Annotated in this window: 40 protein-coding genes, 1 tRNA gene and 3 pseudogenes; 3 read left to right on the top strand and 41 right to left on the bottom strand. The window is 39.1% G+C overall.

The genetic code is table 11. The features are described 5' to 3' along the window. Positions 1-575 precede the first annotated feature (575 nt). The 9 genes from LI074_RS12745 to LI074_RS12705 form a co-directional block, all read right to left on the bottom strand. Positions 576-800: an acyl carrier protein gene (locus tag LI074_RS12745; RefSeq protein WP_173698384.1), complete on the bottom strand. Its 225-nt coding sequence runs from the start codon at positions 798-800 to the stop codon at positions 576-578. 67 nt (positions 801-867) lie between these two features. Next, positions 868-2,067, bottom strand: a complete 1,200-nt coding sequence (locus LI074_RS12740; protein WP_055200539.1) for a diaminopimelate decarboxylase family protein — start codon at positions 2,065-2,067, stop codon at positions 868-870. After that, positions 2,064-3,584 (bottom strand): amino acid adenylation domain-containing protein, encoded by a 1,521-nt coding sequence (locus LI074_RS12735; RefSeq protein WP_055200541.1) that lies wholly within the window; start codon positions 3,582-3,584, stop codon positions 2,064-2,066. The genes LI074_RS12740 and LI074_RS12735 overlap by 4 nt, the downstream gene beginning before the upstream one ends. Before the next feature lie 72 nt (positions 3,585-3,656). Beyond that, the gene (locus LI074_RS12730) at positions 3,657-4,637 is read right to left on the bottom strand and encodes a hypothetical protein (RefSeq protein ID WP_118593555.1); all 981 of its coding nucleotides are present in this window, start codon (positions 4,635-4,637) and stop codon (positions 3,657-3,659) included. Next, positions 4,624-6,135, bottom strand: a complete 1,512-nt coding sequence (locus LI074_RS12725; protein ID WP_020993151.1) for an MBOAT family O-acyltransferase — start codon at positions 6,133-6,135, stop codon at positions 4,624-4,626. Before LI074_RS12725 ends, LI074_RS12730 begins: the two co-directional genes overlap by 14 nt. A 140-nt stretch (positions 6,136-6,275) precedes the next feature. Next, the gene (locus LI074_RS12720; protein WP_055054268.1) at positions 6,276-7,223 is read right to left on the bottom strand and encodes a hypothetical protein; all 948 of its coding nucleotides are present in this window, start codon (positions 7,221-7,223) and stop codon (positions 6,276-6,278) included. 116 nt (positions 7,224-7,339) lie between these two features. Beyond that, the gene (locus tag LI074_RS12715; RefSeq protein WP_161234108.1) at positions 7,340-8,128 is read right to left on the bottom strand and encodes a transglutaminase domain-containing protein; all 789 of its coding nucleotides are present in this window, start codon (positions 8,126-8,128) and stop codon (positions 7,340-7,342) included. A gap of 97 nt (positions 8,129-8,225) precedes the next feature. Next, positions 8,226-8,894, bottom strand: coding sequence for a hypothetical protein (locus LI074_RS12710; RefSeq protein ID WP_055054258.1), 669 nt, complete (start codon positions 8,892-8,894; stop codon positions 8,226-8,228). A gap of 17 nt (positions 8,895-8,911) precedes the next feature. Further along, a complete protein-coding gene (locus LI074_RS12705) occupies positions 8,912-9,898 on the bottom strand; it encodes a hypothetical protein (RefSeq protein WP_243148472.1) in 987 nt (328 codons plus the stop codon). Positions 9,899-10,151: 253 nt separating this feature from the next. On the opposite strand from LI074_RS12705, the pseudogene LI074_RS17970 reads away from it, so the two are divergent. Beyond that, positions 10,152-10,271: pseudogene (locus LI074_RS17970) on the top strand (SAM-dependent methyltransferase); the annotation flags it as partial. A 63-nt stretch (positions 10,272-10,334) separates the two neighbouring features. On the opposite strand, the gene LI074_RS12695 reads toward LI074_RS17970, so the two are convergent. From LI074_RS12695 to LI074_RS12540, 31 genes and pseudogenes are all read right to left on the bottom strand, one after another. Next, positions 10,335-10,988: an HAD family hydrolase gene (locus LI074_RS12695; protein WP_227296163.1), complete on the bottom strand. Its 654-nt coding sequence runs from the start codon at positions 10,986-10,988 to the stop codon at positions 10,335-10,337. Next, positions 10,988-11,338: an Hpt domain-containing protein gene (locus tag LI074_RS12690; protein WP_055060706.1), complete on the bottom strand. Its 351-nt coding sequence runs from the start codon at positions 11,336-11,338 to the stop codon at positions 10,988-10,990. Before LI074_RS12690 ends, LI074_RS12695 begins: the two co-directional genes overlap by 1 nt. Positions 11,339-11,696: 358 nt before the next feature. Then, positions 11,697-13,205, bottom strand: a complete 1,509-nt coding sequence (locus LI074_RS12685; protein ID WP_243868837.1) for a S1C family serine protease — start codon at positions 13,203-13,205, stop codon at positions 11,697-11,699. A 188-nt stretch (positions 13,206-13,393) separates the two neighbouring features. Then, a complete protein-coding gene (locus tag LI074_RS12680) occupies positions 13,394-15,883 on the bottom strand; it encodes a DUF5722 domain-containing protein (RefSeq protein WP_173698304.1) in 2,490 nt (829 codons plus the stop codon). A 273-nt stretch (positions 15,884-16,156) separates the two neighbouring features. After that, the gene (gene lepB, locus LI074_RS12675) at positions 16,157-16,726 is read right to left on the bottom strand and encodes a signal peptidase I (protein ID WP_008708256.1); all 570 of its coding nucleotides are present in this window, start codon (positions 16,724-16,726) and stop codon (positions 16,157-16,159) included. A gap of 708 nt (positions 16,727-17,434) precedes the next feature. Further along, positions 17,435-18,994, bottom strand: a complete 1,560-nt coding sequence (locus LI074_RS12670; RefSeq protein WP_082809100.1) for an aminotransferase class I/II-fold pyridoxal phosphate-dependent enzyme — start codon at positions 18,992-18,994, stop codon at positions 17,435-17,437. 800 nt (positions 18,995-19,794) lie between these two features. Beyond that, complete coding sequence (locus tag LI074_RS12660; RefSeq protein WP_055054264.1) at positions 19,795-21,042, bottom strand: 3-isopropylmalate dehydratase large subunit; 1,248 nt, start codon at positions 21,040-21,042, stop codon at positions 19,795-19,797. Positions 21,043-21,060: 18 nt separating this feature from the next. Beyond that, the gene (locus tag LI074_RS12655; RefSeq protein ID WP_022380260.1) at positions 21,061-21,552 is read right to left on the bottom strand and encodes a LeuD/DmdB family oxidoreductase small subunit; all 492 of its coding nucleotides are present in this window, start codon (positions 21,550-21,552) and stop codon (positions 21,061-21,063) included. 245 nt (positions 21,553-21,797) lie between these two features. After that, positions 21,798-23,048, bottom strand: a complete 1,251-nt coding sequence (locus tag LI074_RS12650) for a 3-isopropylmalate dehydratase large subunit (RefSeq protein WP_008708262.1) — start codon at positions 23,046-23,048, stop codon at positions 21,798-21,800. Position 23,049: 1 nt separating this feature from the next. Further along, entirely contained in the window at positions 23,050-23,532 is a 483-nt protein-coding gene (locus LI074_RS12645) for a LeuD/DmdB family oxidoreductase small subunit (RefSeq protein ID WP_008708263.1), read from the bottom strand. A gap of 159 nt (positions 23,533-23,691) precedes the next feature. Beyond that, positions 23,692-24,882, bottom strand: a complete 1,191-nt coding sequence (locus LI074_RS12640) for a phosphopentomutase (protein ID WP_008708264.1) — start codon at positions 24,880-24,882, stop codon at positions 23,692-23,694. A 121-nt stretch (positions 24,883-25,003) separates the two neighbouring features. After that, positions 25,004-25,447 (bottom strand): cytidine deaminase, encoded by a 444-nt coding sequence (gene cdd, locus LI074_RS12635; protein WP_128868203.1) that lies wholly within the window; start codon positions 25,445-25,447, stop codon positions 25,004-25,006. A gap of 18 nt (positions 25,448-25,465) precedes the next feature. Continuing rightward, the gene (gene udp, locus LI074_RS12630; RefSeq protein WP_128868202.1) at positions 25,466-26,251 is read right to left on the bottom strand and encodes a uridine phosphorylase; all 786 of its coding nucleotides are present in this window, start codon (positions 26,249-26,251) and stop codon (positions 25,466-25,468) included. Positions 26,252-26,769: 518 nt separating this feature from the next. Continuing rightward, positions 26,770-27,066: a hypothetical protein gene (locus LI074_RS12625; RefSeq protein ID WP_173698305.1), complete on the bottom strand. Its 297-nt coding sequence runs from the start codon at positions 27,064-27,066 to the stop codon at positions 26,770-26,772. 214 nt (positions 27,067-27,280) lie between these two features. After that, positions 27,281-28,594: an IS200/IS605 family accessory protein TnpB-related protein gene (locus LI074_RS12620; RefSeq protein WP_173698306.1), complete on the bottom strand. Its 1,314-nt coding sequence runs from the start codon at positions 28,592-28,594 to the stop codon at positions 27,281-27,283. 317 nt (positions 28,595-28,911) lie between these two features. Further along, entirely contained in the window at positions 28,912-29,973 is a 1,062-nt protein-coding gene (locus LI074_RS12615; RefSeq protein ID WP_161233809.1) for a Fic family protein, read from the bottom strand. A 111-nt stretch (positions 29,974-30,084) separates the two neighbouring features. Further along, positions 30,085-30,306: a hypothetical protein gene (locus LI074_RS12610; RefSeq protein WP_173698303.1), complete on the bottom strand. Its 222-nt coding sequence runs from the start codon at positions 30,304-30,306 to the stop codon at positions 30,085-30,087. Beyond that, positions 30,303-30,893 carry a helix-turn-helix domain-containing protein gene (locus LI074_RS12605; protein ID WP_243152707.1) on the bottom strand — a complete coding sequence of 197 codons (591 nt, stop codon included), beginning with the start codon at positions 30,891-30,893 and terminating at the stop codon, positions 30,303-30,305. Before LI074_RS12605 ends, LI074_RS12610 begins: the two co-directional genes overlap by 4 nt. Positions 30,894-31,267: 374 nt before the next feature. Next, positions 31,268-31,477 carry a DUF6219 family protein gene (locus tag LI074_RS12600; protein WP_008392833.1) on the bottom strand — a complete coding sequence of 70 codons (210 nt, stop codon included), beginning with the start codon at positions 31,475-31,477 and terminating at the stop codon, positions 31,268-31,270. A gap of 227 nt (positions 31,478-31,704) precedes the next feature. Then, entirely contained in the window at positions 31,705-32,709 is a 1,005-nt protein-coding gene (locus LI074_RS12595; RefSeq protein ID WP_128868238.1) for a GGDEF domain-containing protein, read from the bottom strand. Positions 32,710-32,962: 253 nt separating this feature from the next. After that, a pseudogene (locus LI074_RS18205) lies at positions 32,963-33,112 on the bottom strand (DUF6783 domain-containing protein); the annotation flags it as partial. A gap of 238 nt (positions 33,113-33,350) precedes the next feature. After that, entirely contained in the window at positions 33,351-33,647 is a 297-nt protein-coding gene (locus LI074_RS12585) for a hypothetical protein (protein ID WP_128868187.1), read from the bottom strand. A 9-nt stretch (positions 33,648-33,656) separates the two neighbouring features. Continuing rightward, a pseudogene (locus tag LI074_RS17955) lies at positions 33,657-33,809 on the bottom strand (DUF6017 domain-containing protein); the annotation flags it as partial. A gap of 518 nt (positions 33,810-34,327) precedes the next feature. Next, a tRNA-Arg gene (locus tag LI074_RS12575) sits at positions 34,328-34,401 on the bottom strand. A gap of 352 nt (positions 34,402-34,753) precedes the next feature. After that, on the bottom strand, positions 34,754-36,031 hold the full coding sequence (locus LI074_RS12570) for an anti-sigma factor C-terminal domain-containing protein (protein ID WP_055058231.1): 1,278 nt from the start codon (positions 36,029-36,031) through the stop codon (positions 34,754-34,756). Next, positions 36,028-36,537: an RNA polymerase sigma factor gene (locus tag LI074_RS12565; RefSeq protein ID WP_070100002.1), complete on the bottom strand. Its 510-nt coding sequence runs from the start codon at positions 36,535-36,537 to the stop codon at positions 36,028-36,030. Before LI074_RS12565 ends, LI074_RS12570 begins: the two co-directional genes overlap by 4 nt. A gap of 529 nt (positions 36,538-37,066) precedes the next feature. After that, positions 37,067-37,942, bottom strand: coding sequence for a DUF3881 family protein (locus LI074_RS12560; RefSeq protein WP_173698307.1), 876 nt, complete (start codon positions 37,940-37,942; stop codon positions 37,067-37,069). Positions 37,943-37,974: 32 nt separating this feature from the next. Then, on the bottom strand, positions 37,975-39,267 hold the full coding sequence (gene serS / locus LI074_RS12555) for a serine--tRNA ligase (protein ID WP_118331685.1): 1,293 nt from the start codon (positions 39,265-39,267) through the stop codon (positions 37,975-37,977). 192 nt (positions 39,268-39,459) lie between these two features. After that, positions 39,460-39,978: a DUF4446 family protein gene (locus LI074_RS12550; protein ID WP_020993348.1), complete on the bottom strand. Its 519-nt coding sequence runs from the start codon at positions 39,976-39,978 to the stop codon at positions 39,460-39,462. Positions 39,979-39,991: 13 nt separating this feature from the next. After that, entirely contained in the window at positions 39,992-40,966 is a 975-nt protein-coding gene (locus LI074_RS12545) for a ParB/RepB/Spo0J family partition protein (RefSeq protein WP_025578450.1), read from the bottom strand. Next, positions 40,966-41,733, bottom strand: coding sequence for a ParA family protein (locus LI074_RS12540; RefSeq protein ID WP_008708026.1), 768 nt, complete (start codon positions 41,731-41,733; stop codon positions 40,966-40,968). The genes LI074_RS12545 and LI074_RS12540 overlap by 1 nt, the downstream gene beginning before the upstream one ends. A gap of 633 nt (positions 41,734-42,366) precedes the next feature. Here LI074_RS12540 and LI074_RS12535 point away from each other — a divergent pair. Then, complete coding sequence (locus LI074_RS12535) at positions 42,367-43,320, top strand: alpha/beta fold hydrolase (protein WP_008708024.1); 954 nt, start codon at positions 42,367-42,369, stop codon at positions 43,318-43,320. Positions 43,321-43,386: 66 nt separating this feature from the next. Here the strand turns inward: LI074_RS12535 and LI074_RS17950 are convergent, their stop codons facing one another. After that, positions 43,387-43,491, bottom strand: a complete 105-nt coding sequence (locus tag LI074_RS17950; protein WP_306441496.1) for a DUF6783 domain-containing protein — start codon at positions 43,489-43,491, stop codon at positions 43,387-43,389. On the opposite strand from LI074_RS17950, the gene LI074_RS17945 reads away from it, so the two are divergent. Continuing rightward, on the top strand, positions 43,465-43,551 hold an 87-nt coding region (locus LI074_RS17945; protein ID WP_320443422.1), incomplete at its 3' end, for a DUF6783 domain-containing protein. The genes LI074_RS17950 and LI074_RS17945 overlap by 27 nt on opposite strands.

Here is a 43,551-nt window from a genome sequence, read left to right as displayed (position 1 = left end):
AGAATTTTCGAGAATCGTATGTGTTTCACTGTTTAGTTATCAAGGTTGTCTGTCTTGCGACAGCTTGTTTACTTTATCACATCTCTTTTTCTTTGTCAAGAACTTTTTTCAAAGTTTTTCGAACTCTTCCGGATTTCGGAACTGTTCTTCTGATCTGTGATTGTCGGCTCTGTTCAAGCGACTTGATTACTTTAACATATTTATTTTAAGTTGTCAAGCACTTTTTTAATTTCTTTTTTTCTTTCAGAAATCACTTTAAATTGTCTCTTTTTAAGGAACAATTATTTCCGACAGCTCAACTAATATAACACTGAAAGCAGTCCCTGTCAACAGTTAATTTCATAATTTGACAAACTTTTTTATTTCCACCTTAGAGCATGTTTCAAACACACTCTACGATCCACCCAGTCCACATCAGACATTCATCCCATCTGACACCTGGATTCCATCCCTCAGCGCCATGTACAGGAATTGTTAATACACTGACAACCATCGCTATGCCTAATAATATTTCTGATCTCTCAACTGAAAAGCAGACAACTGGATTATAATTCCAATTGTCTGCTTTGTATAAATCAATCTTTCAGTTTGCACACCATATTCCACAGTGCTTTTGCAGAGTTAAAATTCTCCGGAATAATATCTGCCGGTGTAATAGTAATGTCATAAGTATCTTGCAATTCACTCACAATAGACAGGATTGCAAAGGAATCAAGAATTCCATCGTCAATCAAAGTATCACAGTTTTCAAAATCTGCATCCGGCTGGATCTCTTCCAGTAATTCAATTAATTCTTCCATTTTTTCATATCTCCTTATTTTTTGTTTTTTCAGCAATTCCATTATTTTTCGGTATTGCCACGGTCTTTTATTTCTCTGAATTTAAAAGATCTGTATGTACACCATCCCGCACCATGCGCAGTCCCTCTCCCTCTGTCCAGAAATAGATTCTCGGAAGAGGACGGCTCAGGAATAAATAGATTCCTTCTGTAACGGAATAAGCACCTACCCGTTCAAATACCAGTATATCATGAAGCTGCGGTTTGTGAAGTGGAAATCGCTTTACGACCACATCGCTGACCGTGCAGAGTGCACCGCAAAGATTCCAGGATTCTTCTTCTCCCCCTGTCTTCTCATTTCCTTCTGTATCAAGCTGTGTACAGTACGGCTGTTTCATTGCCATCGCCTGTCCATAATAATTCAGATGATTGATACCACCGTCCATGATCACATACGGCTGTTCTTTATTCACCTTCATATCCACGATTGATGTCACATAATATCCACAGGCTGCTGCCAGAAATCTTCCCATCTCAAGAACAACCTTACCCCTGAAATTAAGACTTTCCAGAAGTGCTCTGAACTCACTCAGAATATTCTCCACGTCCTCGCTCTTATCCTTCTTAAAATATGGGACAAAAAATCCCGGACCATACTCAAGCACCTGTGCTTCAAATCCACTCTCAGATTTCAGCTCCCCGATAAATTCATCCAGATGCTCCAGCTCTGTTTTCATCTGACTGAGATCTTTCTTCTGAGTTCCGGAATAGAACTGAAGTCCCTCTATCTCAACCCCCGGATAATCTGTTCTGTCAGAAATGATTTTCCTGATATCTGCTTCATCTACGCCAAACTGATTTCCGCTTGTCACGCGGATCAACACCGTAATCTTCATGCCAAGTCTCACTGCAGTTTCATTCAGAATCTGTAAATGCTGCAAAGACTCTACAGTATACACTCCCTTTCCTCCATATGTAGAAAGTACATATTCCATATCTTCAGGGTTCTTATACACACCCGAAAGAACAATTCTCTCCATCGGCACACCAACACGCTCACAAATTCGAAATTCACCCGGTGAGCACACTTCAAATGTCGGAACCACATCCATCATAGGTCCTGTAAGAAAAGGGTTTGCTTTCATAGCATAACATAACTGTGCGCTCTCTCCAAGACAACTCTGCACTTTTTTTACAAATTCCTTCATCTTATCCAGGTCAAAAACATAAGCTGGAGTTGGAGTATGTTCTTTCTCGATCAGTTCTTTTATAAATCCATAGGAACTCATTTCTTTTCCTCCTGATACATAGCTGTAAGAGCTTTTCTGTCAATCTTTCCATTCTTTGTAAGAGGCATGCTCTCCACCTGGCGGAATACATTCGGAACCATAAAAGCAGGTACATACTGCCCCAACGCTTTTGCCAGCGGTCTTCTCTCAATATCTCCTTCATAAAAAGCTACGATTTTGCTTTTAACTGTATCAAAAATACAGCAGCTTCTCACAATCTCCGGAACCTTATCCATAGCAGCCTCGATTTCTCCAAGCTCAATACGATGTCCCATATGCTTAATCTGGAAATCCTTACGTGTTGCAAAGCACAACTCACCACGTTCATTATAATAAGCAAGATCACCGGTTCTGTACATTGGCTCCAGATATCTGTCATTCAGTGGATTCTGAACAAAAACCTTCGCAGTCTGTTCTCTGTTTTTGTAATATCCCAGTGCAAGTGCACTTCCTGTTACGCAGAGTTCACCATTTTTATTTTTCTCTGTGATCAGCTTGTCTTCTTCATCCAGAAGGAATACTTTTTCATTTGGAAATGCCTTGCCCATAGGAAGTACATCTCCAGGCTGGAACTCCCTGTCTACAATATAATACGTACAATTACATGTGATCTCAGTTGGTCCATAAATATTTACATACATAACATCCGGCAGATATTTTCTCCAGATATTCAGATGTTTCACAGGCATAGCCTCTCCTGAGAAAAGAATCTTCTTAATCTTATCCGGAACTTTATATTCAAATCCGTTCAAAGTTGAAATAATACACAACGCAGATACCGCCCACACCAGCGTGGTCACTTCCCTCTCGATCAGATAGTCAATCAACTTCATCGGGAAAGAGAATAGCTGCTTCGGAATAATTTGGACAGTTGCTCCTGTCTTCAGTCCGGAATAAATATCTTTAACAGATACATCAAAATCCCAGGGTGCCTGATTTCCCATCACATCTTTATCTGTAATATCAAAAAGCTCTGTAAAACAATCAATAAAATCAAGCACTGAACGATGACCTACCACAACTCCCTTGGGAACTCCTGTTGACCCGGAAGTAAAAATTCCATACAGCGGATCCACATCCAATGCCTGTTCTCTGATCTCATTCAGCACAGCTTCATTCTCCTGCTCATCAGCAAGATCCGGAGCCATCAGAACCTTTCCTTTGAACTCCAGTTTCTCCAAATCCTTCAGATATTTCTCAGATGTAACGATCACATCACTGTCCAAAATTCCAAGAATCTGCTGAAGTCTGCTCGCCGGCTGTTTTGTATCCATCAGTACATAAAAACATCCTGCATAAACAGCACCCATGAAAACTCCGATGGTTTCTACGCTCTTCTCCATAAATACAGGCACCGGATTTCTCGGTGTAAAATACTTTGCAATAGCTGTTCCTATTCTGCGTGCAGTCTGCTCCAGTTCTTTAAATGTGCAGGATGTATGTTCATCTGCAAAAGCTGTCTTATCCGGATATTTCCGTGCGGATTCTTCAAGATATTCCAGAATACTTGTCTTCATATGTAATTCCTCCCCTCTGTACTTCACAAGGTTTTTATATTGATTTATTACTGTCTTTTTGCAGCCTTGAAATTACTTCCTCTGTCCGGCACTCTCCAACACCTGTGCCAGCACTTCAGAGTATTCTTTTGCAGCATCCCCATTCATATGTCCGTCATAATCTGTATATGCTTTCAGGTCATGTGTAAATGCCTTAAAATACTGCGTATTAAAGTTAAGATACTCTACGCCCTGTTCTTCAAAGAACTGCCCGAAATATTTCCATGCTGCATTATAACTGTCACTGTAATCCTTCAGAGTATTTATTGGAATTGGCGTAGTTACTGCAACAAACTCTATATCATTTTCCTTGCAGAATGTGATCAGCTTCTTCAGATATTCCATATTCTCTTCGTTTACCTTACCCTCTTCATAGAGCTTAGGTTCTGATTTCTTAAGCTTTGTCACATCCACCGGATATCTCTCAATAAATCCACTTTCATGATATTCCTGAGAATCACTCTTCAGATGAGATACGTCATAATCACCCGTTACTTTCTGCGTAAATGTATCTTTGACTTTCGGCAATTCATAGCTGAGAGAATATTCATACCATGGGAAAAGCACAGTACGGAAATTACATTTCGCAATAGAATTCCAGAAATATTCCACCTTTGCTTTTGAAAATGGAAACTCATGATAAAAAAGCAGGTAGTTATTTCCTTCTTCCTTTTCAGATACAAAATATCCCGGGTCAACCTCATAGATAATTCTCTTCGGATTCTGTTTCTCTTTGATCAGTTTAGTCAGATAATACGCATCGATTCCATACTCGCCGCCAACGCAAAGATTATGTCCACTGCGTCCGGTAACTTCCTGCATCACCTCCGGATCAATATCCATCTTTCCATGGGAAGTTCCCACGATAATGTCATCAAACTGCTGTGTCACAACTGCATGCACATCATTTCTCATAAATGTACATGGATAAAGTGCCAGGTCAAGTGCTGCCAGAAGAGCCACACACACGACCAATACCAGGAACGTTTTTAAAACTTTCTTAAAATTGTGCATAAATAAATCCTCTCGCTACTGCTGTTGATCCAAAGAATCCGATGGATGCCAGCAGACAAAAATAAATTGCTACAGTAATTGGCAGACTCAGTCCTGCAAGTGATTCTCTTATCTTCATGCCACGTTCCTGAAGGACACTTACAATAAACAGAATGATGCAGCCTGCTGCCAGGATTGCCAGCGCATAAGGGGTAAAAGCAGTTCCTTCTTTACCGGCCGGGATCAGCAGTAACTGTGACGGTGCAAACTTTGTGACAGAAAGCTTCATCATATGAAAAGCCTGTCCTACTGTGTCCGCTCTGTCAAAAAACCAGCTGATATTTACAAGGATAAAAGTACGGATGATCATAAATACATGATACCAGTTCTCTTTTCCAGTGATGTTGAATTTCTTTTTCCAGTTTCTGTAATGCTCTGCCATAAGTCCGCTGAAAGCAATGATAATACCATTGTACATACCGTATACAATGTACTTCCAGGCAGCACCATGCCATACACCAACAACGAAGAATACGATCAGATTCGCCAGACAGATTGGTAATGTACGTCCGGTCTTTTTGCCAAATACCTTCTTGCCCCATTTGCCAAATTTTCCCATCCACTTGGATAATGTCACAGGATAGAACACATAATCCTTCATCCAGGTACCAAGAGTAATGTGCCAGCGGTGCCAGAAATCTGTAATGGAAATGGAGAAGAACGGACGCTTGAAGTTCTCATCCAGCTCAATTCCAAACATAGACGCAATACCAATTACCACATCCATACCACCGGAAAAATCTGCATATAGCTGAACTGTGTAAAATAATACGCCAAAGATTGCCAGTCCGCTGTACTGATCCGGATTGTCGAAAATCGCATCTACAAACACTGCTGCCCAGTCCGCCAGGATCATCTTCTTAAAAAATCCCCAGAGAATGCGCTCAAAGCCTCTGGTAATATTCTTACCTTCGAATTTATGAGGTTCATAAAGCTGATGTGCCAAACGACTGTATCTTCCGATTGGTCCCTGCAGAATCTGTGGAAAGAAAGAAACAAACAATGCATATTTTACAGGATTCCTCTCCGCATCACATCTCTTCCAGTACACATCCAGAAGATATCCGGAGGATTGGAAAGTGTAAAACGATATTCCCAATGGAAGCAGGATTTCCATTCCTCTTAAATTCATATGAAACAAAGCATTGAGGTTCTCAATCATAAAATTTGTATACTTTATCACTCCAAGCATACCAAAATTCAATATTAATCCAAGCACCAGAAAATTTCTTGCACTTTTGTGACTTCCACCTGCCTCTGCCTTTTCAACTGCAAGTGCAATCCCCCAGGTAACCAATGTGGAAAACAGGATAAAGCCCACGTAACGGACGCCACCTGCCAGATAATAAATATAGCTGAAACATAACAAAACCAGCCACTGAAATTTGTGCGGCACAATATAATAAACAAGCACACTCACCGCCACAAACAGTAAAAACAAGTTTGAAACTAATGACATGATCTTTCTCCCTAAATATGTACAATTCTTCAGTTGTACTTATAATAAGGGCACTGCACTATGTTATTCCCTCAGATAATGCAGTGCCCTGTTTTATTATACTTTTTAATGCATTTTCCCTTTACAACTGCTGAATCTGATTAATTTAATAACCCATCATCCAGACATCCGTCTCCACCGTCATCAGAACCACCGTCATCAGAACCATCATAATCACCGGAATCATCATTACCATAATCATAATCATTACTGTAATCATAGTCATTGCTGTAATCATAATCATTGCTGTAATCATAGTCATTGCTGTAATCACTACTGTTATCATAACTCTGAGTTGTTTCAGAAGTTGCCTGTGTAGCTGCCTCAGTTGGCTTCGGAGCTAATGCTTTCTCTGTTTCCAGAGTATTGTATTCTTTCTTCTGGCTGATACTGTCAAATACCAGATATGCTACTTCACCTTCCAGATGAAGTTCTGCTTCCTCTGTATCGCCAAATGGGAAAGTGTGGATCTCAGCAGTTGTTCCATCCTCGAAAGTTAACTGAATATTATATTTCGGGATTTCCTTCTCAGCATCATCCTTATCTTCGCCTTCTGCTTTTTCATCTGTTTTGACATCTTCTGTTTTTGTTTCTTCAGTATCTGTGGTCTCTTTTGCATCATCTGAAGAATCCTTGTTTTCCTCATCTGCTTTATCTTTAGCATTGGGATCAAACCAGAGAACTCTTTCCTCATCTGCTTCGAACTTATCTTCTTCTTTCAGGAAATTATCCGGATATTCTTCGTCTTTTTCATTCTTAACAGTAACACCTGTGATAACTTTACCTGTAAGATTTTTCAATTTTACAGAAAAAACACCCTCTGTGTCCTCTTCCGGTTTCTCACCAATTGTCTTTAAATCTTCTTTCTCTTCATCAGCTTTATCTGCATCTTCTGCTACATCTTTATCTTCAGATTCTGTGGCATCCTTATCCGCATCTTCTGAAGTTTCTGTTTTTGCTGTAGTATCTGCTGCCATCGCTGCCTGACTGAATACAAGACTGCTTCCAAGTGCAGCCATCATAAATGCTGTTACAACTTTTTTCTTCATTGTCTTTAAATCCTTTCTGTTCATCCTTTATAGTTCTTTTTTTGCCTTACTGTTAAACAGATAAAATCATTCACTTCGTTACTTGCTCGTAACCAAAGTCAAAAACATTTCAATGCTTAGTTAACTCTCTTATAATTTACATATTTCAGAGTACGTTTCGCACCATATGTAAGTTTATAACCATTCAGTTTGTATTCCTTCTGGAAATTCGGATCATACACATAAGTTTTCTTTTTACCCTTCACCTTCTGATCGATTTCAACCCACGCATGTGCTCCCCTCTTACCACCGGATTTCTGGAAATATCCTTTTACATAATGAGCATCATATCCTGCGACTTTAGCCATCCAGTAGAAAGTAGCTGCCATTACATAACAATCGCCACTGCCTGTTTTAAATCCATATAAACCATATTCTGTAGGTGTTTTTTTAGAAACCTTTACATTGCCTGCATACTGCAGAGAAACAGACCAGTTGAATGCCTTCTTCAGATTTCCTTTACACTTCTGAAGTCGGACTGCAGCCATAGTTTCTACTGCTGACAGCTTTGTTGCCTGTCCATTCTTTTTAATCTTATAATAAGTCTTTGCATTAACCTTATAATACGGTTTATTAGTCACAAGTTTTCCGGTTTTATCAAAACAATACGTATATTTACCGATCTTCTCTACCTTGTTTGTAATTTTCTCACCATTTACATAATAATATTTAACTCCATCAACAGTTTCCCATCCTTCCTTCTTCTCCGGAAGTGGTGCCGGAGTTACATCTGGTGTCTCAACTGTATTATCTGTTGTTCCATCCACATAATTAACGATCGTTGACTTTTCTGCCATAGCCGGCATTGCAGGTGTAAATACCATTACTGAGCTAAGTAATAATGCTGTGATTTTTTTCCTGTTCATAACTCTGTTCCTTTCTTTTTTGTTAACTTACTATCTGCAAATTGCTTCAGCTGCTTTATAATTTTTCACAGCTGAAGCAACCGATTAGCCTGGATAATTATTGTCTTGCCGTAATACTCGCAACAACTTCTGCGCTGCTTCCTTTTCCTGTAGGACGCACAACATTTAACTGTACATAATCGTATGTATATGTGACATCCTTGCCATTTCCATCAAGCATACAGGTATTGCCTTTACTTATTGTACACTTTTTATATTTTCCCAGAATCTTCTTAATCTTTGACGCATTGTTCTGTTTTGCCAGAGTAGATGTTGCCGCATATTTTCTATATAAAGACGTCTTCTTTTTATCTACAGCTCCTGTTTTTGGATTAAAGTAATACAGCTTCGGAATCTCATACATGCTGACACTTCCTACACGTATTCCCTTTACTGTGTGACCACTTACATCAAACCCATAGTACTTACCATTAATCTTCTTCATCAGAATACCATACTTACCAACCATATCCTGATCCGCCTGATAAGCAGCTCCGTTTTTTCCGAAATAATAACGGAAACCCTTTGCTGTTACTCCCCACTGCTGAGTAACCTTCTGGTTATTCTCATCATATCCATATCTCTTTCCTGTCTTTTTGTCCAGTTTTACCTTAACAGTCTGCGGTCCTGCTGCCTGTACTGTCACTGTTTCTGCTACAACAGCCAACGGTGTCAGCATAAGAAGCATACAAAGCACAACTGCAAGGAATCTCTTTGTTTTCTTCATTCTCCATACTCCTTTTCTTAAAATTTAATTTTATGTTCTATTGTATATGCAGGACGTGTAGCTGCGCCAAACAACGTTCCGTACATATTATCATAATAGAGCCCGTTAATCATAACAAAGCTGTGTCCATCCGGAATTGTAATAACATAGGGTTCATATCCCAGTTCCTTCGCGATTGCAGCCACACTGCTGGCAATTCCATAACAGTTTCCTGTAAGACCGTTCTGGAACATCTGAAGGGAATATTTATAAACCCAATCTTTTGTCTTAAACTCCTGAGGTGTAGGATCCATGTATCCTACAAAGTTTGTATAGGCCATAATATAATAAAAGCAGGAACGGAATTTTTCATAATTACTTGCATTGGCATTACTGTGACGTGCAATAAAGTTCCTTGCCGCAAGCTTGCATCTCGCCTGTGTCAGATTTGAAGCATATCCGTTCTTATTAAATTTAATTCCACCTACTGTCTCATTTGTTGCGCATTTACCGTTCTTATATACATAGTACATTTTTCCATTTAGTTCATTCCATCCGGCAACAGCTCTTCCTTTTGCATCAACGAAATATTTGACGCCATTAACCTTTACAACTGCCTTCTTCCCCGGGGCCACTCTCCGGGCATATTTATCAAACACATAGTAAACACCTTTTACTTTATAATATCCATCATGAGCAGCAACTCCATTGGATTTAAACCAGTAATATTTACCATTAATCTTTTTCCATTTATTTCTGACTGGTTTGTTATTTACGTAATAGCGATATACTTTCCCTTCTTTCATCAGTCCGTTTTTAGGCACTGGTGTTGGTTTCGGTGTTGATGTCGGTAATGGCAGTTCCGGTGTTACCTCCGGTGAAGGTGTTATTGTAACTGTCGGCTCACTTCCACCCTCCTGTGGCAGGTCAGCCGCATAAGCACTTCCTGCTCCAAATGTAAGTGCTGCCGTCAGCATCATCGCTGTGAGTGTAACCTTCAGTACTGTAAACTTTTTCCTCTTCATTTTCTATTCCTCCTGAAAAATTTTGCTCGAAGTTTCCTCCCTTCCTTTTGAAATATACTCTCAGAGTACATTTGAATTTTATACTACAATTATAGTATATTGAAGAGTTCATTTCAATTAATACGACGACTTTTTATACAAAAACTTCCAGTTTTTTATAATCAACCTTTCACAAGATTCCACCACTTTTTTCTCTGTCTTTGTACAATTCTTCCATTGGCGCTAACTCCCTTTCAAGATATATCATAGTCCTGTGTGGGATCTTTACCTGTCCGTATGTGCAGCTACTTTCCATAACGGAATCATTGATCTTCACCAGATTCTTATGATCAAAGAAATTAATAATAATCTGCCAATGACACATTGGTACTAATTTACCGATAACTTACTAAAAAGAAGAGGTTTCGTTACCCCAAAGTTTAACGAAACCTCTTCTTTATATTGTCAAACATATATTCTCAATCGCCGTATCCATCCTGTCACAGTAACAGTCGCAGACTTCTTTCATTTTGGAAATATTCTTCCTGTTTTCTTCATCATAGACACCAACAACCACAAATCCTGCTTTTTTTGCAGTTTCCGCTGCATGAAGCGCATCCTCAAATACAAGTGTCTCATTCGGTTCTGCCTGCATAGATTCTGCTGCCTTCAGATAGATCAACGGTTCATCTTTTCCTGCACCTGTTTCTGTACAGGTGTAAATCTGCTCAAAATAATCCAGAATCCCGTTTCTCGCAAGTGCTGCTTCTGTCAGCTCTCGGTTTCCAGATGTTGCAACTGTCATCTGTATATTTCTCTCTTTAAACCATTCCAGAGTTTTCTTCACTCCTGGTTTCAACGGTGCTTCAAATCGGTAAAAATCACTTACAATTTTCAGAACCTCTTCTATAATCTGTGAAATGGACTTATCCAACTGGTATTTTTCTTTCATCCAGGCGGCTCCCTGCTCCAGACTCATAGTGTGCAGAGCAGCCCGGAGATTTTTCTCTGCTGTGATATTCTGACTCGCAAGATAACGTTCTCCAATATCCTCCCACACAGACATAGAATCCAGCAGCGTTCCATCTACATCAAAAATCGCTGCCTTCATCAGTCTTCCATCATATGAATCGCATCTACTGTATTATTGTACTGCTCTTCCACTCTTGCCAGAAGTTCTTCACAGCCTTCAGTATCTCTTCCTCTGAGCTTCTCTGTAATATCAAAGCTTGCCTTATACAGATTATCAAATCCAAGGTTCTGGCATACACCTTTTAAGGTATGAGCTGCACGAAAAGCTTCTTCCCCATTTTTCTGTACCAGATTATCCTTCAGACTCCGGAAACTTCCATCATCCAGAAATTTCTTTGCAAATTTCTTAATAAGAACCTCACTTCTCAGTCTTCCAAGTACACCTTCATAATCTGCACCCATCTGTTCATAACATTCTTTTACTGTCATATTTTTCTCCTCTTTATCCCCATCTGCACTGTTAAACCTGCGTTTTCGCAATGATATTATTATATCACGCCATATAGCTGTTCTCAAGTGCTCTTTCACAAAAGCACCTTAGAATCTTTGTTACTGTTCACATACCACTATAATATAATCAACCCGCCGCAGTGTGATCCTGCCCGGAGGGCTTTATTATGCTATAAGAATATTATGGAATGGTTTCCCATAGCATAATAAAGCACTTTCACATGTAATTCTCTCACATATGAAAGTGCTGATATCAGGCAGATGAAATCATCCGCATCACTACACACTATCACAGATTTTATATCCGGATATCATATAATTTTATTTTCTGCCGGTATTATCTGAAAAATCCCTGATTCTCAAAGTACTGGATAAATGGATTCTCACTTTCCTCTGTATCATCGGAGTCCATACTATCCTCACTGTCTGTATCTTCGTCTACATCTTCATCAGCATCTTTTGAGGATTTCTTAGAATCCTTTTTAGATTTCTTACTGTCTTTATCGTTATCATCACTGTCATCAGCATCTGTATTCTCATCCAGAGTTACTTTAACAGTCTCTTCTTTATAACTTGTTCCATGAGGAACCTGCACAGTCAGCTCTACCTCTTCATCTGGTTCATAATAGGAAAGATATTCCATCAGCTGATCAATACTTGAAACAGCTTTTCCATTAAATTCAGTAATAACGCTGTTTGCTTTCAGACCTGCTTTATCAGCAGCTCCACCTTCTGTTACTTTTTTTACAAAAACTCCTGCCGGAATGCCATACATCTGAACTGCCTCAGAACTTACAGAAGAACCTTCGATTCCAAGTACACCATGTTCAGAATCATCCAGTTTATCTCTTGATGTCTCATTCATCAGATTCTGAAGAATGTCAGTCACGTCTGAGATTGCAATTGCATAACCCATACCTTCTACTTCAGTAGAAGCAAGTTTTGCAGAGTTGATACCAACAACCTCGCCTTCCATATTCAGAAGAGCACCGCCACTGTTACCAGGGTTGATAGCCGCATCTGTCTGGATCAGGTTTACACCGTCACTGCTGTCATCACTTCCATCTGTTACTGTGTTATTGTCAGAATCCATTCTGCGGTTCTTGGCACTTACGATACCGGTTGTAACAGACTGTCCATATCCAAGAGCATTACCGATTGCAACTACCTGCTCGCCTACCTTCAGATCATCAGAACTGCCAATATTCGCAATTGAAATGGCGTCCATTGTATCATCTTCAACATCATCCAGAGATACAGATACAACTGCAAGATCTCTCTCTTCATCAAATCCCTTTACGGATGCCTCCACTGCATTTCCATCTGTAAATGCAACTGACAATGTATCCGCACCTTCTACTACATGATAATTTGTAGCAATCAGAAGTTCATCATCATTCTTACCAACAATAATACCGGAACCACTGCCCTCTACTTCCTGTTCCTGCTGCTGTGGCGCATATCCATACATTCCATACATTCCGAAGTAATTCTGTACCTCCTGAACTGACTTGGTTGTAATAGATACAATAGATGGAAGTGCTTCTGATACGATTTCAGACACATCAAGGCTTCCTTTTGCTGTGCTACCTGTATCTTTGCCGGTATCTGATTTGGAATCACTGGCATCTGCATCCTTCTTCTCGGATTTTGCATATGTCAGGGTTGTCTCGTCCTTATTTGAAGCAGCTTCTACCGTTGTGGCTCCACTCCATCCTGCAAGTTTATTTACTCCCTCAAAGCTTCCTGCTGCCAGTCCTCCTGCAAGTACTGCACATAAGCTGAATGTAAGACCTTTCTTTGCAATCTTTCTGATTTTATCATTTCTGTTATCTTTGTTCATCATAATAAAGTCCCTCCATGAATCTATGTCATTTATCTATGTCATTTATTTATCTCTGTTTCCTTTTGATGCTTCTAAGTATAGGAATGATTTGTGTTCTTTGTGTGGGAAAAATGTGTTTAATTTGTGACAATTTTATACATTTCCAATATGACAGCAATTTTTAAAATCAGTCCTGTCTGTCAGTTACATCACTTTCGATACATGGAGGAAATTTTTCCGGTACTATATCCCGGAACCAGTGATTTCCAGTTTCCAACCTGACTTTTTAGTACCTTTTCTGTATATTTCAGGGAATTGGAACTATCCATATTTTTAAAGACATTATACGCTGTTTTCTTTTTCCCATTGGCATCCTTCAATCCCATTGCCAATCCCTGAGCCACCTCATGGGCTTCATCTTTATAGCTTCTTATAATAAATGCATCAATCATTGGATTGCAGGCAGCCTTATAATAGGCCAGTGCAATTGCTGCTGCCTGATTTGCCTGTCCTCCATAAGTGGAAGAAAATCCCTGTTCCGAAAGAATGATCCTTGTATTGGAACCAAATCTGTTTTTCACATAATCTGTAAGTGTCTGGATATTACGCATAGTGATAAACGTGGTGGTGTTCGCATCACTGGTAAACATGGATGCATTTGCACCTGACCAGAACTGTGAATCTGAAAGCGGCTGATTATATGCATGATATGCCAGATTCCAGTTCACATCTTTCTGCATATCAGAAATCTTCGCCGCAAAGCTTTCCAGAGTTGATCTTGCACTATAGCAGATAGTAAAGGCATTTTTCTGATTCCAGCAATTATCCAGACAGATAAATACTTTGGAACTTCCCCGGCTGCTTTTCACTGCATTGTAAAGGCAGCGAAAAGCTTCACTGTACATGGAGATAAATTTTGAAAAACTGACATTCCCTACATAATAATATCCACTTGCACTGTTTACTTCATTTCCCAGGATCCAGTTACTTATATAACAGTTATTTTTTCCAAACTTCTCTCCCAGATATGCAAACATTGCTTCCATAGTCTGTCTAGTTGTGCTGTTATCTGTGTTCCATCCATAATAAGCTGTTTCTGCATAAGGACTGTTTCCCGTAATAAAGCTCTGCGTACTGGCATTCCTGTCAATACTGATCTGTGCAGTCACCTGGATTCCCTTTGCATTACATTGCTGAACAAGATATACATATCCGTACAGACCATTAAAATGATATGTTTTCCCATTATATTTATATGTTTCCACACCACTGTCTTTTCGCATCAGGTCTGAAATATATAAGTTAAAAAATACTGTTTTGGATTTTGTATCTGTCAGCTCGTTGATATCTGTAGCCTGAATTCCTTTTTTGGTCCCCGGAACAAAATATGCTGCTGTATTTGTACTGAGTTTCTCCGGATTGCTGACATAGCTTTTCGGACTGATCACACTATACGCAGATTTAGATTTTTTTATCCCTATGGCAAATTTTCCCTGTGCATATTCCGGATGTCCGGAAATGTTCAGCTTAAATGTAATCTTCCCTTTTGCCTTCTCCGGCTTCTTTACTTTACCCACCGTTTTTTTCACTTTACCGGAATTAGAATCTACATACACCAGATAGTAATAACCATCCGAACTTTTCACATAATTTGAAACAGTTGCGGATACAGTGATGGTATTCACCTTTGTTCCTTTTACATAATCCAGTGATGCAGCTTTCGCCGAAGGACTGATTTCCTTTGTCCATTTTGCATATAAAGTAAGGGAACCTTCTGAACCCTTTTCAATCACACTTATCTGATTTTTATACTTACTGTCTGTATACCATCCCACAAAATGATATCCGGAACGCGTCGGCTTTTTAAATTTAATCTCATCTTCTGAAGTATAAGTTTTGGGATTAGCAGTATTATTTTTTCCTTTATTAAGTTTATATGTGATTTTATATTCGGATGCTTTCTCCCAGATTGCATACAGGGTTATTGCTGTTGTATCTCCTGCTGCAATAGCCTTATCTGTAGATATATCCGGGCTTGTTCCATCATTTTCTGTGTCTGATATCTGCATTTCTGCCTTATCAGTTTTTTCTTCCCATGATGCGCTGTCCGTCTGTGCCACATCATTTTCTTCCTGCATCACATCTTTTTCTGGTTTTATTTCTTCTCCGGCTTCTGTCCTCTCACTGGTTTCCTGAGCCTGCTTTGCCATATCTGCTGTTTCAAGAAGTTTCTTAATAGAATCTCCCGGTTTATAAGTTTCACCGGTTCCATCTTCTTTCGTATTCCACTCTTTAAAAATGTAACCTGTCTTTCCCTTCAGTGCTTCCGGTACTTTAGCAGTATCCGCATCTGCATAGGGTATCACATATGTTTTTTCCAGTTTACCATCACTGTAAAGCAGAATGTTATAACCTTCCGCACTCTGTCCGGCATTTACTGAATCTTCTGTCTCCGACTGTTCCGGTTCCTGATCTTTTAACTCTCCTGTTCCAAACTCATCTCCACTGTTATTCTCATCAGATATTTTATTTCCTGACTCACTTCCTGTCTCATATCCGGCACCATCTTCAAAAACATCTGCTGCTGATTCAACACTTCCTGCCGAAAACTCTGAAGCCCACAATGTCTGCGGTATACAAGACGGAACTATCATAGATACCGCCAGTCCCATTGCTATAAACTTTTTCCATCTTTTCATATTCGTCTTCCTTTCTCTTTTTACATTTTACGAAATTGTTGTAACTATCCAGTATTCCATTTTCTTCATTTTCCTCCTGTCTTACAGTATAACATTTGAAAAATCCACAGACAACAAAAGACTGTCAAAATCAGGACACTAATATGTGATTTTCCTGATTTTAACAGTCTTTTATAAAATTTCCAAACTGCGAAGCAGTTATTCGGTGTAGAGCTGCGTAGCGAAGCGGATGATTTTATCCGCTTGACTTTTGAAAATATGGAACCGTCACGATTATTTTACAGTTCCTATCTTATTTAACGGCCAGTAACGAACTGCTACTTCTGCCTCTATTGCATCTTCCTCTACAAACGGATTTTGCCAGTATCTGGAATCCATACTGTGGTTTCTGTTATCTCCTAACATGAAATAACATCCCTCCGGAACTGTATACGGTCCAAAGCTTCCTTCCGGTGTTTCCGGACAAAAGCTGTCATCCAGCGGTTCTTCGGAATCATTGATATACACTTTTCCATCTACAATGTTTACTGTTTCTCCCGGAAGACCAATTACTCGTTTTACAAAAAGCTGAGATGGATCATCCGGATATTTAAATATTACAATATCAAATCTTTCCGGATCATCTTTTATATATGCCAGACGATTTCCAAATACTCTGTCACCTGTCATAATTGTTTCTTCCATAGAACCTGACGGCACTCGTGCATTAATATATACAAAGTGTCCCAACAGAAACGCTATAACAAAGACTGCAATGATAATCTTTGCATAGTCCCACAACTCCCTCCACACAGACCTGCTTTTGTCTGACTGTTCTGTCTGGTTTTTTTCCTCATTTTCCATTTTTCGTCATACCTCCAGAAATTTATATCACAGCATCATTTGATGATATCAGGGGCAAAATACTTTTAAACCTAACCTCATTTACTGTTATCAGAATAATAACTATTTCGCAAATAACGCATTAAACATAGTTTATCACATCTGATAGTTATTCACCACTTAATTTTTTATAAAATTTTGTCACTATTTGATTCTTGGTTATTGTTCACTCCGTTCTCAGCAACACGCTTCGCGATGCAGGAAATATGAACCTCCTTGTGCAATGCCCAAGGAGTATCGTTTGCTTCGCAAACTTAATTTATGCTAATCGCATAAATTCGCGCGGTATGTCTTGGGTTTTCTGTGACCTTCGCTCACAAAAAACACCTCACGGGATATTACCAGTGAACAGTAACGATTCTTGGACAATCTTGTCAGCACATTATGTTTCACGTGAAACAAACATATTGTCTTCCTATAGTAATTCCACAATTTAACCGAATCAATTAAGTCCCCTGCGAAGGTTGCGAAAAGCAATAAACAATGGGTGAGGACTTGCTTGTATCAGGAGAAATGTAAACTCCTTCTGATAAACTGCGAAGCAGTTATTCGATGTAGAGCTGCGTAGCAAAATGGATGATTTTATCCGTTTGACCAAAAGTATTTATAATATCAGGAAATGGGTACTATGTTTCACGTGAAACATAGTACCCATTTCTCACTGACAGATTATATTTCCTGCTGGTAATATTCCAGAAAATCTCTGATTTTGCCGGCTGCTTCTTTTAATACTTCTATTCTTGGTAAATAAACCACTCTGAAGTGATCCGGCTGATGCCAGTTAAATCCACCGCCATGTACAAGCAGAATCTTCTTCTCTTTTAATAAATCTAATGCAAATTTCTCATCATTTACGATATTAAATTTCTTTGTATCAATCTTAGGGAACATATAAAATGCAGCTTTCGGTTTCACAGCGGTAATTCCCGGAATATCTGTCAGCGCATTATAAATAAATTCTCTCTGCTCATAAATACGTCCACCAGGAACAATATAACTCTCCACACTCTGATGTCCGCCCAATGCAGTCTGAACAATTGACTGCGCCGGTACATTAGAACAAAGTCTCATATTAGAAAGCATCTTGATTCCTTCTATATAATCTTTTGCAACTGCCTTATTGCCACTGAGAATCATCCATCCGATTCTAAAGCCCGCGATCATATGTGATTTGGATAAACCGCTGAACGTTACACAGAATAAATCCGGAGCCATTGAAGCAATGGAAATATGTTCTGCTCCGTCCATTACAAGACGGTCATAGATTTCATCAGAGAAAATGATCAGATGATGTTCTCTGGCAATATCTACTATCTGTTGTAATACTTCTCTCGGATACAACGCACCAGTCGGATTATTCGGATTTATAATAACGATTGCTTTTGTTCTGCTAGTAATTTTCTTTCTGATATCATCCATATCCGGATACCATTCTGCCTGTTCATCACAAATATAATGTACTGCTTTTCCACCAGCTAAAGTTGCACATGCTGTCCACAACGGATAATCTGGAGATGGAATCAAAATCTCATCTCCATTATCTAACAGAGCTGACATACTGAGATTAATCAGTTCACTGACGCCATTTCCCGTATAAATATCTTCAATAGATACATTAGGGAGCTTTTTCAATTGTGCATACTGCATAATTGCTTTTCTGGCAGAAAATAAACCTTTTGCAGGGGAATATCCCTCACACTCTGTCAACTGCTGTCTCATATCATAAATCACTTCATCCGGTGTTCTGAATCCAAACGGTGCCGGATTTCCGATATTAAGTTTCAAAACCTGAGTTCCTGCATTTTCCATACGTGCAGCTTCTTCTACAACCGGCCCTCTTACATCATATAACACATTATTCAGCTTAGACGATTTTTTAAATTCACGAACCTGTGCTTCCTCAACTGCCTCTCTGTCATTTTCTTTCATATTATTATAATTGTAATCAAATTTCATATTTTCCATTTGAAATCCTGCCTCATTTGTCTCTTTCTTTAAAGTGTCTACAGATACATCGGTTCCTTTCAGCCATTCAGTTTCTACTCCTAATGTTGTCGCCAGAAAATTAAGAATTTCTGATCTGGGAGTTGTTTTTCCACTCAGATACTGGCTCACATGACTCTTTCCAAGTTTCACGCCCTGCTCTGCCGCCTTTTTTACAAGGTCGATCTGCTTCATATTCTTCTGTTCCATTGCTTTTTTTAATCGTTCAGCAAATATATTATTCATAAATACTATCTCCGTTCTCTGTAAAAAACAAATTATATTGTTATAATCAATGGTTATTGTTATATTTCTTAATTCTTTCGCATATATGTTATAGAAAGAACAAATATATTATATTGTTTATACGGGAATCAAAATACATACAGGCATCCAAACATTAATTAAGTTCAAATGTATTTCTTTCAGTATCATACGCGAATATATGTTCTGTTCATTTTTAAATCCCGCATTTTATCAGCTTTTTCAAGTTTTTTTCTTTGCTATTATACTATAATTGAACTAATAATTCAACGGTAAATTTTATTATTTTCAATTTCATCAGCAATGTTCAACTTTTAGTTTATTTTGCAGTTCATTATTAATTGAACCATATTGAACATGTTAATTGTTTTTATTACGCTGGTTCAATTAGTTTAATTTATATTTTGAACTATGCATTGAACCAGAATTTAACTTTTCTTATTTTAGTTCAATATATGTTCAATTTTAAGTTCAAAAAGCACATGTTTTCGTCGGAGATCAGACTCACACTGGACAATTCTGTCTGAGAAACTTTTTCTATGCAATCAAATTTACAGGCTTTTCCACGCCTTTTCTTTCCTTATTATCCCATTATCCCGTCAGATAATTTATTATGTGATATGAAACATATCATAGTGTCGTTCTCTGACAAAAAATAAGTCCACTGCTTACTCCTTTTATAAATAATGCAGTGGACTTATCCGTTAATTTTATTCTTTTGTTATTCTGTAGTTTCGTTGCTCATCTGTACATTTTATATCGCATTGATTTTATTGTACGTTTTATTTCTCTGGATTTACAATTTTACCAGCAATTGCACACGCTGCTGCTGTTTTTGGTGATGCAAGGTAAATCTCTACCTTAGATGTTCCCATTCGACCAAGGAAATTTCTGTTATTTGTAGCTACTACACGTTCACCGTCGGTAAGGATACCTCCTGCACGTCCACAGCATAATCCACATCCGGGATGTGTGATCATTGCACCTGCTTCTGCCAGAGTATCCATAATTCCCTCTGCAATTGCCTGACAGTATATTTTACGACTTGCAGGAGTTACAATCAATTTAACGTAATCTGCTACCTTTTTGCCCTTTAACACCTCTGCTGCAGCTCTGAGATCCTCCAGACGGCCATTTGTACAGGAACCGATAAATACCTGATCTATTTCTGTTCCTTCAAGCTCACTTACATTTTTAATCTTATCTACCTGAGACGGACATGCCATAACCGGTACAAAATCCTCTGCGCGATAAGTGATTGTTTTCATATAGGTTGCATCTTCATCTCCTGTAAGGCTCTTCTGGAACTCATTTAACTCTATGTCACAATATTCTGCAGTTTTTTCATCCGGTGTAAACAGCGCACATTTTGCCCCTGCCTCAATCGCCATATTTGCCATAGTCATGCGGCTTGCTACTGTCATATTCTTTACTGTACTGCCGGTAAATTCAAGTGCTCTGTATGTTGCTCCATCAGCTCCCAGATCACCGATCAGACGCAGGATGATATCTTTGGACATAACATTTTCCGGAAGTTCTCCCTCGATCACAACCTTAATTGTCTCAGGAACTTTGATCCACATAGTTCCTGTTCCCAGAATACTTGCCATCTCTGTATATCCGATACCGGAAGAGAAAGCGCCTACACATCCGTAGGTAGTGGTATGGCTGTCTGTACCAAATACAATATTTCCCGGTTTTACATAACCTGCCTCTGTCATTAACTGGTGGCAGATTCCATCACTTCTGTGAACATTTTTCATGCCATATTTCCTGGCAAAAGCATCTCCCGCATGGAAATGTCTGGTATCATCTAACTGACTTGCAGGAACCAGATGGTCATATATGAGTACTGCTTTATCTGGATCCCAGAGCTTCGTAAAGCCCATTTCTTCAAACTTTTCTGCTACAAATGGAATAAATATATCATGAATCATAACCCTGTCTACATTGACCGTTACAATGTCTCCAGGCTTTACTGTTTTTCCAACATTGTTTCTTATAATTTTCTCAATAACTGTCTCGCCCATTTTCCTCTCCTTTCCAAATCAATCCAGCCCATTCAGTTTGCGCATGGCTTTTACAAGTCCGCCAGCCTGAATAATGCTCATCAGATTTTCCGGAAGAGAAGCAATCGGGTACTGTTTTCCATTGTAATCTACATGTTCATTCATTACCACAGTGACTTCATCACCTTCTTTGATATCATCATGAAGATCTGGCTGCTCGATCAGTAACAGACCATTATTAATAGAATTTCTGAAGAAAATTCTCGCAAAAGATTTGGCAATTACACACTGAATTCCCAGTGCTTTGATAATTTCCGGTGCCTGTTCTCTGGAAGAACCACATCCAAAGTTCTTTCCTGCAACAATAATGTCGCCTTTCTGAATCTGTCCTGCCAGTTCCGGACGCAGAGGACTGAATCCGTACTGTTTCATATCGTCGATTGTTTTCAGTGCGAGATATTCTGTTGGAATAATAATATCTGTATCAATGTCATCATCCAGAACCCACACTTTTCCTGTGAATTTTTCCATAATCTTACCTCTTATCTTCTATCTTCACTTGTAACTGTTCAGTACTTTCACAGTCACAAGTTAAAATTCATTCAAACGAATTGTGATATACCATACCGAATAACTACTCCGCAGTTTATCAGGATGAGCTTGCTCTCCTCCTGATACAAACAAATCTCCACCTGCTGTCTATTGCTTTTCGCGACCTTAGCAGGAAATTTACTTGATTCGGTTAAATGTTTCACGTGAAACATTTATAATTAGCATCACACCTCACTTGCCAGCGCAATCTTTCCTGTAATGGCAGATGCTGTAACAGTAGCTGCTGATCCCAGATATACTTTGGAGCTTGGGTGTCCTGCACGACCTTTGAAATTACGTGTTCCTGTACTGATCAGAACTTCGTTCTCACCGATCACACCCTGACAGCTTCCCCAGCATACACTGCAGTTCGGATTCATAACAATGGCTCCAGCCTCCATAAACGTGTCAATAAGCCCCTCTTTTAATGCCTGGCGGTAAATAGTCTGGCTTGCAGGCACAACGAGAAATCTGACGCCCTCAGCAACCTTCTTGCCCTTGATGATTTCTGCACCGACACGCAGATCTTCAATACGTCCGTTGTTACAGGATCCCAGAAATGCTTCATTGATTTCAATTCCGCAGGCTTCTTCTGCTGGCACAACATTGTCTACAAAATCAGGTTTCGCAACTACAGGACGGACTTTTGATAAATCAAATGTATATTCTCTCGCATAAACTGCATCCGGATCACTGTGATATACAGCCTTTGGCTCACGTCCATGTTCTTTCAGATATTCAATAGCTTTCTCATCTGCTTCAAAGATACCTGTCTTTGCACCGGCTTCTACTGCCATGTTGCAAAGCGCCATACGATCACTGATACTGAGTGTTTTCGCACCCTCGCCTGTAAATTCCATTGCCTGATAGTTACATCCATTTGCTCCGATTTCCCCAATGATTGTAAGAATCAGATCTCTTGCGTAAACTCCTTCCGGAAGTTTACCTGTCAGATTAAATTTTACGCTCTCAGGAACCAGTACCCATGAAGTACCTGTTACCATACCATAAAGGAAATCTGTACATCCTACGCCTGTTCCAAATGCACCTAATGCACCGTATGAACAGGTATGGCTGTCTGCACCAAAGATCAGTTCACCCGGACGGACATAATTCTCGATCATAACCTGATGGCAGACACCTTTTCCTTCCCAGAAATCAATGTTATGTTCTTTTGCAAAATCTCGCATCTTCTTCTGAGATGCTGCTGTTTTCGGGCTATCAGATGGTACATTATGATCCACGATAAACACCAGCTTGCTTGTATCTGCAATGTGCGGATTTTTCAATTTATTGTTATACATATCAACCGTAAGATGTGTGGTTCCATCATTACTCATGAGACGATCGAGTTTAACTGTATGGATATCTCCCGGTTTTACGCTGTCAACACCTGCTGCCGCAGCAATAATCTTTTCTGCAATTGTCATTCCCATTTTACTTCTCCTCCTTGTTCAGAGATGCGATCAGACCACCCTGATTCAAAATATTCTGCATATATTCCGGAAGCTTTGTACAGGAATATGTTTTTCCGTTAGCTTCAACTGTTCCCTCTGACATATGAAGAACCATCTTATCTCCGGTATTTACTTCGTCCGGAAGATCTTTGCAGACAATTACCGGCAAACCAATATTAATAGAGTTTCTGTAAAAGATTCGTGCAAAAGATTTTGCTACAACTGCCTGTACTCCCAACGCTTTCAGAACACCAGGCGCCTGCTCTCTGGAAGAACCACATCCAAAGTTTTCTCCACCTACCACGAAATCTCCCGGTTTTACTTTCTTTGAAAAATCCGGATCCAGAGATTCAAATGCATGACCTTTCATCTCATCCAGATTAGGAAGTAACAGATACTGTGATGCTATGATCTGGTCTGTATCCAGGTCATTATGAAATTTAAAAATTGTTCCTGTTTCCATAAAAACTGTTTCCTTTCTATATCATTTTATCTTTTTACAATTTATCACTTGTCCCTCTTTAACGATTTAGTCAGATAAATTCTTTTCCTATTTTAGCACAAAAGACAGGAGATTGAAAACGCCTGTTTTCAATATTCCTGTCTTTTTTTACAATCGTTATTACATTAACTCTTTTAAAACAGAATGTCCAATTGTTCCCTCAGGCATTGGCACTCCAAAATTCTCCGCCACAGAAGCGCCGATCACAGCAAAAGTATCTTCGTCTTTTATCGCACCGCCATTTTTCATTCTCTTTGAGTACGCAATAAATGGTACATATTCTCTTGTATGGTCAGTTCCTGTATAAGTCGGATCATTTCCATGATCTGCAGTGAGAATAAGCAGATCATTCTCTCTCATTTCTTCTAACAACACACCCAGATTTTTGTCAAATTTCTCAATCTCTTTTCCGTAACCTTCCACATTTCTTCTGTGTCCCCATAATGCATCAAAATCTACAAGATTAACAAAACATAACCCTCTGAAATCTCTCTTGCAGATTTCAATTGTCTGCTCCATTCCATGTACAGAGCTGTCTGAATGATGAGTTTCTGTAATGCCTTCTCCGCAAAAAATATCATGAATCTTTCCAACACCGATCACATCAAATCCATGATCTTTCAACACGTTTAACGTGGTAAGTCCGGTGGGTTTCAATGCATAATCATGACGGTTACTGGTACGTTTAAATTCACCTTTTTTCTTACCAATGTACGGTCTTGCAATAACTCTGCCAACTCTCCATTCATCCTTCATGGTAATTTCTCTTGCAATTTCACAGCAGCGGTACAGATTCTGAAGATCAAAAGTTTCTTCATTTCCGCAGATCTGAAGAACAGAATCTGCTGAAGTATAAACAATCATTGCACCCGTCTGAATCTCCTCTTCGCCCAGTTCCTCAATAATCTCCGTTCCGCTTGCGCTCTTGTTTCCTATCACTCTTTTTCCGCATCTTTTCTCCAGTTCTGCGATCAATTCCGGCGGGAACCCTGTTTCTGTAAAGGTTTTAAATGGTTTTTCTGTTTTGATTCCCATCATCTCCCAGTGTCCGGTCATGGTATCTTTTCCATTGCTAGCTTCACCCAGATGCGTATATCGCCCCTTGGGATTCTCAACACCCGCCATTTTTCCTGCCGGATGAAGATTCAGCATTCCCAGTTTTCTAAGATTTGGAATCTCCAGAGAACCCATTTTCTCAAGAATATGTCCAAAAGTATCCACCCCGATGTCACCAAATTTTGCTGAATCCGGCATTGCCCCGATCCCCAGAGAATCAAGTACAATTACAAAAATTCTGTCGTAATTTTTCATTTATGTTTACTCCTTCTCTTACATTTTATTAATCGCTGACCTTTTCCTGTCCCCTTTTATTGGTCATTCACTTTTTTTACTTTTCGCAATTAAAAATCACTTGCAATGATGGGCGTTTACCTTATATTTCTCGGGAATTTATCAGATTTCGTAGTCCAAATCCCAGCGGTAGCAAATCCTTCAGCGTGTAGATATCATAATACTCTTTATCTATTGCCAGAATAATCCGAAATGTCTCCGGATCACAGAACTCCATCATTACCTGACGGCAGACACCACAGGGAGCTGTATACTCTGTCAAAATCCCATCTTTTCCACCCACAATACAAATTGTGTCAAACTCCCTGACGCCTTCGCTCACTGCTTTGAAAATTGCAGTTCGTTCTGCACAGTTCGTAGGTGTATATGCTGCATTTTCAATGTTACACCCTGTATAAATCTGTCCGTTTTTTGTAAGCAATGATGCACCAACCTTAAAATTTGAATAGGGTGTATAAGAAAATTTGAGCTGTTCCATTGCAGTCTCAATCAGTTTGCTGATCATTGATTTTTCCAGATTCTGCATTATCTGTCACCTCCGTCCTTACAGAACTTGTCCCTGATCTTCTTTAATCATTCTGCGGATTGCCTCTACAGCTACCCGGATTGCCATATCTGTGTCATGTACAACCGGATTCTCAAGACCCAGCTTCTCTCTCTCCTGATTTGCCAATACCAACAGACAGGAACCCATCCTCGCCCTGAGTTTACCGGCTACGATGAAAAGTGCTGCGGATTCCATTTCAGAAGCAAGACATCCCATTCGTTTCCAGGCTTCCCATTTATTGATCAACTCATAACCTGCCGGCATTGCTTCCGGCTCATGCTGTCCATAGAAAGAATCTTTGGACTGTACCACACCTGTATGATATATAAATCCTTTCTCATTCGCAGCTTCAACAAGAGCATTGGTCACATCCAGATTTGCCACTGCCGGATATTCAATTGGCGCATATTCTCTGCTTGTTCCTTCCATACGTACTGCTGCTGTTGCAATCACAATGTCTCCACTTTTTATTTCCGTCTGCATTCCACCACAGGTTCCGATTCTGACAAAAGTATCCGCTCCGCAGCGATACAGCTCTTCCATTGCAATGGACGCTGATGGGCCACCAATACCGGTTGACGTTACACTGACCTTCACTCCATCCAGTGTTCCTGTATAAGTGATATATTCCCTGTTGTCTGCGATCAGCACAGGATTATCAAAATACTGTGCAATCTTTACACATCTTTTCGGATCTCCCGGAAGGATCACATAACGGCCCACTTCACCTTTTGCCACTTGAATATGATACTGTCTGTTTACATCTTCTGAGTAATTTTTCATAATCATCCCATCCTTTTCGTTTTCACGTGAAACATCGGTTGCCACTGTTTAACAATCCTCTTAATTAATGCATTTAAGACAGTTCAACAGGATTTCATGTTCTGATGAGCTGAATCAATATACATTATTTACAAGAATTACTATAGTATCTTCCTTTTATTATGATTATAAATCATATACCTGTATGAGAAAAGTTCTTTTTTAGACCTGAATCCAATATCCGTCCATCTGCAAATATCTTCCTTGTTAATTTACGGTTATAAAAAAACTGAGGTCGTCGCTCCACGATAAGGAACTCTGACCTCAATGGATTTGTGGCTGTTTTATAAGTTAACTCTCGAGAGGTAATTAATTCTCATATTATTAACTACATATCTTGAATAAACCGCATAAATAAGCCATTCTTTTGAATCGAGAGTTAATTTTACAGGAAGTTAAGAAGAGTATTTCCATCCGCATCCTGCTCTATCTTTGGATACAGCGCAGCTTCAACTGTATTGGACCAAGCCCTGCAAGAGCTACCAGTGCACGATAAGCATCTTCTGTATTGAAATCTCCGATCGGTTCACCAAAATAGTCCCACTGACCAAGCTTTTTGAGAATTTCTGGCCCTCTTTGATAAGCTTTAACCGAATTTCTGTCAGCATTGTCTTCCAGTTTTCTGCAACATCACCGGTAAGAACAGAAGTGTCAAATTCCATACCAGGACCTATATTCACAACTGCTATTTTTTCAAGCATTTCCTTATCCGCAGCTGCCGGAGAATTCTTTACCATCAACTCATTGGCCTTATTAAAAAATGTGATCGGATCCACGTTAGGAGTCACCACAGTCCTGAATTGTGCTTCCGCCCCAAAGCTTTATGGGTGAACCTCACATGACTGAAGTCACATGCTTCCAGACGCTTTAGGCGTCCGACTGAATATCGGTGGATACGCCTGTAACTTAGGTACGCAGTTATGCGCATTTCCCATGCCAGATATGGCAGGTTCCCACATTACAGGTAGTCCGCTGTATATCTGCCTGTATCTATGCTGCTTTTAAACGTTCCATTTCTGAATGGAGTTTCCTCAGATCTGCATAGACGCATGAGGTTCTACGCTTTAGAGGAGGGACTTTTGCCTCCAGTAAAGACCTTTCCGTTGCCGGAAGGGGTTTTAAAAGTTCCCTTATAAAATATCTCGCCCCTATATTATAGGATGCTGACAGGTCACAATTATATCGTTTTCCTGTCTGGAAAGTACAGAGGCTGTAATTTTCCCGGTCACGTGTTACCGTCCCGGAACCATCATAAGCCAATCTGCTGGTATTCCATGCGCAGATTCTGGATACCCGCATCCCTTTCCTGTGTGCCTGATGTTCACAACACTTCTGGATATCTCTTTTTCTCCACAGGTGCAGTTTCTGTTTTTTCTTTCCCGATATCTTCCCCTGCATCTCCAGATACTCGAACACGATCACATCTGCATGGTTTTCTTCCGCATATCTTACAATCGCACCTGCAGTCTTTTTACCCAGTTCTGTGTTCAGACGTTTCGTATATGCCCATCTTCCCTGTGTCTGCGCAGAGCCATGTTCCCTCTGGAATCTGCGGATCCGTCCCAGTGTGCGGTAACTGGGATGATCTATGAATCTTCTTCCCAGGACAGTTCCGTCTGCCCGCATGATAGTACAGACTGCATCGGTATTAATCCCTAAGTCCACGCTGCAGATAATCTGTTCTTTCACAGGTGTTTTGGTAAGTGTTACTTCCTCTTTATAGGAAAAACGCAAAAAATACTTCTGGTGTCTCTTTTCCAGAGTCGGGGCAGATGCCTTTTTCCCTGACCAGCATTTTCTCAGATATTCCATATCCGTATGATCCAGACGTACACAGGACCATTTCCAGTCATGACCGTCATAGAGTTTCAGGTATGCTTCGTCTTTCCCTTCCGCGCCTTCACGATACATGACATCACGGTAGAAGACCGGCATGGCGTGATTTTCATATACAAGCTTTGGTTTCCCGCTCTTTCCGTCGGTCTTTTCCCATAGATCCAGCCGTGTTTTATAAGAGGATACTGTCCCCAGTGCATGCTGGATGGCAGATCTGCGCAGATAGGAAGGCATCTTTGGGAACCGGATATCAAAATCAAAACAGGCATGGTTTTTCTTCGTAGTATGTACCAGATGTTCTGCAGCATTAAAACGCCTCTTTGCATCCGGGATTTCTGCTAATTCTTCCCATACCTGCACATAAATCCCAATCAGATAGCTGACAGCAAAACGATAGATCTCCAGTGTCTGGCAGATCGGGATATTCTGTTTTCGTAATTCTACACCATAACTGGATATTATCTGCATTTTTATTTTTCCCTGATAACTCTTTTCTCAGATTCTGTTGTTTTTTCTACTACCCATGGCTATATTTTAGCACATATAGCGCTAAAAATAAACATATGTTTTCCTTTGGGTAAAAAATTTGCGCGTCTAACTCATCACTAAGTAACGAGAATGCGACGCGCAATTATTCAATTAAACTTCCTATCGAAAGCACAAGATATTTTCTTGTCTATAAATAATATACCGCATACGAGACGGTTTGTCCATGCGTTTTTGACTGGCAAATTGGTTAATTCAAAGTAGTAATATTATTATTATGGAAATCTGAAAATAATTTTTCAAATACGGACATAACCGGTGGATGGACCTGCACCGACCTTTGCGATATACCCACTCTTAACTAAATCTGTCAGTGTTCTTTCCACGGTAACCTTACTTATGTCAGGGCATAGTTCCACAATTTCCTTCTTCGTTATCTTACCAACCTTATTATCAATCACCGCCTTAATTCTATCCGGCTTGGAAAGATTATGGTACTTCAAATGTTCTACACGGCTTTCAAATTCATTGTATGCTTTCAGCATAATACCTAAATAATACTTAACAAAAGGCTCATAGCTGTTTTCGCCCTCATACCAGCCAGTAGAACTTGCTTGAAGGGCTTCATAATATGTTTCTTTTGTCTTTTCAATCAGCATTTCCATACTGACATATTTTCCAACGATATATCCCGCCTTATAAAAAAGCAGTAAAGTGAGCAAACGGCTCATCCTACCATTTCCGTCATTGAAAGGATGGATGCACAGAAAGTCCAGAATGAACATAGGAATCAAAACCAGTTTATCAATGCGGTCAGCTTCCCATGCTTCAAGGAAACGAGCGCAAAGTTCGTCTATTGCTTCTGCAGTCTGAAAAGCTGGAACGGGAATAAAACGAGCTTTCTGGTGTCCCTCGGCATCGGTTTCTGCAATTACATTGTCTGAATTCTTATAGGTACCACCGATGTTTCCTTGGGAATAAGAATATAAATCACGATGTAACTGTAAAATAATGTTTGGTCTTGGAGTGATATATTCATAACTTTCGTGAATCGTAGCCAGCACTTCACGGTAGCCGGCAATTTCCTGTTCAGACCGATTACGTGGCTCTGCTTTCTGACTTACCAGTTCTTCCAAACGTTTATCACTTGTAAATATACCTTCAATTCGGTTAGATGCTCCCGTACTTTGAATTAAAGCAACTTCCAGAAGTGTTTTCAGTTCATCTATGTTTGCTTCCAGAAATAATTCCTGTTTACCTTTATGCTCATGAATACTGCCAACCATCTGAACAATTTCAGGTGTCAGCAACTTCGCAGGATTTGTAATATAATCAAAATTTCTCATTGAAATCTCCTTCATTTTGAATTTATCTCCATCATTTTAATGCTAAATGATGGAGATTTCAATAGATTTGATGGAGATAGATTCTCCATATGCACAATAAATATACTCATTGGGATATAAAATTCATTACTTCATCGTCTTCGCCAACGAATTGAGTAATGCCCGCATCTCTGGATTAGCCAATACTTTTGCCAGAAGTTCCGGATCGACTTCATCCAATGCATTCAACGATTCTTTTCTTATACGCTGTGATTCTTTGTTGATGAAGACATCCAGCTTATACCAATCCTGACCTTCCAGGAATTTTTGAAAACTCTCTTTTGTGATCCTTTTCTTTTCTGCAATCACAATGAATTCAAAAAATGACTATACTTTGGATTATCAAGAATTGTATATACTGCACTTCTGGTTGTTCCAAGCAGCTGTGCCATCTCAGGCATCGTAATTGTTGCATCTTCCAGAAGAGCGTCTTTTTCTCTGTCTTCCTTTGTTCGATACCGGGACTGGCTTTTATACCAGTTTTGAAAAGATTCTTTTGGTATTCGTTTCCAGTAATCGACAATAACCGCTTCCATTTGATTTTTCTTGAGTAATTCATAAACAAGATAATCATCAACACCTAACAGATCCGCGACTTCCTTAACGGAATAGGACCAGGATTTCAATTCTTTCCCCGGTTCTTCTCCGGTAACTTTATGATATTTAATCTGATTGGCGTACCATTTTTCAAAGCTGGCAATATTGATTCGTATCTTTCCGGCAATCTCTTTAGATTCAAAAACATTTTTATGCACCAGCCAGTATTGATCTGTCTTTTTTAATCCCAGCAGCTTTCCCATTTCCGGCACGGTCATCCAGGTTCGCTTTTGTGTTGGACGCCGTTTGCAAGGACTTTCTTCTGATATCTTCGAAATGATTTCTTCTACATCGTCCATTTCCGAAACTTCTTTTTGTTCTGCAATCGTATCTTCCAGCCAATCTTTGATATAAAGAATTTGATGAACTGCGCTTTGCTGTCGACAACGACGGAACAAATATTCTTGTAATCATTAATAAGGGTGAGATTACTGGTGCAGTTGACATTGACAATATGTATGAATTTGCTTCTTCACACTACGATGATTTCAAGGATCTCCGCGATGATGATGAAATAGTTATCAATAGGGCGTGGATCCTTAACAAACTTGCCGAATCAGAAAACGAATAGTATATTTGGTGGCTACACCCCCAAGCCCCTGTAGAATAAATAACGCCAGTACTGGATATCAAAAATCCCGCACCGGCGTTATTTATTAAAATATTTTGTTTTTTAATCTTCAACACTCTCTACTGAAACTTCTTTTTTCTTCCTACTTTTACCAGAAATCATCTTGTGTCCTGTATAAATAGCCATAATCATGCAAAGCAAAGAACTTGCTGCAAAGTACTTATGGCCTTCTTTTGATCCCTTATAACCTGTATAAAAAGTTCCAAGCATTGTAATCAGTGCACCGATAGACCAATATTTATGTGATTTCATTCAGATACCTCCTGCCGTTTTTCTTAATCATATACCTTTTAAAAGATATATACAAACTTGAATTTTACAAGTAAAATGACCGAAATTATTTATTTGCTATTTCTACGATCATTATGCTCATAGTATTTCATTTTATCTTGATACATCTGTTCATCGATTCTATTCATAAAATCATCTATTGTTTCGTTACTTAGATTAGTTATTGCGTATCCCATAGATGCAGATAACTAATACGGTTTATCGCTCTTTTCATTCTCTGTCACAAAATTCTTTTTAGCAGATTTGATTATTTTTTGTATGAGCTGATCATCTGTTGTATTTAGCATTATAACAAATTCATCACCAGCATATCTTGTTACTACACCATATTCAGAGAACGATTTCCGAAGTAAATCAGCAACAATACACAATGCCAGATCTCCTTCTGCGTGTCCGTAGTTATCGTTAATCTGTTTAAATCCGTTCAGATCAATCATAATACCGGATACCCAGCAGTCCTTTTTATTACAGGCTCGCTTATGTAAAAATTCCAGATACACGCGATTATATAATCCTGTAAGGCAATCTGTAAAAATAATCTCGTTTTTTAGTGCTGTCATTATTCCCGCGACCGATATTGCAATAGATGTCCAGGTGATTGCAATTTCAACGAAAAATGCTTGAATAACTACCCCTAATATAACAGGAATTAGAAATATATGAACTGGAAATAATTTTAAACTGCCATTTTTTTTAACACGCTTAACATACAAATACAAGCTGTCCAAAATGTAAAAAGCAGCAAAAATCAGAAAAATAATATATGCGAATCCTCTCTGATACCTACCATCACTCACCGAAAATACCAATGGATAAAAAATATTGATTACTAACAGTACAATAGAAATAAGTCCAATTGTTCGGTAAATATTTCTGCGTATATCAGAAAATGGGATATTCATATGTACCATTATGAATTTAGCCCACAAATATCCAATCATTACATTTCCTAAAAAGAGCCCTGATCCGCTCAGAAAGACCAAAACTTTGATAACTATATTAGAACTGCCAGCAAGATAATAAACGCAACTGTCAGAAATATTGGCAATCCCTATAGTTACCATCATTTGCTGTAGAAGTCGCATATCTCTGTCGTACTCCGCTTTTTGTCTGTTAGCGAGATACAACGTTCCAATCAGCAGTATACTAATAATATCTGCTGTAAGTACAGAAAATGAAAGATTCATATCCATAGCAAGTCTCCTTTAAAAATCCCGATTTGCACTTCAAATCGTTTTCTTCATTCTATCACAGCATCTATTATTCTGCCATCAATCTTTCGAACCAGGTATCCATGACAATAATAAACTGGCTTGCCCCTTTCCATTCTTGCAGCATTTCATCCAGAGTTTTGTGCTTCACATATTTCTGTACATACACCCAGGTGGCAACACTGCTAGAGCGTGTCTGAAAAAGGCTTTCTGCAAGATGTGCGTCACAATTTGTGGGATATTTTGCCCGGATGAGGGCGCCGTAGTGGGCTACGGCAACTGAATTCGGGTGAAATATCCCGCAAAGTGGGGCGTGCAGATTGCGGGAATGATTTTTCAGACACGCTCTAGCCTGAGAGATAATTCCTGCTATAATTTTACGCATAGTTTCTTCAAATTCCGCGATTTCTTCTTTTGGAACGATGTCATAGAGATCTGGAATCTGAAAATCTTCCTTCTCACAATTTTCATCCACATCAATTAGATCTGCCGTCACTCTCTTTCTGGATTCCTCAGGTAATTTCAAATATTGCCAGATTATTGAGACCACTTCGGACGGTGTGTCTTTTTTGATTGGTGGTAATTGTATAAAATCATTCTTTTCACTCATTTTCATATCCTCCTCAAGATAAAATAAAGTCAATAATACATTCTCTTGTCATGTCCAGTACAGTATCTACGAACACTCCTGCAAACAGGATCAGATACAGAATAACACTCAGCGCAAACAGGAATGCAACCTGTACCCAGTCATGGTAACAGTATGCAGTTGCTATAATCAACAAAGTGAATATAAAACCAAGGATTCCCCTTACAACCGCATAAGTCTGTACTGTCATCTTCACTACCAGGCCGATCACAAAAAGGATCAGCCATACCGGCAGTAATAATATCTTTCCAGCAAGTTTTAAAATAAACATGTGCACCTCCTATCTTACCAATCCTGGCATATCATGGTTCACCTCTGCCTGATAATACCCGTTCATCGTTGACGGTGCATTAAACAGGGCTGCTAATAAATATTTCTTGATGTTCTTCACCTTTGTGGTGTTACCACTCATACAGTGTAAGACATCTTTCACCTGAAACGGATGCTCTTTGAACGGTCGAAGACGCTCAATCTCAATTTCTATGATTCTTTCTTCGTTTTCTTCTGATTGTCTGTTTAGTTCAGTCATCTTGACTCCTTTCCTCCAGGATTCAGGACACTAAAAAATGCCTGACTGGAACTTTTATAGATAGTAAAGTTCCAAACAGACATTGCTGTTTGACCATTAGCTGTAGCTAATAGAATTGAGTACTGTTTCAGCTAATTTATGTTTGCAAGTTTGGGAGAGATTGTTTCTTTTCCCGCCTTTTCTCTGATTTACATCCCCGAATAAGGGGTGACAACGGAGCGAACCCAAATGTTAGCTGAACTTCCTAAAACCCATGTTTGCAAACCGGTAATTTTGATTAGCTGTCAGCTAACAAAAATCGGATTGCGTTAGCTGGAAATTGATCATTTTGAATGGAATTTTGTGTCACGAACGTGATTAGAAAATAACAAAAGCGTTCGTTGTCAGCTAATCCAGCTAACATTTTCGAACGCTTTGAAGCCCGTCGCCAAGAGGATTTGAACCTCCGACCCCTCGCTTAGGAGGCGAGTGCTCTATCCAGCTGAGCTATGACGACACATGCCGCAAACCCTTGATTTTACTGGGTTTCTGGGATTTTTCCCTTCGGCCATATATTAGATTATCAGCTCTTTTACAAGCTGTCAATCACAGATTTTTCTGAGTTGTTTTTTTACTCAGAGAAATACCCCTGCTCTCTTTATAGAGACGGATACTCTATCTAACTGAACTATGAGAATTCCTAACCCATATCTATGATTTTACTATATCTAAAGAAAAATTACAAGCATAATCTGGCTTCTCATTTTAAATTTTACATTCAGACAAATATTCACAATCCGCTTCGCTGCTTACCTGATTTGATTAAAAAAGTGCAGAAATATCTCTTCTGATATATCTGCACTTCTTTCTTAATTTTGTAGTATTGTCTGGACATAGGACACCATATCTTGTTTATATAATTCGAGAAGATTCTTTTTCTTTGCATAAACTGCAAAGCCATGGATCTTCAGCCCATTTTTCTTTACATAGTTAATCATATCCTGGTATCTGTTCGGAGAATCCGTCGTCTGTCCCATCATTGAAATAATGTCGTCATAATCCTGAATGTAGGAAAGCATGCTGATAAAGTGGGTCTGCATAGTTTCTTCGTCTGTCACATCCACATCATGACAGATATCTGTATTATCCAGAAGCGACAAATATGGATATTTCTCTCTGTCCCAATTCATGCTCATCCCCGACGGATACGGACAGAAACCAATGTTTGGTTCCACACAGTAACCATCCGCGTCTTCCGTATGAACTGCACACCAGAGTTCTCCCCATTCCAGTTCTTTATCATCAGACAGTTTCTGATACCACTCAATAAAATCTCTGTAATCCACAATATCATTTATGGAAACATAGGCAAGATACCAGTCGTTATCATTGTATTCTGCGATTGCGTCTTTGGAATCCTGAATGCTTTCCCCCTTACGCATTTCTGTGTCTATTTTAGTTTCTTTTCCATTTTCATGCACTTCCCACGCCTCCCACGCGGTCGTATCTCCCGGAAGATAAAACTGCATAAGTGGTCTGCTCAATATGTTATTGTCATAAAAAATAAGATTTCCTCGCACCAAACGTCCACTGACAGAAGTGAATTTTCCAGTCCAACTAAAAGTCTGCGGAATGATAATATCGTATTCACCATACCCTCTCGATACCGCACTGACCTGACTACGATGATTACCCGGCAAAAACAGTTCAGAATAAACAGAAAGATCCAAATCCATTCTGGTCGTAGTCATTTCTTCATATTTACCAACTACTTCATTGGGATTATAATAAAAATCCGACACGGCCTTTGGGAGGATAAATACAGCACATAAAACAATTACAAGGACAGCTACTCCTACAATCATTCCCATTTTAATAAAAGCCTTGCGGATTGACCATCTGATTTCTTTTATAAATTGCCTGTTGATCTCATCTTTTTGATTGTTTTTCTGTCCTGCTAACCATTCTTTATTTTCCGGATTCTCTGCATTCTCACTCTCCAGATCAGAAAATTCTGGTATCTCACCTTCTTCATAGAGAAATTCACTGATTGCGTCCTGTTTTTCAATAGCTGCTTCAACTTCTTTTTTTCTAACATCGTCCAATTTTCCCTGTTTATATAAGTTCAGTAACTCACGATACGTCATTTGGAGTCCTCCTTTCTACACTCTTCCAGATATTTTTTCAATTCTTTCCTTGCCCGGTATGCAAGCACCCGTACATTTTCCAACGTGATATGTAAAACTGCCGCGATTTCTTTCTGTGTCATTCCGCCAAAATACTGCATCTGAATGATTTCTCGCTTCTTTATATCCAGTCTGAGGATTGCCTGATAAAGCATCCGCCTGTCTTCTTCCTCGAAAATTTTTTCAGGCAGACCTTCTTCTGTTTTTTCTTCTAAAGGATATATCTGTTCATCCATCAGAATCTCCCGTAATTTCTTTTTCTGTTGATTATAGAACAGGTTTCTCGCTACCATATAGAGCCATGCCCGCATGTTGCTATGTCCGTCCGGCAAGGCCAGAAGTGCTTTCAGGAAGGTTTCATGGAGCAAATCTTCTGCCAGATATCTGTCCCCACAAAGCGAATATAAATATAAATATAATTCTTTCTGATAAAGGCTGTAAAGCTTTAATAAGATTTGATTATCCACTTCTATCATTCCCCCTTCCCTGATTTTCGCGCTGGATATAGCTTTCATATCTGTTTTGTTTCCAGTTTTTTATCCCTTTCACTAATATAACATCTGTAAACGAAAAATGTTACAAATAAATCAACACATAGAAAGTGCATCTCCCTTTACTGCCGGAAATGTAGTATCTCCTGGATTTTCGGTATTTTCCTGTATATCTTTATTCCATTTCTGTTCCGTATGTCTCAGGATTTTGACATATTCATATCAAAATATTTCGCAGAATAGTGGCGCGTAAACAGTAATATTTTCCTATCTCTTGTCAAGTGTAGAAATTACATGATATTTTACAATGTTTCACGTGAAACATTACAAAGAAATCTTGCCCATTGTTTTTTATAAATCAAAAATTATATGCTATAGCAACTCCATAAAAAAATGCAATCAAGACAGTTCAGCAGAGCGCGAAGTACTATGACACCAAAAAAAGCATGGACGAAGTACTCTCGTCCATGCTATCATGCTATCATTCTGAACATATCTTTTAATTTTAATAATGCAACTGTCCCTGGAGCCATATGATTCCTTTGAATCTACGTCCGATCTTTGGCTCCCCCAGCAAATCATTCTTATTGATACAAACATCAAACTGCATATCATTACAGTCTAATGTAAGCTGGCAGATTTCTTCTCCTGTTATAATGTTCTTGAATGTCATAAAATCCAGAATCTCACCCATGACACTATATTGATCACATTCAATCCCATATGGCATGAAATAGGAATCCACTATTGAAAAAATATCGTCTGTAACTATACGCTGAGAAATCATGGAATATGTATCCATATCCTCCATCGTGAGGCTCTCCATAGCCTCTTCATCACCGTTTCTGGCGGCTGCAATGAGATGATTTCTGTTCTTTGTCAGTTCACGTTCTGCTTTTACTGCTTCTTTATCTTTCTCTACAGGAAAAAGGATTTTTCCTTCCCTGGCCAGCCCGGAAAGGGTTAAAGGCTGGCCACCCGGAAGTATGTTGCCTTTTTCACGCTGTTGCAGATACTCAGCAGCATTCTGAAGATAGAAAATTAAAGTAACCCCAATTCTCAAATCGTCACAGGCACCTGCAAAAGATTCTTTGTCTGCATGTCTTTCTATCACAACACTCTCCTGTGTTGTAATGCCTGTTCCGCGAAAAAAAGGGAAATAATAATCCGGATAAAATACGTTGTTTTCATCATACTGCCCGCAGACAGTAATTCCACAATCGCATCCATAATTCTTGGAAAACTCTGCAAACATACCATCAGGGTAGTTCTCTATGACCGTTTTCTCATCATAAGTTTCAACCACATCCGTAATGATCTGTCTGATACTGCTTCTTTTGGTGATCCTGGAAAAACCAACTGCCCTCAGATAACTGTGCATAAGAACACCTCCCTGAAAAAGCTCACCCTCCATTAAGCGTGCTTTTTCTCAATCTTTGTCATACCACCCATGTATGGCTGCAGAGCTTTAGGAATACTTACAGAACCGTCTGCATTCAGGTTATTCTCCAGGAATGCGATCAACATTCTAGGCGGTGCTACAACAGTATTATTTAATGTATGTGCAAGATACTTCTTACCATCTTTTCCGTTTACACGGATCTTAAGACGACGTGCCTGTGCATCACCAAGGTTTGAACAGCTTCCTACCTCGAAATATTTTTTCTGACGTGGAGACCATGCTTCTACGTCAAGAGATTTTACTTTCAGGTCTGCCAGGTCACCGGAGCAGCACTCAAGTGTACGAACCGGAATATCCAGAGAACGGAACAGATCTACTGTATTCTGCCATAATTTATCAAACCACATCGGACTCTCTTCCGGTCTGCAGACAACGATCATTTCCTGTTTTTCAAACTGATGAATACGGTAAACGCCTCTCTCCTCAAGTCCATGAGCACCTTTTTCCTTACGGAAACATGGAGAATAGCTTGTAAGAGTTTTCGGAAGTTCTTCCTCAGGAATGATCTGATCGATAAATTTACCGATCATGGAATGTTCACTTGTTCCGATCAGGTATAAATCTTCACCCTCAATCTTATACATCATGGCATCCATTTCAGCAAAACTCATTACACCTGTTACAACATTGCTTCTGATCATAAAAGGAGGTACACAGTAAGTAAAACCTCTGTTTATCATGAAGTCACGTGCATAGGAGATTACTGCTGAGTGAAGTCTTGCGATATCTCCCATTAAATAGTAGAAACCATTTCCTGCAACACGTCTTGCACTGTCAAGATCAATTCCATCAAAATTTTCCATAATTTCTGTATGATATGGCACTTCAAAATCCGGAACAACCGGTTCACCAAACTTCTCGATTTCTACGTTCTCGCTGTCATCTTTACCGATCGGTACAGATGGATCAATGATATTCGGAATTACCATCATATCTTTGAGAAGTTCTTCCTCTACCTCTTTCTCTCTTGTGGAAAGTTCTTCAATACGGGTTCCGGAAGCAGCTACCTGTTTCTTTACTTCTTCAGCTTCTTCTTTCTTTCCCTGTGCCATCAGTGCACCGATCTGTTTGGAAATTTTATTTCTCTCTGCACGAAGAGCTTCTACTTCCTGTTTGATTTCGCGATTCTCTTTGTCCAGTTCCAGAACTTTATCCACTAATTCCAGTTTATTATCCTGAAATTTGTTGCGGATATTCTGTTTTACAACTTCCGGATTTTCTCTCACAAATTTAATATCTAACATCTTGTTCCTCCTGAAATATTCTATTACATTATGTAATGATGTCAGGGTAAAATCTGGCAACAACTTTCCCCCTGATATCAATTTATCATATCATGTGCATTCCTGCACAAAACAGATTCTCTTTTAGTATGCTCTTGTTTTCAACTTTTAAACATTACTGTTCACTCCGTTCACAGTAACTTTTAAAAAACTTTATTCTTCAATATTATCCAGTCCAAAATTCACTGCCTTACGAAGTGCCTCTACTTCTTCCTGGCTGAGCATAACGTAGGATTCGCCTTTTACAATTTCTTTCATATACAAAAAACAATTGTCCCGGCTGTGTACTGCATTTAAGATAAGGCCTGTATTCTCTTTGTCCAGCAAAGCCAGCGCAAAACTTAACTTTCCACCTACATCATCAAATGCGTCATACTTTTCTACACCATATTTATTAAACATTTTATCAAGATTCTTTTTGATAAAAAGAAGATCATGATCATGTTCTTCCTTCGCATCATAGAGCTTATCTATCTGAGCGAATTTTCTAACGAATACTTTTTCCAGAGACTGTGCATCTGAACCTTTCATGAACGTCTTATATTTACGTTCCAGACGGCTCAGGCGCATATTCATACTGATATTCCTTACCAGCAGGAAGATAGTAAGAATCAGCAGTATAATAATGATGATCCCGGAATCAATTCCAAGATTTTCAAAAATGCCACTCATATTACTGTCACTCCTAACCAATGGATTCGAAAAGATCTATGATTCTTTCCAGTTCATCCTTGGAATAATATTCAATTTCAATTTTACCTTTGTCATTTTTCTTTCTGTGAATCTGAACTCTGGTACCCATGATACTTTTCATTTTTTCTTCCAGACTCTCATATATTGCATCCTCAGCAGAACTGAATTTGCTCTTCTTTGCTGTTTTTGGCGGCTCCAGCATACGTTTTACAAGCGCTTCTGTTTCACGAACACTTAATTTCTCGTCAAAAACCTTCATTGCAATTGATTCCTGCTTTTCCTTATCTGCTATCGAAAGGATTGCCCTGGCATGACCGGCAGTGATCATCTCATCAATCAGCATCTGCTGCACTTTTTCACTGAGTTTGAGAAGTCTCATTGCATTTGTTACTGCTGTTCTGCTCTTCCCTACACGCTCTGCGATTTCATCCTGTTTCAGATGAAATTCATCAATCAGTCGTTTATATGCCATCGCTTCTTCCACAGGGTTTAAATCTTCCCGCTGAATATTCTCAATCAGGGAAATTTCTACTAATTCCTGCTCAGAAAACTCTTTAACAATTACAGGAATCTCTGTCAGTCCGGCAAGCTTTGCCGCTCTCCAGCGTCTTTCACCTGCAATTATTTCATAGTAGTCCTTTTTATCAGACACAAGAAGTGGATGGAGTACGCCGTACTGTTTAATAGACTCAGACAGTTCCATGAGTGCATCTTCATCGAACTGTTTACGTGGCTGATCCATATTCGGCTCTACACTTGAGATCTTTACGATCATTGCCCCTGTTTTCGAATCTGCTGTTTGCTTCTTTGCAACAGTAGGGTTTGTCTGTTTTTCAGCTACGTCAGATTTCTTCTCTGTTTTAACTGTTTTGGTTATTGTCTTTCTGGCAGGTTCTTTGACAACAGATGTTCTGTCTGGAAAAAATGCATCTAAGCCTCTGCCAAGACCGTTTTTTCTTCCTGCCATTAATTATCCTCCCTGTTGAGCACTTCCTCTGCCAGAAGCCTGTAGCTTTCTGCTCCTGCTGATCTCGGATCATAGATATTAATCGGCTGTCCATAGCTTGGAGCCTCCGCCAGTCTTACATTACGTGGAATAATTGTTTTATAAATATTCTGATTTAAATTCTCTTTTACGTTTTCCACTACCTGCAGAGACAGGTTTGTTCTTGCGTCATACATTGTGAATACTACGCCTTCCATTTTCAGACGTTTATTCAGTCTTTCTTTTACCAGATCAATGGTATGAATCAGCTGTGAAAGTCCCTCCAGCGCATAATATTCACACTGGATCGGCACTAATACAGATGTAGCTGCGGTTAATGCATTGATCGTCAGCATATTTAATGACGGCGGACAATCCAGTATTATGTAATCATATTTACGTCGAAGCTTATCTGTAATTCCCTTTAAGATAAATTCTTTATCATCGATTCCTACCAGCTCGATTTCTGCACCGGAAAGATTAATATTAGATGGAATCAGGTCAAGATTCTCAACAACATCTTTTACAATCGTGTCTTTCATTTCTGCCTCTCCAAGCAAAAGTTCATACAATGTATTTTCTATGCCGTTCTTATCAACGCCGAAACCACTGGTAGTATTTCCCTGTGGATCCATATCAATTGCGAGAACCTTTTTCCCTTTTTCTGCAAGACATGCTGAAAGATTAATTGCAGTTGTTGACTTTCCAACTCCGCCTTTCTGATTAGCAACTGCTATAATTCTTCCCAACTTCATTCCTCCTTTATGAGGTTTTAATTGTAGTTATTCCTATTTTGCCTGTTACATTATTTTTTATAATGCCAACATGCATACGCAGGTTTATTATAACACTTTTATTTTAATCATGCCACATAATGTTTCACGTGAAACATAAAAAAACACATTATTTTTAGCATAAATATTGTATATTTTGTGGTGATTGACATTTTCTTTTTCCATCAATCGTTACTGTTCACTCCGTTCTCAGTAATGTAGCCAAAATTCCAGATTGCCTGCGGCAATGGAATTTTGGCTTGTATGTCTCGGGATTTTGGCACATTCATGCCAAAACACCTCGCGGGATTGTGGTGTGTGAACAGTAATCATCAAGTTACTGTTCACTGGTAATATCCCGCGAGGTGTTTTTTGTGAGTGAAGGTCACAGAAAACCCGAGACATACCGCGCGAATTTATGCGATTAGCATAAATTCTGTGCATCGCGAAGCGTGTTGCTGTGAACGGAGTGAACAGTAACATCATCAATCCATATGGTTCTTTTTTTCGCATCATATTTTCTTGTAAAACAGACAGTATCGCGGTATAATATGGGTATATAATTTTAGCAGGCTAATCACTTGTTATGCTTGATAAAGGAGGCCGAAAATGAGTAAAAACAAGCACAAATTTCTTACATTTGCTGCTCTGATGACCGGCGCAACTGTTGCTGTTCATTTTATTAACCACACGATTGCTACTGCTGCACAATTAAAACAGATGCTCCACATTTCTAATGACAATTACTTTGAATGGCGCTTTGGGAACATTTATTATACCAAAAAGGGAACTGGGTCACCGATTCTTTTGATTCATGACACTTTACCTGGAGCTTCCGGGTATGAATGGAGCAAAATTGAAGACGAACTGGCAATTGACCATACCGTATATACTGTTGATCTGTTAGGATGCGGACGTTCGGACAAATCCAGCATTACCTATACAAATTTTGTTTATGTTCAGATGATCAGTGATTTTATCAAAAAAATAATTGGTCAGAAAACAGATGTGATTGCAAGTGGTTTTTCAGGCTCTTTTGTTACTATGGCCTGTCACAATGAGAAAGAACTTTTTAACAAAATCATGCTGGTAAATCCGCCCAGCCTGACTCAATTAAAACAGATGCCAAACAGAAAGGACCGCCTGTTAAAAGCAGCTCTGGAAATTCCGATTTTCGGAACTCTGGTTTATCATATGATCGTATCACGTGATAATATAAATAATCTTTTTATCGAGAAGATGTATTATAATCCATTCCATGTGGATAATCAAATGGCAGATGCTTATTATGAAGCAGCTCATAAAGGTGGATATTATACCAGATTTTTGTACTCCAGTCTTGCAGCTAAGTATATAAATATAAATATCTGTCATGCACTTAAGGCACTGGATAACAGTATTTATATTGTTGAAGGTGAAACAGAGCCAAACGGAAAGGCTGTCACTGATGATTATTGTGCCTCCAACCCGGCTATTGAAGTTTCTGTTCTCAAAGAAACAAAACATCTTCCACATGTTGAAGCACCTGAAGCGTTTCTTGAACAGGTTAAAATTTTCTTTTAAGCCTTATATTTAAGCCAGAATGAGTCGACGAGTTGATTTTGAGACAGTTTTGAAGGATAAATTTTTTTATTTCAGGTCGGAAGAAGGCGACGTTGCGGTGACTACAGCAACCGAATTCGGACAAAATATACCGCAAAATGGGGCGTGCAGATTGTGGGAATGATTTTTCAAACACGCTCTAGAGCGTGTCTGAAAAATAAAAATTGCACAAAACGCATGTTTTATTTCCCT

It is taken from the genome of Blautia sp. MSK18_10 (assembly GCF_020553185.1).
GTDB classification, from domain to species: Bacteria; Bacillota; Clostridia; order Lachnospirales; family Lachnospiraceae; genus Blautia_A; species Blautia_A wexlerae.
Note: the sequence above shows the minus strand (reverse complement) of the source record. Positions and strands in the feature narration are given on the sequence as shown.

Excerpts from the sequence above, each read along its gene's own strand:
- LI074_RS12745 (WP_173698384.1), bottom strand. The coding sequence starts at position 800 with ATGGAAGAATTAATTGAATTACTGGAAGAGATCCAGCCGGATGCAGAT.
- LI074_RS12740 (WP_055200539.1), bottom strand. The coding sequence starts at position 2,067 with ATGAGTTCCTATGGATTTATAAAAGAACTGATCGAGAAAGAACATACT.
- LI074_RS12735 (WP_055200541.1), bottom strand. The coding sequence starts at position 3,584 with ATGAAGACAAGTATTCTGGAATATCTTGAAGAATCCGCACGGAAATAT.
- LI074_RS12730 (WP_118593555.1), bottom strand. The coding sequence starts at position 4,637 with ATGCACAATTTTAAGAAAGTTTTAAAAACGTTCCTGGTATTGGTCGTG.
- LI074_RS12725 (WP_020993151.1), bottom strand. The coding sequence starts at position 6,135 with ATGTCATTAGTTTCAAACTTGTTTTTACTGTTTGTGGCGGTGAGTGTG.
- LI074_RS12720 (WP_055054268.1), bottom strand. The coding sequence starts at position 7,223 with ATGAAGAAAAAAGTTGTAACAGCATTTATGATGGCTGCACTTGGAAGC.
- LI074_RS12715 (WP_161234108.1), bottom strand. The coding sequence starts at position 8,128 with ATGAACAGGAAAAAAATCACAGCATTATTACTTAGCTCAGTAATGGTA.
- LI074_RS12710 (WP_055054258.1), bottom strand. The coding sequence starts at position 8,894 with ATGAAGAAAACAAAGAGATTCCTTGCAGTTGTGCTTTGTATGCTTCTT.
- LI074_RS12705 (WP_243148472.1), bottom strand. The coding sequence starts at position 9,898 with ATGAAGAGGAAAAAGTTTACAGTACTGAAGGTTACACTCACAGCGATG.
- LI074_RS12695 (WP_227296163.1), bottom strand. The coding sequence starts at position 10,988 with ATGAAGGCAGCGATTTTTGATGTAGATGGAACGCTGCTGGATTCTATG.
- LI074_RS12690 (WP_055060706.1), bottom strand. The coding sequence starts at position 11,338 with ATGACAGTAAAAGAATGTTATGAACAGATGGGTGCAGATTATGAAGGT.
- LI074_RS12685 (WP_243868837.1), bottom strand. The coding sequence starts at position 13,205 with ATGATGAACAAAGATAACAGAAATGATAAAATCAGAAAGATTGCAAAG.
- LI074_RS12680 (WP_173698304.1), bottom strand. The coding sequence starts at position 15,883 with ATGAAAAGATGGAAAAAGTTTATAGCAATGGGACTGGCGGTATCTATG.
- lepB (WP_008708256.1), bottom strand. The coding sequence starts at position 16,726 with ATGGAAAATGAGGAAAAAAACCAGACAGAACAGTCAGACAAAAGCAGG.
- LI074_RS12670 (WP_082809100.1), bottom strand. The coding sequence starts at position 18,994 with ATGAATAATATATTTGCTGAACGATTAAAAAAAGCAATGGAACAGAAG.
- LI074_RS12660 (WP_055054264.1), bottom strand. The coding sequence starts at position 21,042 with ATGGGCGAGACAGTTATTGAGAAAATTATAAGAAACAATGTTGGAAAA.
- LI074_RS12655 (WP_022380260.1), bottom strand. The coding sequence starts at position 21,552 with ATGGAAAAATTCACAGGAAAAGTGTGGGTTCTGGATGATGACATTGAT.
- LI074_RS12650 (WP_008708262.1), bottom strand. The coding sequence starts at position 23,048 with ATGGGAATGACAATTGCAGAAAAGATTATTGCTGCGGCAGCAGGTGTT.
- LI074_RS12645 (WP_008708263.1), bottom strand. The coding sequence starts at position 23,532 with ATGGAAACAGGAACAATTTTTAAATTTCATAATGACCTGGATACAGAC.
- LI074_RS12640 (WP_008708264.1), bottom strand. The coding sequence starts at position 24,882 with ATGAAAAATTACGACAGAATTTTTGTAATTGTACTTGATTCTCTGGGG.
- cdd (WP_128868203.1), bottom strand. The coding sequence starts at position 25,447 with ATGCAGAATCTGGAAAAATCAATGATCAGCAAACTGATTGAGACTGCA.
- udp (WP_128868202.1), bottom strand. The coding sequence starts at position 26,251 with ATGAAAAATTACTCAGAAGATGTAAACAGACAGTATCATATTCAAGTG.
- LI074_RS12620 (WP_173698306.1), bottom strand. The coding sequence starts at position 28,594 with ATGCAGATAATATCCAGTTATGGTGTAGAATTACGAAAACAGAATATC.
- LI074_RS12615 (WP_161233809.1), bottom strand. The coding sequence starts at position 29,973 with ATGAAGGAGATTTCAATGAGAAATTTTGATTATATTACAAATCCTGCG.
- LI074_RS12605 (WP_243152707.1), bottom strand. The coding sequence starts at position 30,893 with ATGGACGATGTAGAAGAAATCATTTCGAAGATATCAGAAGAAAGTCCT.
- LI074_RS12600 (WP_008392833.1), bottom strand. The coding sequence starts at position 31,477 with ATGAAATCACATAAATATTGGTCTATCGGTGCACTGATTACAATGCTT.
- LI074_RS12595 (WP_128868238.1), bottom strand. The coding sequence starts at position 32,709 with ATGGATATGAATCTTTCATTTTCTGTACTTACAGCAGATATTATTAGT.
- LI074_RS12585 (WP_128868187.1), bottom strand. The coding sequence starts at position 33,647 with ATGTTTATTTTAAAACTTGCTGGAAAGATATTATTACTGCCGGTATGG.
- LI074_RS12570 (WP_055058231.1), bottom strand. The coding sequence starts at position 36,031 with ATGACGTATCGTGAGTTACTGAACTTATATAAACAGGGAAAATTGGAC.
- LI074_RS12560 (WP_173698307.1), bottom strand. The coding sequence starts at position 37,942 with ATGCACAGTTATCTGAGGGCAGTTGGTTTTTCCAGGATCACCAAAAGA.
- serS (WP_118331685.1), bottom strand. The coding sequence starts at position 39,267 with ATGTTAGATATTAAATTTGTGAGAGAAAATCCGGAAGTTGTAAAACAG.
- LI074_RS12550 (WP_020993348.1), bottom strand. The coding sequence starts at position 39,978 with ATGAGTGGCATTTTTGAAAATCTTGGAATTGATTCCGGGATCATCATT.
- LI074_RS12545 (WP_025578450.1), bottom strand. The coding sequence starts at position 40,966 with ATGGCAGGAAGAAAAAACGGTCTTGGCAGAGGCTTAGATGCATTTTTT.
- LI074_RS12535 (WP_008708024.1), top strand. The coding sequence starts at position 42,367 with ATGAGTAAAAACAAGCACAAATTTCTTACATTTGCTGCTCTGATGACC.